Origin of the sequence: Agromyces sp. NPDC056965 (assembly GCF_042673425.1) — a bacterium.
Lineage (GTDB): Bacteria > Actinomycetota > Actinomycetes > Actinomycetales > Microbacteriaceae > Agromyces.
The window spans coordinates 1-54,015 of the sequence record NZ_JBHURI010000019.1 but is presented as its reverse complement, the minus strand read 5'-3'; the positions used below and the strand labels follow the sequence as shown (position 1 = coordinate 54,015).

Genomic DNA, 54,015 nt, shown 5'->3' with positions numbered 1-54,015 from the left:
GCCGCGCGGCAACCGCTCGCTAGTTGCCGCCCTCGGTGAGTTCGACCTCGATCGGTTCGAAGCCCTCGCCGGTGACGTCGACGCCGTCGGCCTTCAGCTCGTCGAGCGCCTTCGTTATCCACTCGTTCGACCAGGCCGACGCCGGCGGCTCCTCGGTGATGGGGCTCGCGCCCGACTCGTTGACGGCGCTGAGCGCGCCCTTCACGGTCGCGTCCCACGCGGACTCGTCGATCATGCCGATGCCGTCGGGCGCCGGCCAGATGAGCTTGTTCGTCTCGTTGACCATCCAGAGCTCGTGGCTCGGACCCCAGCCGGAGCCCTCGGCGATCGTGATCTCCGACGCCTCCTCGGGGTTCTCCGCGGCGTAGATCCAGCCCTTGATGACGGCCTTCAGGAACGCGACCGTCGTGTCCTGGTAGGCCTCATCGCTCTCGAGGCGCTCGGTGTCGGCCCAGATCGCGTCCTGCAGCATGGCGCCGACCGTGTCCTGGTACGAGATGACGTTGAAATCCTCGGGCTGGTAGAGCTCGCCCGTGTCGGGGTTCGGCGTCTCGAGCAGCTGCGCGTACTCGTTGTAGGTCATCGCCTGGGCCGCGTCGATGTCGCCCTGCAGGAAGGCGTTCATGTTGAAGTCCTGCGTGATGATCTGCACGGTCGAGGAGTCGAGGCCCTCCGCGGCCATCGCCGCGAAGATCTCCCACTCGTTGCCGAAGCCCCACGAGCCGATCTTCTTGCCTTCGAAGTCGGCGACGGAGTCGATGCCCGAGTCGGCCCACGACACCTGCAGGGTGCCCGACTTCTGGAAGATCTGGGCGATGTTGGTGAGGTTCGCGCCCTGCTCGATCGAGCCGAGCACCTTCGGCACCCAGGCGATCGCGTAGTCGACGTCGCCATTGGCGAGCGCGTCCTGCGGCACGATGTCGCCGCCCGAGGGGATGATCTCGACATCCAGCCCCTCCTCTTCGAAGTAGCCCTGGTCGACGGCCGCGAAGTAGCCGGCGAACTGGCCCTGCGGCAGCCACTGGAGCTGGAGCTTCACCGAGGTGAGGTCGCCGGAGCCCGACGCGTTGTCGGATGCGCCGTCGGACCCGTCGCCGGATCCCGAGCATGCGGTGAGGACGAGCGCCGCCGAGACGGCGAGCGCGCCGCCGATCGTCGCGAAGCGACGTCTGCTGTGGTTCATGTCGGTCCTTTCGTTTGCGGTGCGATGGTGTGGGTTGGTGCGTTCCGTCGGGTCGCCGATGGCGACGGCCGAGGCCTGGCGTCAGGGGCTGCGCTGCTCCCGCGGTCCGCGACGCTGCAGCAGCCGTTCGAGGCCGAGCGTCGCGAGGTAGAAGAGGAGGCCGAGGGCGATGGATGCCACGACGTACGCCCAGGCCCGGGCGTAGGCGCTCGATGCGGCCGACGTCGAGATGAGCCCGCCGAGGCCGCCGCGCGGCCCGCCGAAGTACTCGGCCACGAGCGCGGAGATCACGGCGAGCGACGAGGCGATGCGGATGCCGGTGAGGATGAACGGCCGCGCGGTCGGCAGGGTGAGCGTGCGCAGCACCTGGCCGGAGCTCGCGGCGTACGCCTTCATCAGGTCGCGATGCACGGGCGTCGTCTGCCGGAACCCGCGCAGGGTGTTGATGAAGACCGGCACGAACGAGGCGAGTGCGGCGATCGCCTGGCGCCCGAACTGGCTGTCGGCGCCGAACATCGAGTTCAGCACCGGGGCGAGGGCGACGATCGGGATGACGGCGAGCGAGGCGACGACGGGCGCGCTCATGCGGTCGATCGGCCGCCATCTCGCGGCGAGCGCGGCGACCGCGATGCCGAAGATCGAGCCGACGATGAGGCCGAGCAGGGCGTTGGTGCCCGTGAGCAGCGTCGCCTGCACGACCGACGGCCAGTAGGCGATGAGCTCCTCGACGATCGACGCGGGGCTCGGCAGAAGGTAGTCGCTGACGCCGACGACGCTCACGAGGAACTGCCACACGCCCAGCACGATGAGGCCGACCGAGATCGGGGCGACGATGCGCAGCGTCGTCTCGGTTCGGGGGCTCATGCCCGTGCGCGCGACGACGGTCGACATCAGCGGTTCTCCACTCCGCGCGCGCCCGCCGCGACCGGCGAGCCGCCGTGCAGCGCCTCGCGCACCGCGGTGACCATGTCGAAGAAGCCGCGCTCCTCGCGGAGCTCCTCGGTGCGGGCGGCCCGTTGCGCGTCGGCGCCGAGGCGCATCGGCACGATCTCCTGGATGCGGCCGGGGCGCGGCGACATCACGACGACCCGATCGGAGAGGAACACCGCCTCGGGGATGGAGTGCGTCACGAAGACGACGGCCGCGCCGGTCTCGGCCGAGATGCGCACGAGTTCGGTCTGCATCTTCTCGCGCGTCATCTCGTCGAGCGCGCCGAACGGCTCGTCCATGAGCAGCAGCCGCGGCTGCTCGGCGAGCGCGCGGGCGATCGCCACGCGCTGCTGCATGCCGCCCGAGAGCTGGTCGGGGTAGCGGTCGGCGAAGTCGGAGAGGCCGACCATGTCGAGCAGTTCGGCGACTCGAACGCTGCGAGCACCGCCGCTCCGATCCTGCCGAGAAGATGGCGCGCCGTGCAGTTCGAGCGGCAGCGCGACGTTGCCCGCGACGGTGCGCCACGGCAGGAGGCCCGCCTGCTGGAAGGCGATGCCGTACTCCTGGTCGAGCCGCGCCTGCTTCGCCGTCTTGCCGAAGACCGAGACCCGGCCGGCACTCGGCTGGTCGAGATCGGCCACGAGGCGCATGAGCGTGGACTTGCCGCAGCCGCTCGGGCCGATCAGCGAGACGAACTCGCCGGGCGCGACCGTGAGATCGACCGCGTCGAGCGCCTGCACCTGGCCGGATCGGGTCTCGAAGACCTTGTCGACCCCGCTGATCTCGACTGCGCCGACCTGCACCCCTGCGGGCGTCGCGTCCGTCATGCCGCCTCCTCCGTTCGTCGGTAGTTCCTGAGGATCACGCCGAGGAGCGCGACCGACCCCGCGGCCACGAGCCCGAGCACGATCGAGCCGAAGATCGGCCCCCACGCCTTCGCCGGGTCGCCCGACGCCTGCCCCGCGAACTGGATCAGGATGCGGCCGATGCCGCCCTGCAGGCCCGTCGACACCTCGGCCACGACGGCGCCGATCACCGCGTTCGCGGCACCGAGCCGGAGCGCGGGCAGCAGGTAGGGCACGGATGCCGGGAAGCGGAGCTTCACGAGCGTCTGCCAGTAGCCGGCGGCGTAGGTCTGCATGAGCTCGGTGTGGATGCGGTCGGGAGACTGCAGGCCCTTCAGCGCACCGATCGCGATCGGGAAGAAGGCGAGGTAGCTCGCGATGAGGGCGACCGACATCCAGTCCTGCCACTCGAACGAGCCGATCTCGACGCGCGAGCCCCAGCTCTTCACGACGGGCGCGAAGGCGATGAGCGGCACGGTCTGGCTGAGCACGATCCACGGCAGCAGCCCCCACTCGGCGATGCGCCAGCGCTGCATCACGAGTGCGAGGCCGATGCCGACGACGACGCCCACGAGCCATCCGGCCGCGGCGATGCCGAGCGTCGTGAGCGCGGCGAGCGCGACGACGCTCCAGAGCGGCAGCGCGTCGTCGGCCCGGGTCACCGGCGCGGCGAGGCGCGCGCCCATGTCCCAGACGTGGGGCATCGCGAGGTCGGTCGTGCGCGGCAGCACCCGGAGGCCGCCGAGCACCACGCCGTCGGCCGGCCCCAGCAGCTTGTAGCCCTCCCAGACGAGCGCGATGACGAGGATGCCGGCGAGGCCCCATGCCCAGCGGCCGAGCTCGCGGCCCGCCCGCCCCGGGCGACGCGGCGCTCGCGGACCCGACGGCGGCGCCGCGGCATCCGTCGCCCTCGTCTCGCGCACGCCGGTCTCGATCATGCCTTCGCCGTGAGGTGCTCGGAGAGCGCCGGGATCACGGTCTCGCCGTAGACCCGCAGCGTCTCCTCCTTGTTGTCGTGCTGGAGGTAGCCGGCGAACTGGTCGACGCCGAGCGCCTTCAGCCGCTCGAGCTTCTCGATGTGCTGGTCGGCGGTGCCGAGCACGCAGAACCGGTCGACGATCTCGTCGGGCACGAAGCTCGTGTGCACGTTGCCCGTGCGGCCGTGCTCGTTGTAGTCGTAGCCCTCGCGGGCCTTGATGTAGTCGGTGAGCGCATCGGGCACCGCCCCGTGCGCGCCGTACTTCGCGACGATGTCGGCGACGTGGTTGCCGACCATGCCGCCGAACCAGCGGCACTGATCGCGCATGTGCTCCCAGTCGTCGCCGATGTACATGGGCGCGGCGACGCAGAACTTGATCGACATCGGGTCACGACCGGCGGCCTCCGCCGCGTCGCGCACATGCTTGATCATCCACTCGGCGATGTCGACGTCGGCGAGCTGCAGGATGAATCCGTCGCCCACCTCGCCCGTGAGCTTCAGCGCCATCGGGCCGTACGCGGCGACCCACACCTCGAGCTCCGAACCGTGGCTCCACGGGAACTGGAGCTGCGAGCCGTGGTACTCGACCGGGCGGGAGTTGGCGAGCTCGCGGATCACGTGGATCGCTTCGCGGAGCTCGGCGATCGTCGTCGGCTTGCCGTTGGTGACGCGCACCGCCGAGTCGCCGCGGCCGATGCCGCAGACCGTGCGGTTGCCGTACATCTCGTTGAGGGTCGCGAAGATCGACGCCGTCACCGTCCAGTCGCGCGTCGCCGGGTTGGTGACGAACGGCCCCACCTTGACCTTGCGGGTCTCGGCGAGGATCTGGCTGTAGATGACGTAGGGCTCCTGCCAGAGCAGGTGCGAGTCGAAGGTCCACACGTGCGTGAACCCGTGGTTCTCGGCGAGCTTCGCGAGCTGGATGGTGCGCGATGCCGGGGGGTTGGTCTGCAGGACCGCTCCGAATTCCATCCGTGCTCCCTTCCTTCGTGTCGGGTTCTGCGTCGGCGCGGCGCCGGCGTCGGATGAGGACTGCGTCAGATCAGGTACTGGCTGAGGCCGCGCCTCAGGAACCGGCCGTCGCCCTTCGCACCGAGGTACTGGTCACCGTCGACGATGACCTTGCCGCGGCTGAGGACCGTGTCGACGTGGCCGTCGATCTCGTAGCCCTCCCACGCGGAGTAGTCCATGTTCATGTGGTGCGTCTTCTCGAGCCCGATCGAGGTGTGGCCGTTCGGGTCGTAGACGACGATGTCGGCGTCGGCGCCCGGCTGGATGACGCCCTTGGTGCCGTACAGCCCGAACATGCGGGCGGGCGTCGTGGACGTGAGCTCGACCCAGCGCTCGAGGGTGATCTCGCCGGTGACGACGCCCTGGTACATGAGGTCCATGCGGTGCTCGATCGACCCGATGCCGTTCGGGATCTTGCGGAAGTCGCCGAGGCCGAGCTCCTTCTGGTCCTTCATGCAGAACGGGCAGTGGTCGGTCGAGACCATCTGCAGGTCGTTCGTGCGCAGCGCCTGCCACATCGAGTCCTGGTGGCCCTCTTCACGAGAGCGGAGCGGCGTCGAGCAGACCCACTTCGCCCCCTCGAACGAGCCCCACTGCTCGCCCTTGGCGCCCAGCTGGTCTTCGAGGCTCAGGTAGAGGTACTGCGGGCAGGTCTCGCCGTAGACGTTCTGGCCCTTGTCGCGCGCCCAGGCGAGCTGCTCGACGGCCTGCTTCGCCGACACGTGCACGATGTAGAGCGGGGCGCCCGTGAGCTTCGCGAGCATGATCGCGCGATGCGTGGCCTCCTCCTCCATCTCCCAGGCGCGGGCGACGCCGTGGTAGAACGGGTCGGTGCGGCCCTGCTCCACGAGCTGGGCCGCGAGCACGTCGATCGCCGGGCCGTTCTCGGCGTGCATCATCGTGAGCATGCCGGTGTCACGCGACACCTGCATGGCCTTCAGGATCTGGGCGTCGTCGGAGTAGAAGACGCCCGGGTAGGCCATGAACATCTTGAAGCTCGTGATGCCCTCGTCGGGCAGCCGCCGCAGGGTCGCGAGCGACGCCTCGTTCACGTCGCCGACGATCTGGTGGAAGCCGTAGTCGATCGCGCAGTTGCCGGCCGCCTTCTCGTGCCACGCCGCGAGCCCGTCCTCGATGCGCTGCCCGTAGGTCTGCACCGCGAAGTCGATGATCGAGGTCGTGCCGCCCCACGCGGCCGCCCGGGTTCCGGTCTCGAAGGTGTCGGATGCCTCGGTGCCGCCGAACGGCAGCTGCATGTGGGTGTGCGCGTCGATGCCGCCGGGGATGACGTACTTGCCGGTCGCGTCGATCACCCGGTCGACGGATGCCGCGACATCCGTGCCCAGCACTGCGGCGCCCGGCTCGAGCACGGCGCGGATCGTCTCGCCGTCGACGAGCACATCGGCGGCGGCGCGACCGGTCGCACTCACGACGGTGCCGCCGGTGATGAGGGTGGTGGTCATGTTCGCTCCTTCGCGTGGCTCGTCGGGTTACGGCTTGGGGATGGAGGTGTAGGAATCGGGGCGGCGGTCGCGGTAGAACTGCCAGGCGTTGCGCACGTTCCGGATCATGTCGAGGTCGAGGTCTCGCACGACGACCTCCTCGGCGGACTCCGAGCCGTACTCGCCGACGATGTTGCCCTGCGGGTCGACGAACTGGCTCTTGCCGTAGAAGTTCACGGCGAGGTCGCCGTACTCGTTGTCTTCCAGGCCGACGCGGTTGGCCGCGGCCACGAAGTAGCCGTTCGCGGCGGCGGCGGCCGGCTGCTCGATCTCCCAGAGGCGGTTCGAGAGACCGGGCTTCGTCGCGTTGGGGTTGAAGACGATCTGCGCGCCGTTCAGGCCGAGCTCGCGCCAACCCTCGGGGAAGTGCCGGTCGTAGCAGATGTACACGCCGATCGGGCCGACGGCCGTGTCGAACACGGGGTAGCCGAGGTTGCCGGGGCGGAAGTAGAACTTCTCCCAGAACTTGTCGAGGTTCGGGATGTGGTGCTTGCGGTACGAGCCGAGGATCGTGCCGTCGGCGTCGACGACGACGGCGGTGTTGTAGTAGACCCCCGGCTGCTCCTCCTCGTAGATCGGCAGCACCATGACCATGCCGAGCTCCTTCGCGAGCTGGGCGAAGCGCTGCACGATCGGGCCATCGGCCGGCTCGGCGTAGTCGTAGTACTTCACGTCTTCGGTGATGCCGAAGTACGGGCCGTAGAAGAGCTCCTGGAAGCAGATGACCTGGGCGCCCTGCGCCTTCGCATCGCGGGCGAACTGCTCGTGCTTGTCGAGCATGGACTCCTTGTCGCCGGTCCAGGTCGTCTGCGTGATGGCCGCTCGGACGATCGTCATGTTGCCTCCTGAGTCGGTCGGCGTCATTGCCGTGCACTCGATGGGCGTGGAACGGAGGTGCTCACCGGGTGGTGCTGTGACGCCGAGGCTGTGCTCGCGGACCGCTTCGTCCGGAGCTCCCGAACGGGTGCGCGACCCGTTCTGTTATTGTTCGGCGTGAACATTTCTCTTGTGTTTCACACTGTGACGTTGTGGTTACTTATCTTGTCCCTCACGTCGTGAGGAGGCAATGGTCGTGTCAGGTATTCATGTGAATGGATCACGAATGACGGCGGTTCGACTGGAGGGCGCGGAGCTCATCGCGCTCGCGGAGTTCGGCGAGACGACCCCGCGCGGCATCGCCGGGGTGATCGCGCGGCTCGTGAACTCGGGCGAGCTGGCCGCCGGCACTCGGCTGCCGACCGTGCGGGAGCTCGCGAGCGAGCTCGGCGTCAGCCCGGCGACCGTGAGCCAGGCCTGGCAGGCGCTCTCGCGCACCGGGCTCATCGAGTCGCGCGGGCGTGCCGGCAGCTTCGTGCGGCCGCTCTCGCAGGGCTGGCTGGCCCCCCGCATGCGCGGCATGGCCGCCCCGAACGACCCCGTGCGCCTCGACCTCTCGCGCGGCACGCCCGACCCGCTCCTGCTACCGGCCCTCGGCCCGGCGCTCTCCCGGGTCTCGGCGCGCGCCGAGACAGGCAGCTACCAGGCCGAGCCCGTGATCCCGGGGCTCGCCGCGGTGCTCGCCGACTCCTGGCCGTCGGACGTCGAGACGATCATGGTCGTCGACGGCGCCCTCGACGCGATCTCGCGCACCCTCGACGAGGTCGTCCGCTACGGCGACCGGGTCGTCGTCGAGAGCCCCGGGTTCCCGCCGTTCCTCGACCTCCTCGACCTGCTCGGCGCCGAAGCCGTGCCGGTCGCGGTCGATGAGGCAGGCATGACACCCGAGGGGCTCGCCCGGGCGCTGCATCAACAGCCCGTCGCGGTGCTGCTGCAGCCACGGGCGCAGAACCCCACCGGAGCGTCGATGACGCTCGGCCGGGCCGAGGCGCTGGCGCGGGTCATCCGCTCGGCCGAACGCGCCGGCGACGTCGTCGTCATCGAAGACGACCACTCGGGCATGATCTCGACCGCCGGCGACGTGACGCTCGGCACGTGGCTCCCCGAGCAGGTCGTGCACGTGCGCAGCTTCTCGAAGTCGCACGGCCCCGACCTCCGCATCGCCGCCGTCGGCGGCCCCCGCGACCTCGTCGACCGCATCGCCGCCCGGCGCATGCTCGGCCCCGGCTGGACCTCGCGGATGCTGCAGACGATCCTGCTCGACCTGCTCACCGACGGCACCTCGCTCGACGACGTCGCCGAGGCGCGGCGGCAGTACTTCACGCGGCAGCGCGCGCTCGGCGACGCCCTCCGGGAGCGCGGCGTGCCGGTCGCGGCGGCCGACGGCGTGAACCTGTGGATGCCGGTGCTCAGCGAGCGCTCGGCGCTCGTGCAGCTCGCGGCGTCGGGCATGCGAGTGGCGGCGGGCACGCCGTTCCTCGCGGCGTCGGGCAACGGTGCGGCGGGTGCGGGCAACGGGCGCTCACGCCCCGGCGGCGACTTCGTGCGGGTCACCGTCGGCATGGTGCGCGATGACGTCGACGAGGTCGCCGATGCGCTCGCGACGGCCGCGCAGCACGTCGTGGCTGGCGGGTACTGACCGGGGCGCCTCGGCGAGGACCGGCCGCGCCTATTCGCCGAGAATGAGCAGGATGTCCCGGAGCCGGGCGGTCTCGGCCGGGCCGAGCGACTGTTCGATCCGGGCGTTCGCCTCGGCCGATGCCACGACGGCTGCCCGACAGAACTCGGCTCCGCGGCGATCCAGTCGCACGATCGTGGCGCGCTGGTCGGTCGGGTCGGACTCCGTCGTGACGTAGCCGGCCGCGGCGACGGTGCGCACGAGGGCGCTCATGGCCTGGCGGCTGATGCCGGCTCGGGCGGCGAGCGTCGAGACCCGGGTCCCCTCGGGATCGAGCGCGGAGAAGACGGCGACATGAGCCTGGTGCACGTCGCCGAAGCCCCGCTCGGCCAGTCGCTCGAAGATCGCAGCCGTCAGCGTTCGCGAGACCGCGCCGATCGTGTGGGTGAGATCGAGGCGGCTGGCCTCGTCGAACTCGCGCAACGCGTCACCGTACATAGGCAACCTCCTTGACAAGATAGGCAACCCGGTTGACTATTAACGCAACCCGGTTTCCTACCGGCGATCCTCCCAGATTCGAGGTCATCGATGTCAGACACGATCGCGGTTCCCGCGCTCGGCGACGCGCTTCCGAACATTCCGGTGGTCGATGCGGCGGGCGCCGCCTCTCGCGTGATGGACGACCTCGGCGCTCGCGGCGCGGTCGTGTTCTTCATGCGGTCGAGCACGTGCCCGGTCTGCCGCGCGCACGTGCGCGAGCTGCAGCGGATGTCGGATGCCGGCCTGCTGCGCGGCGCACGTGGAATCGTCATCACCCCGGGCAGCGCGGCGGAGGCCGCAGAGGTCGCCCGGCGCACGACACTCGACGTGTTCGCGTCGGGTGAGCATCACCGCGACGTCGGACTCGGCCGATTCCTCTCCCTGCAGCACAGCGGCACCTTCGTCGTCGACGGCAGCGGCCGCGTGCTCGCGCAGCGGACGAGCGCCCTTCCGACGGCGAGCTTCTCCCGGCGCGAGATCCTCAGCGCACTCGACTGATCGAGGCGCCCGTCACGACTTCGCGCCGCCCGGCACCCTCGCGTAGTGGTCGGGGCTCATCGTGAGCTCGGCGTGGCCCGCCGTGATCGAGCGCAGGTCGAGCACGTAGCGGCCGAGTTCGGCCTCCGGCACGTTCGCCACGATGCGCGCCCGGCCGTCACCGACCACCTCGGTCGTCGTGACCCGCCCGCGTCGGCCCGACAGGTCGGTCAGCACCGTGCCCTGCAGCTCGCTCGGCACCGTCACGGTCACGAGCGAGACCGGCTCGAGCAGCACCGTGCCCGCCTCGGCGAGCGCCGCCTTCACGCCGATCGACGCGGCCGTGCGGAAGGCCATGTCCGACGAGTCGACCGAGTGAGACTTGCCGTCGACCAGCTCGACCCGCACGTCGACCACCGGATGCCCCTGCGGCCCGCCCGCCGCGAGGGCATCGCGCGCGCCCTTCTCGACGGCCGGGATGTACGAACGCGGCACGGCGCCGCCGACGACGGAGTCGACGTACTCGAACCCGCCGCCGAGCGGCAGCGGCGTGACCCGCAGCTGCACCACGGCGAACTGGCCGTGGCCGCCCGACTGCTTCTTCAGCCGCCCCTCGACCTCGGCCCGGCCCGCGATCGTCTCCCGGTAGGCGATCGGCGACGGCGAGGTCGTGACGTGCACCCCGAACACGCGGGCGAGCCGCTCGATCGCGACGGCGACGTGCGTGTCGCCGAGCCCGCGGAGGATCGCCGCGCCGCCCGTGCGGTCGATCACGAGCGTGGGATCCTCGGCGACGATGCGGCCGAGCGAGGCCATGAGCTTCTCGTCGTCGGACTGGGTCATCGGCTCGAGGCTCACCGCGTACACCGGGTCGCGCCGCGGCAGCGCAGCCGGCTGCGCGGTGCCGTTGGACCGAGTCCACAGCAGCGTTCCCGACGGCGACCCCGTGAGCTTGGCGACCGCTCCGACGTCACCGGCGCGCAGCACGTCGGCGGGCAGGTGCTCGGCTCCCCGCAGCCGGAAGAGCCCGTGCAGTCGCTCGTCTGCGCCGGTCGTGGCGTTGGTCAGCCGGTCGCTCGGGTGCACGACGCCGGACAGCACCTTGAACGTCGACACCTGCCCGACGAACGGGTCGGCCACGGTGCGGAAGACGTGCAGCAGGGTCTCGCCGTCGGGGTTCGGGGCGACGGCGACCTCCGTGCCGCCCATCACGATGCGGCTGTCGTGCTCGAGCGCCGACGGCGCCAGCGCGCACACCAGATCGGCGACCCGATCGACGCCGGTGCCGGTCACCGCGGAGCACACGACCACCGGGATCGCCGCACCGGTCGCCACTTCACGGGCGAGGGTGCGCTCGAGGTCGGATGCCGCGGGCTCGCGCCCATCGAGGTACGCCTCGAGCTGCTCGTCGTCGTGCGACACGATCTCCTCGGTCACCTCGACGTGCAGGCGATGCTCCTCGGCCTCGACCGCCGGAGGTAGCGATTCGTCGTGATGGCGCCCCGCCTCGTCGTAGACGAGGGCCCGCTCGCTGAGCACATCCGCGAGCGCCGTGAAGTCGTGCTCCTCGCCGAGCGGCAGCTCGAGCGCCACGAGGCGATCGCCGAACGCCTCGCGCAGCTCGTCGAGCACCCGGCGGAAGTCGGCGCGGGCCTTGTCCTCCTGGGTGATGACGATGATGAGCGGCACCCGCGCCGCCTGCGCGGCGGCCCAGGCGGATCGCGTGCCCGCGGTCACGCCGTCGATCGCGCTCACGGTCAGCACCGCGGCATCCGCCACCGCCAGTGCCGTGTCGAGGCCGCCGATGAAGTCGGGATGCCCCGGCGCATCGGCGAAGGTCATGGCGTGCTCGCCGCCGTCGGGCGCGGTCCACGCCAGGTGCGCGAGCGAGAGCCCGAGGGACATGCCCCTCGCGATCTCCTCGGGCTCGTGGTCGCCGATGGTGGTGCCCTGCTCGACGCTGCCCGCGCGCGGGATCGCGCCGGCGCGCAGCAGGAGCGCTTCGAGCAGGGTCGTCTTGCCGGAACCCGCTCCGCCCACGAGGGCGACGGTCCGGTGGGTCGGGGTCGATGCCGAGTTCATTGGGCCTCCCGCGCCGGTGCGGTGCTGTCCGTCCAATGGTGTACCCGGCGGGCGATGAGCGCCAGCCCTCGGCGGGCCGCAGTCCGCGGTCAGGCCGGGATGAACCGCACCCCGGCGCGCTCGAGCCCGCGCATCGCCGGCGACGCCGCATCGGCGTCGGTCACGACGCCGGCCACCTCGTCGAGCGGCAGCACGCGGTAGGTCGAGGCGGCGCCGATCTTCTCGGTGCTCGCGAGCACATAGGTCTCGGCGGCCGACCGGGCGAGTGCGCGCTTCATCGCCGCCTCCTCGGCGTCGCCGGTCGTGAGGCCCGCCTCGGCGTGCACTCCGGTGACGCCGAGGAAGAACAGGTCGGCGCTGACGTCCCGCAGCGCCTCGACGGCGATCGCGCCGCACGTGACCATCGAGTGCCGGTAGACCCGACCGCCGATGAGCTGCAGCTCGACGTGCTCGTGCTCGGCGAGCGCCACGGCGATCGTCGGGCTGTGGGTGATGACCGTCGCGTGCAGCGAGCGGGGCAACGCGCCCACGAGCGCGAGCGTGCTCGTGCCGCCGTCGAGCAACACGGTCGCGCCGGGCTCGATGAGGGCTGCGGCCGCCGCCGCGATGCGGTGCTTGCTCTCGGGCTCGATGCGGGTGCGCGCCTCGTACGGCGAGGTGGCCGGCGACGAGGGCAGCGCTCCCCCGTACACGCGCTGGCAGAGGCCCGCCGCCGCGAGCTCGCGGAGGTCGCGGCGGATCGTGTCCTCGGAGATGCCCAGATCGGCCGCGGCGTCGGCGGCGACGATGCGTCCGTCGCGCTGCAGCCGTTCGAGCAGCAGTTCACGGCGTTGCGCGGTAAGCATGCACGTTCCTCCTTGTTTCTACACATTCTTGCACGTTATGGTGGCCGATATGTCGAAACCACTGCTCATTCTCATCGCCGGCCCCTACCGCTCGGGCACCGACGGCGACCCCGCACGCATCGCCCGCAACCTCGAACGCCTCGAGGAGGCCTCCTGGCCGATCTACGAACGCGGACACGTGCCGATGATCGGCGAGTGGGTCGCGCTGCCCATCCTGCGGGTCGGGTCGACGGATGCCTCGGGCCCTGACGCATCCCTCGACGACGCAGCGCCCGTCGAGGGCGACGTGATGTACACGACCGCCCACCGCCTGCTGCAGCACTGCGACGCCGTGCTCCGCCTCGAGGGGGCCTCGCACGGCGCCGACCAGGACGTGCGGATCGCCGAGGCGCGCGGCATCCCGGTGTACCGCTCGATCGACGAGATCCCGGTGCTCGCCGCCGCAGCCGACGCCGCCTGATCGCCGGACCACTCGTATCGCACGGGACCGCCGATAGCCCGGGTCCCGTGCGATACGAGTGGTCTCGAGCCGTCGGCGTGATCCGTCGTCGACGTAGGCTTGCCAGGTGCAGATCACGGTGCTCGCGGGCGGAGTCGGAGGCTCGCGCTTCGTGCGCGGCGTGCGAGAGGAGTGCGCTCGGCGCTGGCCCGATGGCGACGGGGGCACCGAGGCATCCATCACCGTGATCGTCAACACGGGCGACGACATCTGGCTCGCGGGCGTGCGCCTCATGCCCGACTTCGACTCGCTCCTCTACTCGCTCGCGGGCGTCAACGACACCGAACGCGGTTGGGGTCGGGCGGGCGAGACCGAGCGCGTCGCCGCCGAACTCCGCGAGTGGGGCGTCGGCTGGCCGTGGTTCACCCTCGGCGACCTCGACCTCGGCACGCACCTCGCGCGCACCGCGTGGCTGCGCGAGGGCGCGGCGCCGTCCGAGGTGGCGCGTCGCCTGCAGTTGCGCTGGCCGCTCGGCGTGCACCTCATCCCGGCGACCGACACCGAGGTCGACACCGACGTGCTCGTGGCAGACCCCGACAAGCTCGACGGCGAGCGCGAGATGCACTTCCAGGAGTGGTGGACGCGCTACCGCGCCACCCTCCCCGCGATCGCATTCCGCCAGCGCAATATCGCGGCGGCCCGCCCGGCGCCCGGCGTCGTCGAGGCGATCGTCGGGGCCGACATCGTGCTCGTCGCCCCGTCGAACCCGGTCGTCTCGATCGGCACCATCCTCGCCGTCCCCGGCATCCGCGAGGCGCTCGCCGAGACCTCGGCACCCGTCGTCGGCGTCTCGCCGATCATCGGCGGCAAGGTCGTGCGCGGCATGGCCGACGCGTGCCTGCCCGTCATCGGCGTCGAGACGAGCGCCGAGGCGGTCGGCCGGCACTACGGTTCCCGGTCGACGGGTGGTCTGCTCGACGGCTGGCTCGTCGACGAGGCGGATGCCGCAGCAGTCGCGCCCCTCGAGGAGATCGGGCTCACCGCGGCATCCGTGCCCCTCTGGATGCGCGACCTCGACACCTCGGCCGATCTCGCCGGTGCGGCGCTCGACCTCCCGGTCTAGGATGGTGGCCGACCCGCCGATCTGGATCTGATCGGCGTGTGCGGCCCGGCATTGGGCTGCGAGTCCCCGACGACGTCGGTGTCCTGCTCGCACGCCATCCGGAGGCCACATGCCCGCGTTCCGCTCCCCCCTTCTCGCTGCGCCGTTCGCCGTCGTCCTGCTCCTCGCGGGGTGCGCGAGCGGCAGCGCCGCCGGACCCGCCGGCACCGATGCCGCAGGCGAGTCCGCCGCATCGGGGTACCCGCTCACGATCGACAACTGCGGCACCGACGTCACCTTCGACGCGGCGCCCGAGCGCGTCGTGACGATCAAGTCGTCGACCCTCGAGCTGCTGCTCGCCCTCGGCCTCGAAGGCCGCGTCATCGGCTCCGCGTTCAGCGATGGGCCGGTGCCCGAGGCGTACGCCGACGCCGCATCGGGCATCGACGTGCTCTCCGACAAGGTGCCGTCGCAGGAGGCGACGCTCGCGGCGGAGCCCGACCTCGTCTTCGCCGGCTGGGAGTCGAACCTCTCCGCCGAGGGCGCCGGCGACCGCGAGACGCTCGCGAAGCTCGGCGTTGCGAGTTACGTCGCCCCCGCGGCGTGCAAGGGCGAGGGCTACATGCCGAACCCGCTCACCTTCGACGAGGTCTTCCACGAGTTCGAGGAGGCCGGTGACATCTTCGACGTTCCGGATGCCGCGGCCGACCTGGTCGCGGCGCAGCGCGCCGAGCTCGAGGCGATCGAGCCGAACGCCGACGGCCTCACGGCGCTCTGGTACAGCTCGGGCGACGAGACGCCGTTCGTCGGCGCGGGCATCGGCGCCCCGCAGATGATCATGCAGGCCGCCGGTCTCGAGAACATCGCGGCCGACGTCGAGGACACGTGGACCTCGATGGGCTGGGAGGCGATCGTCGCCGCGAACCCCGACGTCATCGTGCTCGTCGACGCCCCGTGGAACACCGCCGAGCAGAAGATCGCGCACCTCGAGTCGAACGCCGCGACCGCGGCCCTGCCCGCCGTGCAGGAGCAGCGGTACCTCGTCGTCGACTTCCCCGCCACCGAGGCGGGCGTGCGCAACGTCGGCGCGGTCGCGTCGCTCGTCGAGCAGCTCGGAGCCCTCGGCTGATGACCGGCGTCACGGAGACAGGACGACCCGCCGGGTCGGCGCCCGGAACAGGTGACCCCGGTCGCTCGGGCGCGTCCGTTCCTGTTTCCGTGACGCGGCAGCGCGCCCGCCCGCGGGGGCGGGTGTGGCTCTGGGCCGTCGCGCTCGGCGCGGCGCTCGTGGCATCCGTCATCGCGGCCGTCACCATCGGGCCTGCCGGTCTCGCACCGGCCGACGTCGTCGCGAGCGTCGCGGCGCACCTCGGCATCGGCGAACCGACGCTCAGCCCGCTCCGCGACGGCATCGTCTGGGAACTCCGCATGCCGCGCGTGCTCACGGCCGCCGCCGTCGGCGCGGGTCTCGCCCTCTGCGGGGCCGTCATGCAGGCGCTGACGCGCAACCCGCTGGCCGACCCGTACCTGCTCGGCCTCTCGTCGGGCGCCTCCGTCGGCGCGGTGATCGTGATCGTGCTCGGCGTCGGCCTGCTGCTGCCCGTCGCCGCGTTCGCCGGCGCCCTCGCCGCGCTCGTCGCGACACTCGCGCTCGCGGGGGCCGCGGGTCGAGGGGCTGGCCGCTCGGGCGGGCTCTCCCCCACCCGCACCGTGCTCGCGGGGCTCGCCGTCTCGTCGATGTTCGGAGCGATCACGAGCCTCGTCATCTTCTGGAGCGCCACCGGCGACAGCTACCGCGAGATCCTCAACTGGCTGCTCGGCTCGCTCGCGGGCACCGACTGGGTCTCGGTCACGATCGCGGGCGGTGCGCTCGTCGCGATCGGCATCCCGCTCATCGCGAGCGCCCGCACGCTCGACGCCTTCGCGTTCGGCGACGCCGCGGCATCCGCCCTCGGCGTGCACGTCGGCCGCAGCCGGGTGCTGCTGCTCGGCGGCACCGCCCTGCTCACGGGCGCCCTCGTCGCCGTGAGCGGGTCGATCGGGTTCATCGGCCTCATCCTGCCGCACGGCGTGCGACTGCTCGTGGGGTCGCGCCACCGTGCGCTGCTGCCGCTGTCGGCGCTCGCCGGCGCCCTCTTCCTGGTCTGGGCCGACACGGCAGCGCGCACGCTCTTCGATCCCCGCGAGCTGCCGGTCGGCATCATCACCGCGCTCGTCGGCGGTCCGGTGTTCGCACTGCTCCTGATGCGACGGAGGGTCTCGTGACCGACGGACTCGGCCTCTCCCGCGTGCGCTTCTCGCGCACCGGCCGGCTCATCGTCGACGACGTCGACGTCACCGTGCCCGCGGGCTCACTCGGAGCCCTGCTCGGGCCGAACGGCGCCGGCAAGTCGACCCTCCTGCACCTCATCGCGGGCATCGAGCGGGCGGATACCGGTGCGCTCGCCTTCGCCGGCGGCGACCTCGCCGCGCTGCGCCGCCGCGACCGGGCGCGCCGCATCGCCCTCGCCGAGCAGGAGACGCACGACGCCCCCGAACTGCGAGTGCACGAGGTCGTCGCGCTCGGGCGCACCCCGCACCTCGGGCCGTGGTCGGGACTCGGCGAGCGCGACCACGTCGTCGTCGCGGAGTCGCTCGCGGCGCTCGGCCTCGAGCCGCTCGCGACGCGCGAGTACGCGACGCTCTCGGGCGGCGAACGCCAGCGGGTGAACCTCGCAAGGGCGCTCGCGCAGGAGCCCGAACTGCTCCTGCTCGACGAGCCGACCAACCACCTCGACGTGCGGGCGCAGCTCACGAGCCTCGAACTGCTCCGCACCCTCGCCGAGTCGGGTCGCACGGTGCTCGCGGCGCTGCACGACCTCGGCCTCGCTGCGGCGTACGCCGACCACGTCATCGTGCTCGACGGCGGCAGGGTCGTGGCGTCGGGCCCGCCGGCCGACGTGCTCGAACCGGGGCTCATCCGCGAGGTCTGGGGCGTCGAGGCCGAGGTGCTCGCGCACCCGTCGACGGGTCGGCCGCTCATCGCCTACTCGGGCGTCGCTGCGGCGCAACCACGGGAAGTCGCGCACGAGGCCCAACCGTAGGCACTCCGCCGGATCCGGTCGGGTGTCTCCTGCTCGAAGGCGGTACCGAAGTATCGGCCATTCACAACTGCGGCGGGTCCGATTCGACGCGATCGCGGGTGTTGCGAGCGATCTCCTCGGTCGCGGCCGCAATCCGACGCAGGGCGCCGATGACACTGATCATGGCGAAGAAGATGAAGAGTGCGAAGGCGACCACTAAGAAGTCCATGCGGCGAGCATAGGGGCGCTCGACCTCCCTCGAGCTCACGGCGGCGCGTAGCCTGAGGAGATGACGCGAACGGCCTACGAGGCGCAGCCTCGCGATCGACTGCTCGACGGCATCGCCGCGGAGTTCCTGCACAACGCACCGCGCGGTCGCCGGCTCATCGCGGTCGAGGGGTCGGCGATGGACGACGCGGCCCGCTTCGCCGACGACCTCGCGGCGGTGCTCGCCGCGCACGATCAGTCCGTCGTGCGCGCCTCGCTCGGCGACGTCGACGAAGTCGTGCTGCGCGCCGACACGATCGAGCCGTTCCGCGCGGGCGCGCTGCCCGGAGCATCCGACGACGCGGTGCTCGTCGTCGACGGGCGGCGCCTGCTCGACGGCGGAGCACGCGGCATCTGGCACTTCTCGCTGTGGCTGCTCGCGGGTGACGAGCTGCCGCACTCCGGGGCATCCGTCATCGTCGACGTCACCGATGCCGCATCGCCGAAGCGCTTCTTCTACGACTACTGCGCCCTGCCGCCGAGCGTGAACTGAGCGAGCGGATGCCTCACGAGAGCACGTCCTTCGTCAGCATACGACTCACGGCGAGTGCCCCGAACACGACCACGTAGCCGGCCTGCAGCACGGCGTTGTCGAGGAACGAGTCCCAGACGGGCGGCTCGCGGAGCAGGTCGGCGAAGCCCAGCCAGTACTGCGTGAACAGCCACGGATGCAGCCACTCGAGCTGCGGCAGCGCCCCCATGATCTGCGAGACCACGGCCAGGATGGCCGTCGCGGCCATCGCCCCGACCGGCACCGTCGTGAGCGTCGACAGGAACAGTCCGATCGCCGACATGCCGAGCAGCGACACGGTGACGTAGGCGGCGATGGCGAGGAACCGCAGCAGTCCCTCGCCGACACTCACCGTCGCCCCCGAGAGCAGCGTCACCGGTCCGACGGGAAACAGCGCCCAGCCGACGAGGCTGCCGACGACCACGACCGTGAGCGTCGCCGCCGCGCAGAACGCGGCGGTCGCCGCGTACTTCACGACGAGCAGGCGAACCCGCCCCGCCGGAGCGATGAGGAGGTAGCGCAGCGTGCCGTGACTCGCCTCGCCGGCGATGGTGTCGCCCGCGACGACGCCGATCGTGAGCGGGAGGAACAGCGGCATCGCCACGACCATCGCGGTGAGCCCGACGAACAGCCCGTTCTCGGTGATCTGCCCGAGGAACGCCGGGCCACGACCGCTCGGGGCGTCGCCCGCGACCCGGATCGCCACGGCGATGAGGATCGGGATGAGCGCGAGGGCGCCGAGGAGCGCCCACGTGCGACGACGACGGAAGAGCGTGAGCACCTCCGAGGCGAAGAGCGAGAGGGTGCCGCCGCGGGCCGGTTCGCGTGCACCCTCACTGGACAACGTCGAACCCCTCGCCCGTGAGCTCGACGAACCGCTGCTCGAGGCTCGCCCGTTCGACCTCGAAGCCGCGCACCCGCACACCATCGGCGACGAGCGCGGTGACGACGGCCTCGGGCGCGACCTCCGACGACCCGATACGGGCCGCGACCAGGTCGTCGCCGGCATCGTCGAGGCCCCCGTCGACCTGCATGCCGAGCCGCTGCAGCACCCGGCGCGCCGCCGCAGCGTCGGGCGTGCGCACGAGCACGCGCGCCTCACCGGTGTCGCGGAACTCCGCGAGCGTGCCCTGCGCCACGAGCCGCCCGGCGCTCATGACCCCGACATGCGAGCACACCTGCTCGACCTCGGCCAGCAGGTGGCTCGAGACGAACACGGTCGTGCCGTCGTCGGCGAGCGAGCGGATGAGCGATCGCACCTCGCGAGTGCCCTGCGGGTCGAGTCCGTTCGTGGGCTCGTCGAGCACGAGCAGTTCGCGGCGCATGAGCAGGGCGTTGGCGATGCCGAGCCGCTGCTTCATGCCGAGCGAGTAGGCGTGGACCTTCTTGCCGCCCGCGTGCGAGAGCCCGACGCGATCGAGCGCCTCGTCGACGCGTGCCGCCCGCGTTCGTCGGGGCGCGTGCCGGTCTGCGGCGTCGAACCGTCGCAGGTTCGAGACCCCCGAGAGGTACGGCGAGAACGCCGGACCCTCCACCAGCGCACCGACCCGGGGCAGCACCGAGTCGACGTGCCGCGGCATGTCGGCGCCGAGCACCCGGGCGCCGCCGGCGCTCGCCCCGACGAGGCCGAGCAGCATGCGGATCGTGGTGGTCTTGCCCGATCCGTTCGGGCCGAGGAATCCGAAGACCGCGCCGCGCGGCACCGCGAGATCGACGCCGTCGACCGCGAGCTGCGAGCGGAAGCGCTTCGTGAGTCCGTGCGTCTCGATCGCGAGATCGCGCCGGTCGGAGTCGACCGCGTCGGCGGGGTCGGCCGCGTCGACCGCAGCCGCGGCCTCGGGCGATCCGCCGCTCAACGACCGCTCGCGGCGACGTCGAGCAGGCGGTCGACGGTGACGGCGCCCGCGAGCACGCGCCCGTCGTCGGTGAAGAGCACGGTCGCGAGCGAGGTCTGCAGGACGCGCCCGCCGTCGACCGGCTCGGCGAGGGTGCCGAGCAGCGCGGATGCCTCGGCGCCGAACCCGCCCGTGCCGTCAGCGCCCGCCGCACCGGGGGCCGCCGCCGGCAGCACGACCACGGCCGACCAGCCTTCGCCGACGACGTCGGGCTGCGGCATCCGATCGCTCGCCTCGCCGCCGGCTGCTGCATGCTCGGCCCGCAGCTGCTCGAGCTCGGCGAGCGTGGGGATCGGCACCTGGTGCTCGGTCACCGTGGTGCCGTCGGGCGGCGTGAATGCGAACACCGACGCATCGGGCGTGTCGAACGACACCTCGGTGAAGCCCACGCTGAACGCGGGCTCCGAAGCCCCGCTCGCCGTCACCGACGCGGCGAGCGCGACGCCCGTCTCGCCGTCGATCGCCACCGAGATCTCGCCGACCAGGGTGTCGGCGTCACGCGGTTCGAGCACGAGCTCGTAGACCTCGCGGCCCGCGACGCGGGAATCGGTGCCGACGCTCACCTCGGTGGTCTCGTCGAGCTTCGCGAGCGCCTGGTCGAGCACCTCCTCCGGCGTCGGCAGCGGCGTGCCGAGTTCGGCTTCGAGCCGGTCGCGTGCTTCGTCGGCGGTCGCCTCGGCTTCTGCCTCGACCTCGGCCTTCAGGGCGTCGAGCGCGGCCCTATCGACCGTGACATGCGTGGCCGCCTGCTCGGCGGAGTCGTAGATCCACGCGCCGTCGGCAGACAGGTAGACGTCGCGTTCGGCGAGCGGGTCGAGCACCTGCAGGCGGGCATTCTCGCCGTCGACGTACACGCGCGCGGTGTGCGTTCCGGTCGCGAGCGAGATCAGGTCGTCGAGGTCCGTGGCGGATGCCGCGTCAGCGGCGGCATCGCCGCCGGTCGTGCCGCCGGGACCGCCTGCGCCGCCGCCCGCACCGCCCATCGCCCCGGTGAGCCCCGAGAGGTCGGGGAGCCCGAGCTCGGAGGTCTGCTCGATGGTGCCTGAGAGGGCGTCGACCTCGCTCGCATCCGCGAACTCGAGCAGCTCGGCGGGAGTCAGGTCGGGAAGGTCGACGGCCGCGTTCGCCTGCAGCGGCACGACCACGACGGCGACGCCGATCGCGATCGGCGCGGCGATGGCGGGGATCCAGCGGCTCAGCCGACGGGACGCCCGGGTGCCGTCTTGGGCGCGCATGCGCTCAGGCTACGCCGAGTGACGTCATCCGTCATCAATCGGCGGTGAACGCACAGGATCCGGGGCTCTCGGCCCGGACTGGCTGGGCTCGCCCGTGGCGATCAGGGGACGGATCTACGGGCAGCGCGCGGTGATCGACGACACGGTCACCGGCGACGGCGAGCCGTTCCACAGCCACGAGTCGTACGTCACGAGATACGGGGCCCCGTACCCGCCGTCCGTGCTGCATCGGTAGATGTTCGGGCTGTTCGCCGTCTTGATGTAGCCGTAGATCGATCTGGTCGGCGACGGAGATCCGACCGCGAGCCACTCCGCGTAGCTGACGTGACGGTCGTTCACGCGAGGCCGAAGATCGTCTTGGAACGGCCCGATGTAGATCGCCGACGGGTTCGTCTGGTACGAGATCACATGGCTCCCGGTGACGAGTCCGACGCGCGGCGTCGGACTGCCGGCGGCGACCCACTCCGGGTACGTGATCGCGCGTGCGGCCACGTATGGATACGAACTCACGTACACGGTGTCCGACCACGGGTACTTCTCATATCGCTCACCCGATGCCTGCGCTGCGGTCGGGGCGACGATCGCGAGCACCGCGGCCAAGGTGACGGCACTCGCGCCCGCGAAGCCCGCGCGTCGAACCGAACGTCGCGTTGCGCGAATCTTCATGCTGCCTCCAAGTAGGAATCCGAAGACCCGGATCGAGGTCGCCGACGATCACTCTAACCGTGCGAGAGAGTCGACTTCGGTCGCCGCTCGCTCAGAGCGCCCGCAGGCGGGGCGCCAGGTCGCGCGCGAAGAGCTCCTGGAAGCGCGCCTGGTCGTGACCGGGCGCGTGGAAGACGAGGTGGTTGAACCCGGCGTCGACGTAGGTCTTGATCGAGGCCACGACCTCGTCGGGGTCGCTGCCGACGATCCATCGCTTGGCGATCTGCTCGATCGGCAGCGCGTCGGCGGCCCGCTCCATCTCGACGGGGTCGGTGATGTCGTGCTTCTGCTCGGGGCTCAGCGAGAGCGGCGACCAGAACCGCGTGTTCTCGAGCGCAGCAGTGGCGTCGGTGTCGTACGAGAGCTTGATCTCGATCATGCGGTCGAGGTCATCGAACGACCGGTCGTCGCCGCGCGCGGCGAGCCCCTCCTTCACGGCGGGGATGAGCTGCTCGGTGTAGAGCTCCATGCCCTTGCCCGAGGTGCAGATGAATCCGTCACCCGCACGCCCCGCGTACTTCGCGACGGTCGGGCCGCCCGCGGCGATGTAGACGGGCACCGGGACATCCGGCCGGTCGTAGATCGACGCGTCGTGGGTCGAGTAGTACTCGCCCTCGAAGCTCACCTGCTCGTCGTCGGTCCAGAGCGCGCGCATGAGGCGCACCGACTCCCGGAGCCGCGCGAAGCGCTCGCGGAATTCGGGCCAGTCTTGTTCGCCGGCACCGCGGAAGCCCGTGGCGATCTCGTTCAGCGCCTCGCCCGTGCCGAAGCCCGCGATGATGCGCCCCGGGTAGAGGCAGCCGAGGCTCGCGAACGCCTGCGCGAGCACGGCCGGGTTGTAGCGGAACGTCGGCGTCATGACGCTCGTGCCGATGCGGATCGTCGAGGTGCGTTCGCCCACGGCGGCCATCCAGGTCAGCGAGAAGGGCGCATGACCGCCGTCGTGCCGCCACGGCTGGAAGTGGTCGCTCGTGAACACCGACTCGAAGCCGTTGGCTTCGGCCGCGACCGCGATCTCGACGAGCTCGCGCGGGGCGAACTGCTCGGCTGAGGCCTTGTATCCGAGGGTGAGCGTCATGCTTCGATCCTCGCACGCCACGCGCCGCTCGGCACCGCACGGAGTGCGACCGGCAGCGCATCGAGCACGTGATCGCCGCGGCCGCTAGGGAGCGCCGGCACCGCCGCGCAACGGGATCCGCGCCGCGGCGGCGCGCGTGTTCGGCCCGACGCCGAGCGAGACCGCCTCGACGAGCGCCTCGATCGTGTCGACGTCGCGCCGCAGGCGGGCGGATGCCTCGAGCTCCACGAACCCCGCTGCGGCATGCCGTGCGGCCGAGTCGATGCCGAAGTGCGGCGCGAGGTGCACGCCTTCAGCGGCGGTCGCGAGCGTCGTGCCGGTGCCGTCGGCATCGCGGACGAAGGCGAGCGGATGCCGCGACGCGCCCTCGAGCGCCGCGTCGAGCTCCTCGGGCGCGAGGGCCGGCAGGTCGCCGAGCAGCACGGCGACCGGCCGGAACCCGGCCTCCTCGTCGCCGGCCCTGGCATGGGCGATGCCGTACGCGATCGCGGGCCCGAGCCCCCGCGGCCCGTCGGCGGGTTCGGCCAGGAACTCGGCCCCGCCCGCGAGTGACGGATCGTCGCCGACCACGACGACGCGCACGACCGATCGGGCCGCGAGCACCGCGGCGATCGTGTCGAGCGCGAACGCCCGCGCGAGCGCCTCGCGCTCGGCCGGCGAGACGGCCGCCGCCAGCCGCGTCTTCGCGCCGGCCGGCGCCTTCACGGGGATCACGACGGTCCAGGCCGTCGGCCGGGCGATCGCCCCGCGTGCTGGAGTCGACTCGCCGCCGCGGGTCACGCGCGGAGCCCCGGCAGCACGTCGCGACCGAAGACCTCGAGGAACGCGGCCTGGTCGCGGCCGGCGTTGTGCAGGTAGATGCGGTCGAAGCCGAGGTCGAGGTGGCGCTGGATGTCGGCGCGATGCACGTCGGGGTCGGCCGAGACGAGCATGCGCCCGGCGAAGTCCTCGGGGCGCACGGTCCTGGCCAGCTGCTCGAACTCGAAGGGCGAGCGGATGTCCCCGCGCGGGATTCGGAGCCCGCCGTTCGGCCACTCGGTGAGCGCGCCGCGCATCGCCTCCTCGTCGGTGGGCGCCCACGAGAGGTGCAGCTGCAGCACCTTCGGCATGCGCGAGGCATCGCGGCCGGCCTCGCGTGCGCCCTCGCGGAAGCGGGTCAGCAGGGCGGCGAGCTTCTCGGCGGGTGCCCCGATCGTGATCATGCCGTCGACGGTGCGGCCCGCACGCTTCGCGGTCACGGGCCCCGAGGCGGCGACGAGGATCTCGGGCGCGACCGCCGGCATCGTCCAGAGCCGGGTGGCCTCGAGCTTGAAGTGCTGGCCGGCATGGCGCACATCGCGCCCGGCGAGTGAACCGGCGAAGAGCTTCTTGATCACGTCGACCGCCTCGAACATGCGGTTGATGCGGTCGGGCGCCTCCGGCCAGTACGGCCCGACGACGTGTTCGTTGAGCGCCTCGCCGGAACCGAGGCCGAGCCAGTGCCGCCCCGGATGCATCGCCGCGAGCGTCGCGCTCGCCTGGGCGACGACGGCCGGATGCATCCGGAACCCCGGCGTGGTCACGCCCGGGCCGAAGTCGCCGCGCGTGCGTTCGCCGATCGCGCCGAGCACGCTCCAGACGAACGAGGACTCGCCCTGCGCGGGGATCCAGGGCTGGAAGTGGTCGCTCGCCATCACCCCGGTGAACCCGTGCGACTCGGCGAGCGCGCTGAGCGCGACGGCCTCTGCGGGCGGGAACCGCTCGAGCATGGCGGCGTAGCCGATGTGTGCTGACACGACTCCATCTTCGCGCGTCGGCAGGCGCTCGCGCGCCGGCGGGCGGGTCACTCCGCGGCGGCCAACGGCCCCTCGGACTGCGACTCGTCGAAGCCGTCGCGGTAGCCCTCGTTGTACGCCTCGTCGGCGCCGACGCGGAAGAGGTCGCGCTCGGCCGGGCGCTGGATCGAGCGTGCACCCGGCAGGTCGAGGTCGCCGACGAAGTGCCCGAGCCCGCGCACCACCGCGACGGGCACTCCCGACGACTTGCCCTTCACGAGCTCGGCGGCGCCCGCGATCTCGTCGGCGACGCACGGCATGGTGACGGCGAGGGGCTTGCCCGAGGCATCCGTCGACCCGCGCAGGTCGTCGAAGACGTGCACGCCGGCCGCGCCGATCGCGAGGTCGGTCTGGCCCTCGCGCCACGGCCTGCCGAGCGTGTCGGAGAGGATGACGCCGACATGGGCGCCGGTCAGCGCGCGGATGCCGGTGGCGAGCGCTCGCGCGGAGGCGTCGGGGTCCACCGGGAGCAGCAGCACCGTGCCGTCGGGCGTGTTCGACGCGTCGACGCCGGCAGCGGCACCGATGATGCCCTGGCGGTTCTCGACGATGCGGGTCACGCCGCCGTCGTACTCGCGGCTCGCGACGACCCGCACGGTCTCATCCGTGATGGCCTGCTCGCGGTCGACGGCCGCGACGATGCGCCCTTCGGCCTTCGAGACGATCTTCGAGGTGATGACGAGGATGTCGCCGTCTTCGAGCGCCGCCGCGTCGACGATGAGCGCGGCCAGGTCGGCGCCCTTCACGATCTCGGGCAGGCCCTCGACGCCTTCGATGCTGAACTTCACGGCCACCCCCGGGATCTCGCGTACGTCGATCTTCGCAGCTTCGGGTGCCGGGCCGCCAGAACCTGCCCGACCGGAACACCGTGCGCTACGCTCCCCGCATGGCCACCGACGGCAGCGACCCCTCGGTCGACGACCGAGACGACGGGCGCGACGAGACCCGCATCGAGCGCCTCGATCGCAACTGGAACGACATCCTGCAGGAGCTGCGGGCGACGCAGACCGGCACCCAGATCATGACGGGTTTCCTGCTCGCGGCGGCGTTCCAGCCCCGCTTCCTCGACCTCGACGGCTACGAGCTCTGGCTCTACCTCGTGCTCGTCGCGCTCGCGTGCGCCGCGACCCTGCTCGGCCTCGCGCCCGTGATCCTGCATCGCCAGTTGTTCGGACTCCGGCAGAAGGAGCAGATCGTGCGCCGCGGCAACCGACTGCTGCGGGCGCACCTGCTCGTGGCGACGCTGCTCGCCGTCGGCGTCGCCGGATTCATCTTCGAAATCGCGCTCGGCCGCATCGCGGGCTTCATCGCACTCGGCGCAGCGCTCGTCGCCGCCGCCCTGCTCTGGGTCGTGGTGCCGCGTCTCGCGAATCGGCGATCGTGAGCGCGGTGGCGAGAGCGGGCTGAACTCCCGCTCGAACGACGACCACGGACCACCGGCCCTTCCGTGTCGCCGCGCCCGAATAGGCTTGACGACATGCGCATCGCCACCTGGAACGTCAACTCGATCCGCGCCCGCGTGGCGCGCACCGTCGATTGGATGGTGCGCGAAGACGTCGACGTGCTCGCGATGCAGGAGATCAAGTGCAAGCCCGAGCAGTTCCCGATCGAGGCGTTCGAGGAGGCCGGCTACGAGGTCGCGATCCACGGGCTGAACCAGTGGAACGGCGTCGCGATCGCGAGCCGCTCGCCGATCGGCGAGGTCGAGACCTCGTTCCCCGGCATGCCGGGCTTCCTGAAGGGGCTCGAGGGCCCCGACCAGCCGCAGGAGGCGCGCGCGATCGGCGCGACCGTCAACGGCGTGCGGGTGTGGAGCCTCTACGTGCCCAACGGCCGTTCGCTCGGCGACCCGCACTACACGTACAAGCTCGACTGGCTCGCGGCGCTGACCGAGTACACGCGCGCCGAGACATCCGCTCGGCCCGAAGTGCCGTTCGCGCTCATGGGCGACTTCAACATCGCCCCGCTCGATGAGGACAACGGCGACCCCGCGGTCGTCGAGGGCCAGACGACGCACGTCTCCCCGGCCGAGCGGCAGGCGTTCTTCACGCTCGAGAACGCGGGAGTGACCGACGTCGTGCGCCCGCGCATCCCCGAGGGCTACACCTACTGGGACTACAAGCAGCTGAAGTTCCCGCGCAACGAGGGGCTGCGCATCGACTTCATCCTCGGGTCCGCGGCCTTCGCCGAGGCCGTGACGGATGCCTCGATCCACCGCAACGAGCGCAAGGGCGACGCCCCGAGCGACCACGTGCCCGTGCTGGTCGAGCTTGCGATCGGCGATGACGACGACGACCGACCGATGATCTTCTAGCGCCGGCGCCTTGACCGGCGCAGCCGTTCGCCGCCTCGGTCGATACAGCCTTTCGTGAATACACGATCTGCTGTATCGTCGCCCTCGTGACCGAGACGGCGACCCTGACCCACACCGCGGCGCTCGCGCGCCTCGGGCACGCGCTCTCCGACGAGACCCGCGCCCGCATCCTGCTCTCGCTCCGCGAAGCGCCCGCATACCCGTCGGACCTCGCGGAGTCCCTCGGCGTCTCGCGGCAGGTCATGTCGAACCAGCTCGCGTGCCTGCGCGGCTGCGGCCTCGTCGAGGCGGTGCCCGACGGGCGGCGCACCTCGTACCGCCTGGCGGGCGAGCACCTCGCGCCGGCCCTCGGCGACCTGCTCCGACTCGTGCTCGTCGTCGATCCGGCGTGCTGCTCGAGCGAGGGGTGCACCTGCGCATGACTTCCGTGCCGCTCACGCCCGGACCCCGCGAACCGCTCGCACCGCTCGCCCCCGAGCGCCGTACCGTGCTCGTGCGACGGATCCGGCTCATCGTCGCGGCGACCATCACGTACAACGTGATCGAGGCGATCGTCGCCCTCGCCGCGGGCACGGTGGCGTCCTCGGCGGCGCTCATCGGCTTCGGCCTCGACTCGATCGTCGAGGTGCTCTCGGCCGCCGCGGTGGCCTGGCAGTTCGCCGCCCCCGACCCGCACCGGCGCGAACGCGCCGCCCTGCGCCTCATCGCCGTCTCGTTCTTCGGCCTGGCGCTCTTCGTCTCGATCGACGCGGCCCGTGCCCTGCTCGGCGCTTCGGAGCCCGAGCACTCCCCCGTCGGCATCGTGCTCGCCGCGGTGAGCCTCGCGGTCATGCCATTGCTGTCGTGGTTCGAACGCCGCACCGGGCGCGAACTCGGTTCGGCCTCCGCCGTCGCCGACTCGAAGCAGACCCTGATCTGCGCCTACCTGTCGGCCGCGCTGCTCGCGGGGCTCCTGCTCAACAGCCTGCTCGACTGGGCATGGGCCGACTCCGTCGCCGCCCTCGTCATCGCCGCCTTCGCGGTGCGCGAGGGCATCGAGGCCTGGCGCGGCGACGCCTGCACGGTACCGGTCGCGGTGCTGACGGGCGAGCGCGAGGCCGAGCACGACGAGCACGACGACTGCTGCTGAGCTGGCCGGCGGTTCCTCCGCCTCCCAGCCTGCGGCGATACGCTCGAACACGTGACCAGCTCCCCCGACCGCCTCGCAGCCGGCCCCTTCACGGGCGTGACGCTCGGCGGCCGCTACCGCCTCGACGGACTCATCGGCCGCGGCGGCATGGCGAGCGTCTATCGCGGCGAAGACCTGAGCCTCGGTCGCCGGGTCGCCGTGAAGGTGTTCGCCGAAGCGGCCGAGGGCATCGACGACGCCGCGCGGCGGCGCTCGGAGACGGCACTGCTCGCGAGCGTTGAGCACCGCGCGCTCGTGCGCCTCTACGACGCCGCGCACGACGCGGGCATCGATCGCGAGTACCTCGTCATGGAGCTCGTCGACGGCCATGACCTGCGGAAGACCCTGCAGGCCGGCCCGGTCGGCGCAGCGGATGCCGCGTGGCTCGCCGCCGACCTCGCCGAGGCGTTGCACGTGATCCACGCGCGCGGCATCGTGCACCGCGACGTCAAGCCCGCGAACGTGCTGCTCGCCCCCTCGCACCTGCCCACCCGCAGTTGGAACCCGAAGCTCGCCGACTTCGGCATCGCCCGGCTCATCGACGACGCACGCCTCACTCGAACGGGCGCGTACGTCGGCACGCCGGGCTACCTGAGCCCCGAGCAGGTCGGCGGCCGGGCCCCCGGCACCGCGTCCGACATCTACTCGCTCGGTCTCGTGCTGCTCGAGGCGCGCACCGGGCTGCCGGCCTTCCCCGGCACGGCGTACGAGGCGACGGCGGCACGCCTCGTGGCCGACCCCGAGATCCCCGCCGAGCTCGGCGCCGACTGGGTCGAGCTGCTCCGCGGAATGACCGCGCGCGAGGCATCCGCCCGACCGACCGCGCTCGACGTCGCGATGGCCGCCGGGCGGCTGTCGACGGCGCCGGACATGGCCGCCACCACGCAGATGGATGTCGCGGCGACGGCGGTGCTCGAGGCATCCGATGCCCCCACCCTCGTGCTCGGCTCCCCCGAGGCGGACGACGGCGCGGTCGCCGCCCGTGCGGTGGCCGCGGCGTTCCAGCCCGCCCCGGCCCCGTCACGACGCTGGGTGCGTCCGACGATCGCCGTCGGGCTGCTCGTCGTCATCGCGATCGGCATCGCGCTGCTCGTGCCACCCGTGATCGCGAGCCTCACCCAGCCGCAGACGGCTCCCACCGAGACGCTGCCGACCGTGCCCGGCGAGCTCGGCGTGCATCTCGAGCAGCTCGAGGAGGCGGTGACACGATGACGCCCGCACGACTCCGCACCGCGATCGGCGGCGGTCTCCTGGCCGGGTCGCTCGTGTTCGGCCTGGCCGGCTGCGGTCAGGCCCCCGAGGCGGTGAGCGCCGATCTCCACTCCTCGGTCGTGCAGGTCGCGAAGCGAGCGGCGAGCGGCGACTACCTCGGCGCGATCGCCGCCCTCGCCCTGCTCGAGAACGACGTGACCGCGGCCGTCGACTCGGGCGCCATCGGCGAGGAGCAGGCCGCCGACATCCGCGAGGCGATCGCCCTGGTGCAGGCCGACCTCGAGGCGGCCGAGGCCGCCGATTCCGTCACGCCGACGCCGACGCCGTCGGATGACGACGACGACAACCGCGGCCCGGGCAACAACAACGGCAACAAGGACAAGAAGGACAAGAAGAACGAGCAGGGCGACGACGACTGAGCGCTCGCCCGAAGCGCACGCGCGACCCGCAAGTGCGTAGTCTCGTGGGATGCCCACGCTCACCGTTCCCGGCGCTGAACTCCACTACGAGTCGGCGGGCCGCGCATCCGCCCCTGCGCTGCTCCTCATTCCGGCGGGCATCGCGACGCTGCGCATGTGGGACGAGCAGATCGACGCCCTCGCCGAAGACCACTTCGTCGCCAGGTTCGACCCGCGGGGCTTCGGGGGCACGCGCCATGACGAGGCGGTGCCGTTCGCGAATCACGCCGATGCGGTGGCGGTGCTCGATCACCTCGGCATCGCCGAGGCGACCGTGATCGGGGCGAGCCGCGGCGGACGCATCACGCTCGACACCGCACTCGCCTTCCCCGACCGCGTGCGCGGCGTCGTGACGATCGGTTCGGAGCCGAGCGGGTATCCCGACCTGCCGCTGACCGACGAGGAGCAGCGACGCTTCGACGAGATCGAGGCGATCGACCCGGCGATCGATGCGGCGCTGCTGATGCGGCTCGAGGCGGACGTCTGGGCGGTGGGGCCGACTCGCACCGAGGCCGACGTCGACCCCGCGTTCGTTCGACGGGCGCACGAGCTGAACGCCCCGAATGCCGCGCACGCGACCGACGACGGCACCGTGCTCCGGCTCGAACCGCCGGCGTACGAGCGCCTGGGCGACATCCGCGTTCCCGCGCTCGTCACCGTGGGCGAGTACGACCTCAGCATCGAACTCGCGGCGTACGACCACCTGCTCGCGCACCTGCCGAGCGCGACGGGCGTGCGCTTCGACGGCACCGCGCACCTGCCGAGCGTCGAGCGCCCCGAGGAGTTCACGCGCGCGCTGCTCGACTGGCTCGAACGGCACGGGCTCTGACGACGCTCAGCGCCGGTGCTGCTCGACCGGCTCGAACGATACGGGCTCTGACGACGCTCAGCGCCGCCCGGTGAACCGCTCCATCGAGCGGTAGACGCCGAAGCCGTCGCCGACGACCAGGTCGAACACGCGCGTCGGCAACAGCGCTCGGAGTGCCCGTGAGAAGCGGACGCTCCTCGGCAGCTCGAGCAGGGGCCGGCCGTCGAGCATCGCCCGCCAGACGCGATCGACGACGTACTCGGGGTCGAGCACCGGCGCGAGCACCGGGCCGCGAGCGCCGGCGAACATGCCGGTCGCGATGTAGCTCGGCGTGACCGTGGTCACCTTGACGTTGCCGTGGTCGGACTGCTCGAGCTCGAGGCGCAGCGAATCGCTCCAGCCGATGAGCGCCGCCTTGGATGCGGCGTAGACCGCCATGCGGGGGTTCGCGAGCGTGCCGGCCGCGCTCGCGACGTTCACGATGCGTGCCGCGCGGTACGCGTTCGAGATCATGCCGGGCAGGAACTCGCGCGCGATGTACATCGGCGCGAGCGCGTTGACCTGCATCGTCGTGCGGGTGTCGTCGCCGTTGTCGGTGTTCCAGAAGTAGCGGTTGCCTCGAACGATGCCGGCGTTGTTGATCAGCACGTCGGGGTTGCCGACCTCGCGCCGCACCCGCTGCGCGGTCTTCGCGATCGCGCCGAGGTCGCCGACGTCGACGACGTACGACTGGATGCGCGTGCGCCCGCGCGAGATCGCGCCGAGCTCGTCGACGGCGCGGGCGAGCGCGGCCGCGTCGCGGTCCCAGAGCGTGACGGATGCCGCGTGCTCGGCCACGGCCCGCTCTGCGTACATGCGGCCCATGCCGCCCGCGGCTCCGGTGATCAGCACACTGGCACCGCGAACCGTTCTCGTCATCCGTCCATTCTCGCCCACGCCCGCGCTCGCCGGGCCCGGTGCGGTGCTGCGCTGTGATGCGATGCGATGCGCCCTGTGCATCGGCAGGTGAAGACCGAACGGGGTGCCGGGTCGCAGGAAGTTCGAGCATCGGCGGAGCGGCCGAGGAATTCCCGTATTACGTCCCGGGTCGGGCCCGCCTGACAGCGTTCCCTGCGATGGATAGCGTCGAACCACCCCATCCACCACGGCCCGTCGAGGAGGCGCCATGACCGCGGCATCCGTCTCGTTCCGCGCCCTCGGTCGCGCCTTCGACACGACGGCCGGCCGCCGCCAGGTGCTGCGCGACATCGACCTCGAGGTCGGAGCGGGTGAGATCGTCGCGATCCTCGGCCCGAGCGGGTGCGGCAAGTCGACGCTCCTCCGCATCGCGGGAGGGCTCGACCACGCGAGCGCCGGCACGGTCGCGGTCGACGGCACCGCCGTCGCGGCCTTCGACCCGCGCTCGGCCGTCGGCTTCCAGGAGCCGCGGCTGCTGCCGTGGCGCACCGTCGCCGGCAACGTCGCACTCGGGCTGCCGCGCGGCACGTCGAAGTCCGCCGGCCGCGACAAGGTGGCACGGCTCATCGAGCTCGTCGGCCTCGCCGACTTCGCCGGTCATCGCCCGCGCGAAATCTCGGGCGGCATGGCCCAGCGCACCTCGCTCGCCCGGGCCCTCGCCCGCAACCCCGGCGTGCTGCTGCTCGACGAGCCGTTCGGCGCGCTCGACGCGCTCACCCGGCTGAAGATGCAGGACCTCCTGCTCGACGTGCACGCCGCCGCGCCCACGACGGTGCTGCTCGTCACGCACGACGTCGACGAGGCGCTGCAGCTCGCCGACCGGGTCATCCTGCTCGGCGACGACGGTGAACGGCCCGGCGCCGACATCCGCCAGATCGTCGTCGTGCCGGGCTCCCGGCCGCGCGACCGCGGTTCGGCCGAGCTCGCCGAGCTGCGCGGGCGCCTCCTCGACGGCCTCGGCATCGACCGGCACGGTGCCGCCCGCGGCATCGAGGCCACCACGACCATCCCGCACTACCCGTTCTGACCGGCGCGCACAGCAACGCGGCGCCACCACCGAAGCCACCACCATTGAAGGAGTCCCCCGTGCCACGCACCCCGTTCCTCCGTTCCGCGCTCGTCGCGGGCGCGGCCGCCGCCGCCCTGCTGCTCTCCGGCTGCGTCGCCGGCGAGGGCCAGGCGGCCGAACCCGAGCCCGCCGAGACCGGCGAGGCCGTGTCGCTCGAGGGCCAGACCCTCAACATCGACTTCGCGACCTACAACCCGCTGAGCCTCGTCATCAAGGACCAGGGCTGGCTCGAAGACGCCGGCCTGACGGTCAACTGGGTGCAGTCGGCCGGGTCGAACAAGGCCAACGAGGCCCTCCGTGCCGGAGCGATCGATGTCGGCTCGACCGCCGGCTCGGCCGCGCTGCTCGCGCGTTCGAACGGCTCGCCCATCCAGGTGATCGACATCTACTCGCAGCCCGAGTGGGCGGCCCTCGTGGCGCCCGACGGCTCGCCGATCACCTCGGTCGAAGACCTGAAGGGCAAGCAGGTCGCGGCGACCAAGGGCACCGACCCCTACTTCTTCCTGCTGCAGTCGCTCGAGGCCGAGGGCCTCTCGGCCGACGACATCGTCGTGCAGAACCTGCAGCACGCCGACGGATGGGCCGCCCTGCAGAACGGTTCGGTCGACGCGTGGTCGGGGCTCGACCCGATCATGGCCGGCGCCGAGGAGCAGGGTGCGACCCTCTTCTACCGTAACGTCGACTTCAACAGCTACGGCTTCCTGAACGCGACCGAGTCGTTCATCGCCGAGAAGCCCGAGGTCGCGCAGGCCGTCATCGACGCCTACGAGCAGGCACGCGCCTGGGCTGCGGAGCACCCCGAGGAGACCGCGCAGATCCTCGCCGACGTCGCGGGCCTCGACCTCGCCGTCGCGACGAAGGTCATCGAGGAGCGCTCGAACCTCGACGTCGACCCCGTGCCGGGCGACGCCCAGGTCGAGGTGCTCGGAAAGATCGGCCCGATCTTCGTCGAACTCGGCGACGTCGCCACGCAGGCGCAGGTCGACGAGGCGCTCGAGACGATCATCAACGACACCTTCGTCACGAAGGCCGACGCGAGCCGCTTCGAGTAGGAGACGACGATGACGGATGCCTCGCACACGACGCTCTCGACGGGCGCGGCGATCCACGACGGCACTGCCGTGCGGGTCGCCGTGAACGGCGGTTCGACGTCGATCGCGGCCGGCCACGAGGCATCCGTCACCTCGCCCGACGGCGGTCGCCCGCGGGCCCGCCTCGTCGACCGCCGCTGGTTCCGCATCGTCGGCGGCGCGCTCATTCCGCTGGCGCTGCTCGGCATCTGGCAGTGGGTCTCGACCTCGGGGCTCGTGCCGCTCTCGCAGCTGCCCTCCCCAGAGATGGTCTGGCTCGCCGCGGTCGACCTCGCCCAGCGCGGCGTGCTCGGCCTCTACGTCGCCATCTCGACCCAGCGCGTGTTCCTCGGCTTCGCCTTCGGCGCCGCGGTCGGGCTCGCGCTCGGCGCCGTCGTCGGACTCTCGCGGCTCGCCGACGTCCTGCTCGCCCCGACGCTCGGCGGCATCCGCGCGGTGCCGTCGCTCGCGTGGATCCCCCTGCTCATCCTCTGGTTCGGCATCGGCGAGGACTCCAAGGTCATCCTCATCGCGATCGGCGCGTTCTTCCCCGTCTACACGATCGTCTCGGCGTCGCTGCGGCACGTCGATCGCCAGCTCATCGAGGCCGGTCGTGCGTTCGGTCTGCACGGCCCGGCGCTGTTCGCCACCGTGCAGTTGCCCGCGGTCGTGCCGTCGGTGCTCTCGGCGCTGCGGCTCGCCCTCGCGCAGTCGTGGCTGTTCCTCGTCGCGGCCGAGCTCATCGCGTCGTCGATGGGGCTCGGATTCCTCCTCAACGACTCGGGGCAGAACGGGCGCATCGACCGCATCTTCCTCGCGATCATCCTGCTGGCGCTCCTCGGCAAGCTCACCGACTCGGTGCTGGCGCTCATCGAGCGCTGGGCGGTTCGCCGCTGGGCCTAGCCTTCCCGACGCCGCCCTGTCATGGCACCATGGGCGGATGACCGACGACGTCCGACTCCGCCCCAAGACCGACGCAGAGACCGCTGCCTGGCTGCCCGTCGCGATGGCGGCGTACGAGCAGGCGCGTCGGGTCGCGGGCGACGACGCCGAGCAAGCGGCCGCCGGTCGGCGCGCTTCGGAGGAGCAGTACTTCCCCGATGGCCGCCTCGTCGACGGACACGCGCTCTTCACGATCGAGGCCGATGGCGACGACGCCGGCTGGCTCTGGGTCGGCCCGATGGCCGACCCCGCCAACTGGTACGTCTACGACGTCGAGGTCCACGAGTCGCACCGGCGGCGCGGACTCGGCGCCCGCGCGATGCGGCTCGCCGAGGAGGTCGCGCGCGAGCACGGCGCGGTGAACCTGCGACTGAACGTCTTCGGCTACAACACGCCGGCGATCCGCCTCTACGAGGGGCTCGGCTACGAAACGGCGGCGCTCCACATGCAGAAGGCGCTCTGACGAACCCCGGCGTGCCGGTCAGTCGGCGAGGTGGATCACCTCGACGCGGTCGCCCGGCCCGGCGATGATGACGACGCGCTTCGCGGCGACGCCCGCGAGCGCCGCGACGACCGCCTGCGGACTGGGGCGCCGTGCGCCGGCCTCGCCGGGCGACCCGGCGTCGGGCTCTGGTGCGGCCCCGGCTTCGGGCTCGAGCTCGACCGCGGGCTCGGCACTCCGCCAGACGCTGACGGAAGCGCCGGTGGCGCGGATCGCCTGCTCGATCTCCGTCGTCTGGCCGCCGGCCACGAGGATGACCCGGCCGACGCGCTGATCGGGAGCCAGCCCCGCTGCGGCGATCACCGACCGGTCGCGACGCCACACGGCGAAGTGGTACCCGAACACGAGCACGGTGGCGACGAGCAGGCCGAGCGGAGCACGCACCTCGTCGATCAGGCTCGCGCCACTCGTCGAGGCGAGGCCGAACGCGAAGAGCTGGAAGCCGATCACGAGCAGCGTGATGAGCGCGACGATCGCGCTCAGTCCGAACACCGTCACGAGGTAGACCCGACGGCCGGGGTAGGCGATCTCCGCCGGTTCGACGTGGGCGGTCGGCCGCCAGCTGAGCCACCAGACGGGACCCCCGACGACGAGCGCACTGATGCCGCCGAGGAGGAGCGAGCGGGCGTCGGATGACGCGAGCGGGTTCACGAGCGCCGCGAGCACGCTGTTCACGATGATGCCGATGCCCGTTGCCGCGCCGATGAGACCGACCCCCGACATGACGAGCATGCTCGCCCGGCGTGTGCCGTCGGACCGGCCGGCCGCGATCTGGCGGTGGTAGGTCCACACGAGCGCGCCGACGAGCGACGAGGCGAGCGCGGCCCCCAGCGGACGCAGGATTTCACCGGCGGGCGCGCTGCCGTCGAAGGCGATGCGAAGCCCGACCCACAGCGACGTGCCGAGCCCGCCGAGCATCAGCAGGCCTGCGGCCATCACGCCGACGACCACGAGCGCCACGGCGGCGAGGCCCGTGCCGAGGTGCTTCGCACCCTCGCGGTACCAGTGCCACCACCAGATGACCGCGCCGGCCACCGCCCAGATGAACCCGTCGACCGTCAACTGCTCCCACGGGCTTCCGGCGATCGCGGACTCGGAGACCTCGCGGATCGCCGTGTCGAACAGTGTGCCGAGGGCGTTGACGGCGCCGCCTGCGCCGACGACGAGTCCGAAGACGGACCCCGCGACCGCGGGCACCGTCTGCAGCCGAACCGGATGCTTCGCCGGATGCCGCCACATCCACCGATGCCACACCCAGACGAGGGTCCAGGTGACGAAGGCTGCGAAGGTGCCGGGCTGCCGGTCGCCGTCGACCAGCGATGCCGCCGTGCCGACGAGCGTCGAGGTCGCCACGACGAGCGCCACCGTGTACATGGCCGCCAAGTAGAGGCCCCAAGCGAGCGATGCACGCTCGGCGTCGTCGCGGAGCCGTCGCCAGACCGACAACCACAGCACGGCCGCGAGCGGCCCGCCGATGAGCGCGAACGCGAGCGAGCGAGCGAGGTCGAGGGTGCCGCCGAACACCAATTCGCTGCCGACGCCGAGCAGACGCTCGAGCAGGCCGGCGATGCCGATCGCGGCGATCGTGACGAGGGCGAAGAGGAGCGAGTAGACGATCAGGCGGCGAACGGTGCCCTGCGCGGTGCTCATCACTGCACCTCCTCGGGTTCGCAGATCGTGAGCGGCCAGGGTGTCGACTCGATGAGCCAGCCGCCCCCGCTCCTGACGAGTTCGAACTCGGCCTTCTCCTCGTAACTCGGGGAGTCGAACGGCCCGGCGTCGTAGGTGGTGGTGATGAGCACCTGCACCTCGGCGGCGTCATCGCGCTGCGTCGTCGAGACATGGGTGACGCGCAGGTCTTGGGAGTCGCCGCCGTCGAACTCGCGGCACGGGTCGCCGAGCTCGGGAACGAGGTACTCGATCGCAGCGGCTTCGTCGCCGTCGATCACCGCAGCCGAGTACCGCTGCACCGCGCCTTCGGGAGTGGACTCGTCGAGGAGCGGGGGCGCACCTCGCGTGAACACGACGACGAGCGCGACGACGATGAGCACGCCGATGACGGAGAGGATCACGATGAGCGTGCGATTCGACCCTGTTGCGGGCCGCTCCGGGGGTTCCACCATGCACACATCATGGCGCACGCCGAGCGTCGTCGACTATGAGAATCTCGGGCGCGTCACCAGGGCTCGTCGGCCGCCGGCATGAGGGTTCGCAGCTTCGCGACTCCCTCGGGGAAGCACGCGTCGAAGATCTCGGTCGCCGAGACCTCGTCGCCGTAGTCGCCGGTCAGCCGGAGTCCGACGATCGCGTTGATGAGCATGCCGGTGGCCATGAACTCGCGCGACTGCTCTTCGGAGAACCCGGCCTCCTCGCGGAGGAATCGCCAGATCTCGCTGAACCCCGCGCGGGCGACCCTGCCGATCACGGGCTCTCCGCCGAGCGCCGTCGAGCCCGCGATCACCGAGAGCATGCCGCGCTCGGCCAGCAGCGCCGTGTACGCGGTGCCCATGCGCTCGCCGCGCCCCTCGACCGGACCGGGCAGCGCCGCACGGAAGTCGCCGATCAGGCGCGCGTACGCCCGCTCGATGACCTCGACGAAGAGCTTCTCCTTCGTGCCGAACAGCCGCACGACGTAGGGCTGACTGACGCCGGCGGCGCGGGCGACCTCGTCGGTCGTCGTGCCGACGTAGGTCTTCGCGCCGAACACCGCGGTGGCGGCCTCGAGGATGAGCTCGCGGCGGTCGGCCGCCTTCATTCGCGGAGCCGTGGGAACCGATTCGACCGTCATGGTTGACATGTTATCAGTCGATTACTACAGTTCGAAGTAATCATCCGATAACAACAAGGAGCGCGGTCGTGTCCACCACCACTCTCGATGCCGCAGTTCGCCCCGCCGAGCGCCGTTCCGGCGCCCGGCGCCCGAGCCCGATCTGGCTCGTCCTCGTCGCCACGGCGCTGCCGATGTTCATGGCGACGCTCGACAACCTCGTCATGACCAACGCGCTGCCGGTGCTCCACTCGGAGTTCGGCGCTTCAGTCGAAGAGCTGCAGTGGTTCATGAACGCCTACACGCTCGCCTTCGCGAGCACGATCCTCATGGCCGTCGCACTCGGCGACCGGTTCGGGCGGCGCACGGTCTTCGTGATCGGCATCGTCGTCTTCACCCTGAGCTCGGCGCTCGCCGCCCTCGCCACCGATCCCGGCCAGCTCATCGCGGCGCGCGCCGCGCAGGGCTTCGGCGCCGCGGCGATCATGCCGCTCTCGCTCACGCTGCTCGCCGGCTCGGTGCCGATCGCGCGCCGACCGCTCGCGATCGGCATCTGGGGCGGCGTCTCGGGCCTCGGCGTCGCCGTCGGCCCGCTCATCGGCGGCGCGATCATCGAGGGCTGGGCCTGGCAGGCGATCTTCTGGATCAACGTGCCCATCGGCCTCGCGTCGATCGCGCTCGCGCTCGTCGCCCTGCCGAACAGCTTCGGCGCGCGACTGCGAGCGGATGTCGTCGGCCTCGTGCTGTCGGGCCTCGGCCTCCTCGGCCTGGTCTACGGCATCGTTCGTGGCAACGACGCGGGCTGGTCGAGCCTCGAGGTGCTCGGCAGCCTGATCGCGGGCGGTGCGCTGCTGGCCGCGTTCATCGCATGGGAGGCGCGCACGCCGGCGCCGCTCCTGCCGCTCCGCCTCTTCCGCGACCGCAGCTTCACCGTGGCGAACCTCGCGGGCTTCGGGTTCAGCTTCGGCGCGTTCGGCTCGATCTTCCTGCTCATCCAGTTCCTGCAGGTAGTGCAGGGCGCGAGTCCGTTCGAAGCGGCACTGCAGACCTCGCCGTGGACCCTCGCCCCGATGATCGTCGCCCCGCTCGCGGGCGCGTTCGCCGGACGCATCGGCACCCGTGCGCTCATCGTCGCCGGGCTCGTTGCGCTGTCCGGCGCCCTCTTCTGGCTGGCGCAGTTGCTCGATGCGGCCACCGAGTTCTCCGCCTTCGTCGCACCGTTCATCCTCGCGGGCGTCGGCATGGGACTCGTGTTCGCACCGTCGGCGACGGCCGTGCTCGCGACCATGGCGCCGAACGACCACGCCAAGGCGAGCGGCACCAACTCGATGCTGCGCGAGGTCGGCGTGGCGCTCGGCATCGCCGTGTCGACGGCGGTCTTCACCGGGGCGGGCGGCGCGCTGACGCCGACCGACTACGGCATCGGGGCCCAGCCGGCGGTCATCGTCGGTGCGGCCGTGCTGTTGGCGTCGGCGCTCGTCGCGCTGTTGCTGCCCGCCGGACGCGCCGTGCCATCGGCGACCGGCGCCCGGATCCGCGAGGCCGACCTCGTGCGCTGACGGCCCGGCAACGACGAAGTCCCCACCGGCGGCGCCGTGCGGGGACTCCGTGCGGGTGGCCCGCGAGACCTAGTAGGTCGAGATGTTCGGGTTCGACGCCGCGAACGCGAACAACGCGATGAAGAGGATGATGCCGATCACGATCGATGCGAAGCCGATGATGACGGCGGCGAGCGCGAGGCCGCGGCCGCGCTCGCCCGTCTTCTTCACCTGGCTGAGGCCGATGAAGCCGAGCACGATCGCGACGATGTTGAACCCGACGATCGAGAGCACGAAGCCGACGATCGAGAGGACGTTCCACTTCTCGGCGGGCGCCGACGGTGCAGGCACGGGGGCGGGAGCGGGAGTGGTCATGTGTGAGGTTTCCTTGCTGTAGTGGTCGACGGATTGCCGAACCGAATACTGACAGCGCCCGCGAGTCGGTGTCAATGGAGAGAACTCTCCGTATTGCGCCGTGCGACTCCGCGTGTCGCGGCGGCCTGCGTCACGTCGGCATCACGTCGGCGTCACGTCACCGCCGCGCACGGAAGGCCGCGCGTTCCTCGGGGGCGAGGTGCTCCGTGGCGTACGACAGCATCGTGCGAGGCATCCGCGCGGCGTACTCGTCGAGGAAGTCGGTGAGCGCCCCGCGATCGACTCGCTTGCCGAGCTCTCGCAGCATCCAGCCGACCGCCTTGTGCATGAGGTCTTCGCGGTCGGCGAGCAGCCGGGGTGCGAGCCGGAGGATCGGTCCGCCGTCGCCGGCCTTGATGTAGGCGAAGGTCGAGAGCACCGCCACCCGTCGCTGCCAGAGCGAATCGGATGCCGCGAGCTCGTCGAGCAGCGGCGACCCGTCCCCGCCGTCGGCCAGGAGCACCTGCCCCACGAGGAACTCCGCCGACGCATCGACGAGATCCCAGTTGTTCACGCGCCCGGCCCGCACCGCGTCGAGGTAGGCGCGGTGCAGCGACGCGACCGCGGCATCGTCCCGGGTACGCGGCCTCATGGCGAGCTGCAGCTGCCGCACCATCACGAGGAGGGCGGCGAGCCGATGTTCGTGGACCTCGCTCGCGAGCAGGGCGGATGCCTCCAGCAGCGGCATCCGCTCGAAGCCCTTCACGATCGTCCGGGTCGCCGGCACGCGAACGCCGACGAAGACGTCGCCGTCGCCGTACTCTCCGGGGCCGGTCTTGAAGAAGCACTGGAGGAACGCAGCGTCCGCCGGATCGCCTGCGGCATCGATCGCGGCGGCGAGCGCGGTCGCGGTCAGCTCGGACGGGACCGGCGCGGGCGAGTCGGACATGAGCCGCACTCTACTGCGCCCACTCCCCACTGCGCCCACTCCGCGTGCACGCATGCGACGGGGCCCCGGCGGCGGCCGGGACCCCGTCGGGTCGAGCGCGTCACCGGAGTCGATCCGAGGATGCGCCGTGCTCGAGCTCGTGCTGACGACGCGACTCGGCATCGCTGCGAGCCTCGGCCTGCTTCGCGGTGCGGACGCCTTCGACCACCGCGGTCGATGAAGACTCGGCATGACTGCGGGCCTCGGCCTGCTTCGCGCTGCGCACGCCTTCGACCACCGCGGCCGACGGCACGGATGCAGCGGCGTCTCGGGCGTGGAGCTCGGCGCGCATCGCGGCCGACTCGCGCCGCGCCGAGTCCTGGAGCTGCTGCTGCGACTGCGGAACATTCGCGGGCTCGGTGTCAGTGCCGCGCACCCCTGCGCATGCGGTGAGTACGACGAGGAGGGCCACTGCTCCGATGGCCGCTGCTCCCGTCTTCGTGGTGTACATGATCGTTCCTTCCACTCGTTGATTGAACATTCCTCACGGTAAAAGGGGGTCCGACAAGCGTCATCCGGATCCGCACCGGACTCTCGGTCGGTGCGGGCGCACCCTGCACCACGTGCGCGCACCTGCCCGACTCAGTGGCAGCACCCGCTCCAAGGTCGAGGAACCGTCACGACACCCTCCCCCGGCAGCGCCTGCGCGCGATGGCGATCTCCGCCGCGGATTCTTGCGCTCACGCAACAATCCCGCGTCGGGGCACAACCAATCGCAGAGCCTCCGCTCGTAGCCTTGAAGAGCACGGCGATTCGCGCCGCGCACGTCCCAGACGCACACTCACTCCCTCATCGAGGATCGGAGGTTCACATGTCGAGCAACACCACGATCGACGCCATCATCGGCGAACCCGAGGTTCTCGAGGACGCGGTGACCGCCGCCGACCTCGCACTCGCCGAAGGCGTCGAGACGGATGCCGCATGGCTCCGCCTCAAGGAATCGGCGACCGCGCTCCAGGCGCTGCAGGTGAAGGACGGCTCGGTGCCCGAGGCATCCGATCGTGCCGAGGCGTCGACGCTCGTCGACGCGATCGTCGAGTCGATCGAGGCGCTCGCGCCGCGGTTCCCGCACGAGGCCGAATACCTCGCGGCATCCGTCGTCGACTTCCGCCGCTGGCAGTCCGAGGGCTTCGGCGTGCCCGACTTCCTCGACTCGCTCGTGGCGTTCCAGCCGCAGCGGCACCGCATCGACGGCATCCGCCACCTCGTCGTCTTCCCCATGTACACGCAGAACGGCTCGTCCGACCGGCACGTCGAGGCGCTCGTCGTCGAGACGATCTGGCCCGAGTTCATCGCGGAGCTCGAGGCGGGCGACTACGGCAACAAGCTCTTCGTGAGCCTGCGCCTCGTCGACTTCACGCCCGGGTACGACACGAACTCGGCGGTGCTGTTCCCCGAGACGGTCGCGATGCGCGAGATCCCGACGTTCACGTGGGGCGCGATCTTCCAGGACCGCGAGGCGGCGCGCTACCGCCGTGTCGTGCGCGCGGCGTCCGACATCACGAAGCTCGAGCTGCCCGCCGATGCGGCGGCGCTGCTCGAGGACCAGGAGCTCGCCGAGCGCACGTTCGTGATGTGGGACATCATCCACGACCGCACGCACATGCGCGGCGACCTGCCGTTCGACCCCTTCATGATCAAGCAGCGGATGCCGTTCTTCCTCTACTCGCTCGAGGAGCTCCGGTGCGACCTCACCGCGTTCCGCGAGTCGGTGAAGATCGAGCGCGCACTGAACGCGCGCCTCGCTGCCGGCGAGGAGCTCACCGACGTCGAGGAGCAGATGCGCTCGACCGGCAAGCTCGTGCAGTACGCCGTGATCTTCGACCGCATCTTCCGGTTCGCGATCACGGGTTCGCGCGTGCGCAACTACGACGGGCTCGGCGGCCAGCTGCTGTTCGCGTGGCTGCACCAGAAGCACGTGCTCGACTGGACGGACGTCTCGCTGAGCTTCGACTGGGACGCCGTGCCCGACGCGGTCGTCGAGCTCGGCGACGCGATCGACGAGCTGTACTGGAAGTCGATCGACCGCCCGAAGACGGTGCACTGGCTCGCCGCCTACGACCTCGTCACGAGCGTCGTGACGCCGAACCCGGCGTCGGTGTGGGCCGAGGGCCTGCCCCGCGAGGTGCTCGCCGGCCCGCCGAAGGGCTACACCGACCTCGTGATGGACGACGAGTTCCCGCTCTCGATGTTCTACGAGGCGCTCGACAAGAAGATGAAGCCCGTCATCGAGTCGACGGTCGGCATCACGGCAGCGAGTGCCTGAGTCCATGGCAGCAGTCGACCTGTCCGGCCGGACGGTGCTCATCGCGGGAGCGACGAGCGCCTCCGGCCGGGCGGTCGCCCGCGCCCTGCTCGAGGCGGGCGCACGCGTGGTGGCCGTCGGCAGCGACGAGGAGCGCCTCGTCGGCCTCGAGGCCGAGCTGCCGGGCGTGATCGGCGAGCGCGCCGACCTCACCGACGGCGACGATGTGCTCGAACTCGCGATGCGCGTGCACGCGAGGGTCGGCGACCTCGACGGGGTCGTGCACCTCGTCGGCGGATGGCGGGGCGGCGGCGGCATCGCCGGCCAGACCGAAGAGGACTACCGCGTGCTCGAGCGTTCGTTCACGGCGCTCCGCTACGTCAGCCGCGCGTTCTGGGACGACCTCGTCGCATCCCCCGCGGGCCGCATCGCGATCGTCTCGTCGACGACGGTCGAGCGACCCACCGCGGGCGGCGCCAATTACACCGCGGTGAAGGCCGCGAGCGAGTCGTGGATGCGCTCGCTCGCACAGGGCTTCGGCAAGGCGGGCGACACCGCGGCCGCGGTCACGTTCCGCGTGCAGGCGCTCGCCGGCCTCGAAGACACGCTCGCCACCGCGGTCGTCGACCTCTGGGGCACGGATGCCGCGGAGCTGAACGGGCGAGTCGAGACGCTGTCACCCGAGGCCTGAGGCCGACCGGTTCGAGCGACGTCAGTCGGTCGAAGGCGTCAGTCGGTCGGCGGCGGCGCGTCGTCGGGCGCCTCGGTCGCAGCAGGCGGCGGCGGAGCCGCGGCGGGCGGCACGGGCGGCCGCGACTGGTCTTCGCGCACGGCCTCACCGAGGCATCCGTCGTTCTCGCCGCCATCTCCCTCGAGGGCGAGCCGCCAAGCGGCCTGGCCCTCAGCGGTGAGCCCGGCGGGCATCGCCGGGGCCGTCGACGTCGGGTCGCGCGGTTCGGTGGTCCACCACTCCCACTCGCGGTACTCGTGGCCGGCAGCGACCATGCACTCGCGCACGAGCTGCTGGAAGCCGAGCCAGGCCTGCTGCTCCTCGGGCGTCGGCATCGGGTCGGCCACCGGCGGGCTCGTGGTGTTCGGCGTCGGAGTCGGGGTCGGAGTCGGTGGCCGGGTCGCCTCGGGCGGAGTCGACGGCTTCGGCAGCGGTGCGTCGTCGCTGTCGGCCCCGTCGGCGGGAGCGCCGGGGGCTTGGCCCTGCGCCTCGCCCGCGTCGACGTCGAAGGCGTCCGAACCCGTCGCGACCGGCTGCGGCGAGCGCGCGTCGTAGAGCACCGGGGCGCCGGTGGAGGCGGCGGCGACGCCGACGAAGATCGACCCGACGAAGAGGGCCGTGACAACGGCACTGAAGACGACGGTCTTGCGCATCGGGCACCTCCCGCAGCGATTCGGGAACGACCGCTCGGCCGCTCGGTGGTGTCCGAGCCATGGTACACGCCCCCCGAACGGGGGGCGAACCCGCGCCCTACACGGCCGCCGGCCCCTGCTCCGAGATCTCCTCGGGCGTGTCGGGCGACTCGCCCGTCGCGACATCCGCCGGCGACCCCTGCTTGCGGCTCAGCCAGAGGAACGGCACGGCGAGCGCCTGGATGCCGCCGCTGACGAGCAACGACCCCGGATAGCCCCAGAGGTCGGCGGAACGGCCGAGCACCGGCTGGATCACGGCGCCGCCCGTGCTGCCGAGCAGGGAGTCGAACGAGAGCACGGTCGCGCGCTGCTGCGACGGGATCATGTCGTTGAGGTACGCCTGCTGCACCGGGCCGGCGGCCGCGTCGACGAGCCCCCACACGGTGAGGAGCACGAGCGCGATCCAGAAGTTGCGGTTCACGCCGAGCGCGAGCAGCACGAGGCTCGAGACCACGAGGCTCAGGATGATGGTCGTCGTGCGCTTGCGGAATCGCCGGCGCACCCAGGGCGCCACGAGGCCGCCGATGACCTGCGAGCCCGACAGGATCGCCGCGGCGAGACCCGCGATCGAATACGCACCGGTGTCGCCCCAGAGCTCGACGAGGTAGGGCTGCAGCGCGTAGAAGACGTAGAAGCCGACGCCGGTCGTGAAGAACGACGCGAACATGACGTAGCGCACCGGCCGCCGCCCGAGCCCGTACTTCACCGAGGCGTTGAAGACCTCCTTCGTCGCCTGGATCGGGTGCGCCCGGCCGGCGGGCGTGAACCCGAGGTCGCGCATCACGAGCGCCGCGACGACGAACATGACGATGAGGATTCCCGCGCGGATCAGGAACGGCACGCCGAGGTTCGTCGCCTGCGCGACGACCCCACCCGCGATCGACCCGATGAACATCGCCGCGCCGGCGAGCGCGAGGCCGCGCCCGAAGACCCGCTCGAGCCCGCCCGTGTAGCCGGTCGCGGCGAGCGCGTCGACGAGCCACGCCTCGACGGCGCCCGAGAAGAAGGTGAAGCCGAGCCCGAGCAGCACCGAGACGATCGCCCACATCCAGAACGGCGAGTGGCCGACCCAGAGCAGGTAGTACAGCACGGTCGTCACCGCGAGCGTGACGGTGCCGAGCAGGTACGAGACCCGCCGGCCGAGGGTGTCGGCGACGACGCCGGTCGGCACCTCGAAGATCACCATGCCCACCGAGAAGAAGGCGTTGGCGGCGAACGCCTCGAAGTTCGTGAGGCCGGCGTCGAGCAGGAAGAGCGTGTTGACGCCCCAGATGAACGAGGCGGCGAGGGTGTTGCCGATGAGCAGCGTGAAGTACGTCGCCTGCACCCGGCGCGCCGCCGGGTTCGGTGCCGTCTCCTCGCGCGTCGCGCGTTCGGCCATGCGACACATCTTGCTCGCTTCGGGCGCGCACCGCCACGATCGTCTTCTCGAGCGGGGAGCGCGCGGCGGGTGCCGCACTGTCAGCGGATGCCGCTGCGGCGCGCTGCTCGACGCGGCATCCGTCGCCCCGCTACGCTCGCGGCATGATCCGCTTCCTCATCCGCACGGCGATCTCGCTCGTGACCGCCGCCCTCGGCCTGCTCGTCGCCTCGTGGATCCTCCCCAACTTCCACATCGAGTGGGGCGGGTTCCTCATCGCGATCATCGTCTTCACGATCGCGCAGGCGGTGCTCGGGCCGTTCATCTTCAACGTCGCGCGTCAACACGCCTCGGCGATCCTCGGCGGCATCGGCCTCGTCTCGACGTTCGTGGCGCTGCTCATCGCCTCGCTCTTCCCGGGCGGCATCACGATCGACGGCTGGGTGACCTGGGTGCTCGCGACCCTCACCGTGTGGATCATCACGGCGCTCGGCACCTGGCTCCTGCCGCTCATCTTCCTCAAGGAGAAGGCGAAGGGCGCCAAGGCCTGAGCCGCGGCATCCGCAGGGCTCAGCGCCTCGTGGCCTCGCCGAGCGTGACGACTCAGTGCATGTTGTCGTTGCCCGCCTCGTGCACGGCGCGGCCCCAGCAGCCGGCGTCCTCCCAGCGGTAGGCGGCGCCGAGGCCGGCGTCGCCGTCGAGGGCGAGCGACCACTCCGCCTTCTCCCCCTCGGTGAGGCCCTCGGGCTGCGCCGGCAACCCGATCGGGGCGTCGGGATTCGCCGGGTCGACGGCGACCTGGTACTCGGGGTTCCACCACTCCCAGTAGAGGTACTCCTGCCCCGCCTCGGTCATGCACGCACGCACGAGGTCCTGGAAGTCGAGCCATTCCTGCCGTTCGGTCGGCAGCGATGGGTCGTCGTCGGGCACTGGAGCGCTGAGCGGCTTGCCTGCGGCACGCGCTGCGGCCTCGGCCGCGTCGCCCACGTCGGCGCAGCCGCCGCCGGGGTTGTAGATGTCGGGGCCGTACAGCGCCTGCGTCCAGAGGACCGAAGTCTCGTAGTCGAGCCCCCTCGGCTGCGCGTCGTTGCCGAGCCACCACTGCCAGTCGAGGAACTCGAACCCGGCGTCGGCCATGCATTTGCGGATGACGACCTGCTTGCCGAGCCATTCCGAACGTTCTTCGGGTGTCACGTACTCGGCGTTCAGCGGATCGAGGTACGGGTTGTAGTCGGCGGCCATCGGGTCCGTGCCGGATGCAGCCGCGAGCTGCGAACTCCCCTCGACCGCGGCGGGCGCGGCGACCGCCGTCTGCTCGGGTCGCGGCTCGGCACTGTCGTCGATGCCGGACGAGACGAGCTCGGCTCGGGGCTGGCCGGCGTCGTAGGCGGCGGCGCCGAGCGCGACGATGGACGCCCCGCCGAGCACAGCGCCCGTGATCGCGGCGATCGCGGCGATGCGTTGCACGTTCATGCGATGGTTCCTTCCGGGTCGAGCGCGGGCGATCGGTGCACCCGTTCGGGTCGAGCAGCCCACAGGGCCTTGGCCGATGGCAGCCACCAGGCGGACATCGAAACGAAGAAGAGCACACCGGCGGCCGACATCACGCGATTGATGAGGATGGTCTCGCTGAGCGCCGAGGTGTAGACGGCGTCGAGCGTGGTGCTCGTGGCGATGAGCGCGTACATGCCGAAGCGGAGCAGCACGTAGCTCGCGACGGCGAGCCAGAGCGCGCCGAGCCAGCGTGCTTCGGGCACGAGCGTCAGTGCCGAGCCGATGAGCGCGAGGCCGAGTCCGACGACTGCCGCTGCGACGAGATCCCAGGCACCGGCCCACGAGCCGTCGAGCATCCCGGCGCCGACCCGCACAACGATGAGCACGCCCCAGGCCACGAGCAGCGCCGTCGCGACGTGCGCCAGCGCGGGCAGCGCGAGCGGGAACGTGCCCCTCGGCGCCGTCAGCGAGACGCCGCGCAGCCGTGCGACCCGCCACGCGAGGTCGGCGGGAACGCCGCGGATCGCGCGACCGACGATCGAACGACCGACGGTCGGCGCACCGCCCGCCGCCGCCCGCTCCTCGAAGACGTCGGACTCGAGTTCGGCGAGACGATCGGCGGCGACGTCCTCCGGCAGGTCGCGCGTGTACCAGCGGCCCCACGCGAGCACGGCGCGATCGCTGCGATGCGCGGCACGGTCGCCCCGATGATCGGATGCCGCTCTCTCGCGCTCCTCGAGAGCTCCGCCGACGCGCTCGACGGTCACGCGAAGGCCGCCTTCGCCGGCACGGCTGCGGCGACCCGTCGCGCATCGAGCTCGGTGCGGTAGGCGAGTTCGCCGGCACCCGTGACCCGGTACAGGCGGCGCCGCGGACGCCCCTCGGCCGCACCGATCTCGGCGTCCTCCCAGACGGACTCGAGCAGGCCCCGCTCGCTCAGTCGGGCGAGCGCCTTGTAGAGCGTGCCGTGCGCGGTGAGCGCCGCGGCATCCGCTCGCTCGGCGATGCGCTTCGCGAGCGCGAAGCCGTAGAACTCCCCGTCGTCACCCTGCAGCTCCATGCCGGCCGCGAGGATGTCCACCTCGAGGTCGACGAGTCGTCCTTCACGTCTGCGCGCCATGGGAAGAGAATAGGAAGATACCTTCCCGTTGGCAAGGCTTCGAGCGATACTGAGCAGGATTCGGAATTCGGAGCACCTCGGGTTAGCCTGCTCGTCACCATCCGCGAACCGACGCGGATCCGTACCGGGAGCCCCCACCCATGCGCAAGCGCACCGTCGCGCTCATCATCGTCGCCGCCGTCATCCTCGCCCTGCTCGGCGGGGCCTACTGGGCGGGTCGCCACCTCTTCTTCGAACCCACCGCGAAGGGCGTCGACTCGATCGTCGCCGAGCTCGACGGCGAGCGCGTGCTCGGCGTCTTCGCCCACCCCGACGACGAGCAGACCGTCAACGGACTGTTCTTCCGCGCCCACCAGGGCGGGGCGTACACGGCCATGATCACCGCGACGCAGGGCGAGGCCGGGCACCAGACCCCCGTGGTCGCTCGGCAGGAGGACCTCGGCGACATCAGAAAGGCCGAGGCGCTGAAGAACAGCTTCAACCTCGGCGTCGACCGGCACGTCGTATGGGACTACCCCGACGGAGGGGTGCCCGAGGCCGATGAAGACGAGCTCGTCGCGCGCGTCGTCGCCGAGATGAAGCGGGTGCGCCCCGATGTCGTCGTCGGCTTCTGGCCCGAGAGCGGGGCGACCGGCCACAAGGACCATATGCAGATGGGCCGGGTCACCGAGCTCGCGATCGCGGAGCTCGAGGCATCCGGCGGTTCGTACACCGGGCCAGAACACCTCGTGTACACGATCAGCCCGTCGGGTGCCCTCTCGGTCTTCGGCGGCGAGGCCGGTGCATTCGTCGTCGCGAACCAGCCGAAGCCCGAGTACGCGATGAGCGCCGAGGTGGCGAAGAAGCACGAGGGGTGGACGATCCACTCCTCGCAGTCGAACTACATGCAGGAGTCCTACATCCTGCCGACGTGGCTCATCTACGCGCTCTGGGACCAGGAGTTCTACCACGTGCGCGATCTCGAGGCCGATCCGCTCGGTTGAGCCCGGGGCGAATCGCCCGCGCCCTCGAGGCGGTGAGCATCGACCGTCGCCTCGGTCTCCTGTGGAGAACTTCGATTGGATGCCACCTGTCGAGGAGGAGTCGGTCGAAAACAGGGGCTGATCACGTATTTCTCGGGCATTCGGATGTCGGTGGGTGGTGGCAGAGTCGTCGACATGACAGGCATCCGCGAGGCGCTCGAGCAGGTTCGGGCGGCGCTCGGCGCTGCGCTCGACGTCGACGCGCCGCGTGGCCTCGGCGACGACGAGCTGCTCCTCGCGGCGGGCGCACTCGAACGCGTCGGGCGACTGCTCGACGCGCACCGTGCAGTATTCGCCGGTGAGATCGCCGACCGTTCACTGGCCGAGCTCGGCGGTCAGCGGTTGTCGGCGCGCAAGGGGTGTCGTTCCGCGGCCGAACTGCTCGAGCGGGTGACGCAGGTCTCGGGCGCCGAGGCGCGTCGCCGCATCAGCGTCGGCGTCGCGACCCGCGCCGGCAGCGGCCTGACCGGGCAGCCCGTGCCCGCGCAGCACCCGCACGTGGCAGCAGCGCTGAGCGCAGGCGAGATCGGCGCCGACGCGGCAGCCACGATCATCCGCGAGCTCGGCCGCACCCGCACCGTCGCCGACCCCACCCGACTCGACGTCGCCGAGCGCGAACTCGTCGACCAGGCGACCGGCTCCGGTGACGGGGCGCCGGTACGCGCCAGCGCCGACGAACTGGCCGTGCAGGCGCGAGCATGGGCGGCCTTCCTCGATCAGGACGGGCCCGAGCCCGACGACGAGCGGGCGATGCGCCGGCGGGGCTTCCGCGTCGGGCGGGCGCGCGACGGCCTCATCCCGATCTCGGGCGAGCTGCTGCCAGAGGTCGCGGCGAAGCTCACCCGTCTCCTCGACGCGCACCTCTCGCCCCGCAGCGGTGGCGGATTCCTCACCGACACCGAGCGCGCCGACCTCGCCGTGCAGGCCGAGACCCGCACCAACGAGCAGCAACGACACGACGTGCTCGCCGCGATCATCGACACCGCCGCACGGTCCGGCGAACATCCCACCATCGGCGGGGCGGCCCCGACCGTCCTCGTCAGCGTCCGCGCATCCGACCTCGACGCCTCACGGGGCGCGGGCCACGCCGACGGGGTCGAGGTGCCCATCTCGCTCCGCGCAGTTCGGCACATGATGTGCACCGGCGGAACCCAGACCGTGGTCTCCGACGACGCCGGCCGCATCATCCGCCTCGGCTCCCCCGAACGCTGCTTCACTCCGCACCAACGCCGGGCGATCACCCTTCGCGACGGCGGTTGCCTCATCCCCGGCTGCACCGTTCCCGCCGCCTGGTGCGAGATCCATCACGTCATCCCCGACAGCCGCGGCGGCCCGACTCACCCCGACAACGGAGTGCTCCTCTGCTGGTACCACCACCGCTCGATCGACAGCTCCGGCTGGGCGATCCGCATGCGCCGCGGAGTACCCGAGATCCGGCCACCCGCGTGGCTCGACCCTGGCGGTGGCTGGCGCACGTCGACCACCTCGCCGACCCGGCTCGCCGACCGACTCGCCGACCGACTCGACCTCCCCGCACCGCCCGAACGCGCCTCGGCGTGAGCGATCGCGCGACCGGAAACCCGGAAACCCGGCAACCGCTCAGAACCGCCGCGTGAAGGGCGCGGGCTTCCGCATGCGCACGAGCAGCACGATCGGGATGAGCACGTACGGCAGGTTGAACGCGAGGAACTTCACGGGGTTCGTCGTCTGCCACTCGGGCTCGCCGAAGAACTCCACGCCGAACACGATGATGCCCGTGATCGTCGAGATCATGGTCGCGTAGATGACGCTCGGCAGCTGGATCCAGTTCCACCCGCGGATGAGCGAGATGACGAGCACGATGTAGAACGGCATGTAGACGAACGCCGAGAGCCCGGTCACGATGCGCATCCACACGGGCGGCTCCATGAAGAGCGGGTCGGTGTCGCTCGCGTACCAGTAGTTGGAGTTCACGAAGAAGTTCGACGACGGCTGCGAGATGTCGACGCCGAGGGTCGGCAGCATGTCGCTGATCAGACTCGTGATCGTGAAGAGCGAGAAGACCACGATGAAGAACCAGTCGAACGGGCGCTCGCGCAGACTGAGGTTCGGGGCGGTCGTCGAGTCGGCGGTCATGGTTCGAGAGCGTATCGACCCGGATGCCGCGCGCGCCGGCACCTCGAGGCGCGCCGGCATCTCGAGCCGCGCCGGCATCTCCGTCGCCCGACGGATCCGCGCGGCCCGGGCCACTCGCTAGCGTTGTGGCATGACTGGCATGACTGGCGTGACGACTGCCGCGACTCCGCCCGTCGTCGAGGGCGTCGAGTGGGTACGTCCGCGGCCGGGGCGGCGCGCCCTCCGCAACGACCTGATCCTCGCGATCGTGCTCGCCCTCGGCACGGCCGCGACGGTGGTGCTGTACCGCCTCGCCGGGTGGGGCGAGGGCGACGGGGAGAACGAGGGCGCCCCGTGGTGGGGCTCGGTGATCTGGGTGGCCGCGATGACCCTGCCGCTCGCGGCACGCCGCATCCAGCCCGAGTTCGTCGCGCTCGTGGCATCCGCGACCTTCATCGTCGGCGGTGTCGTGCCCGTCGGCGACGCACTCTTCAGCAACATCTGCCTGTTCGTCGCGATCTACACGGTCGGGGCGTGGAGTCGCAGCCGCCGTCGGGCGACGATCGTGCGCGGCATCATCGTCGTGGGAATGTTCGGGTGGCTGTTCTGGGGGCTCATCTACTACTCCGCCGTGCAGGACTACCTGCCCGACTTCTCCCGCGAGGGAGCCCTCTCGCCCTACCTCGCGTACGGCCTCATCAACGTGCTCACGAACCTGCTCTACTTCGGCGGCGCTTGGTACTTCGGCGACACCGCCTATCGTTCAGCGCGATCGCGCGCCGAACTCGAGCAGCGCACGGCCGAGCTCGCTTCGGAGCGCGAGCGCACTCGCGCCCAGGCCGTCGCGATCGAACGGTTGCGCATCGCCCGCGAGCTGCACGACGTCGTCGCGCACCACGTCTCGGTGATCGGCGTGCAGGCCGGAGCCGCACGGAGGGTGCTCGCGAAGGATCCGGCCGCCGCGGCGACCGCGCTCTCGTCGATCGAGTCGAGCGCCCGCGACGCCGTCGACGAGTTGCACGGCCTGCTCGGCACCCTCCGCGGCGATGCGGAGACGGGGCCGGTCGCCGTGCTCGACGAGGCGCTCGGACTCGCCGTCGACGACCGCGAGCCTGCGACCACGAGCACCTCGACGCGGGGAATCGCGCGCCTCGACGAGCTCGTCGCGGAGTCGACGGCGATCGGGTTGCCGACGACGCTCGCGATCATCGGCGACGCCGTCCCCGTCTCCGCGGTCGTCGACCTCAGCGCGTATCGCATCGTGCAGGAGGCCCTCACCAACGTTCGGAAGCACGCGGGCACCGCCGCGACCGCCGAGGTGCGCGTGCGCTGGGCCGATGAGTCGGTCGAGGTCGAGGTGACGAACTCCGGCCCCGTGATGCGAGCGGCGAGCGACACGGCGACGGATGCCTCGAGCCGCCGCCTCGGCCAGGTCGGCATGCGCGAGCGGGCCGCCGCGGCCGGCGGCCGCCTCGAACTCGGACCGCGATCGCGCGGCGGTTACCTCGTGCGCGCCGAGTTCCCGCTGCGCCGGGCTGAGGAGGTGCCCGCGTGAGCATCAGGGTGCTCGTGGTCGACGACCAGTCGCTCGTGCGGGGCGGGTTCCGCACGATCCTCGACTCCGAAGACGGCATCGAGGTCGTCGGCGAGGCCGCGAACGGCGAGGAGGCGATCGCCGCGGTCGCGGCACTCTCGCCAGACGTCGTCTGCATGGACGTGCAGATGCCCGGCATGGACGGACTCGAGGCCACTCGCCGCATCACCGCCGACGAGGCATCCGCTGCCGCCGTGCTCGTACTCACGACCTTCAACCGCGAGGACTACCTCTTCGCCGCCCTGGAGGCCGGGGCCAGCGGGTTCCTGCTGAAGAACTCGAGCCCCGAGCAGCTCATCGAGGCGGTGCAGGTGGTCGCGCGCGGCGACGCACTGCTGTCGCCGGATGTCACGCGGCGCGTGATCGAGGCCGTGGCGAGCCGAACGGGCGCCTCCGGAACAGGAGCGATCGACTCCGCGGCATCCGGAACAGGCACCGGCGGCTCGCCGCACGCCGAATCACCTGTTCCGAGCTCACCCCAACTCGACACGCTCACCGACCGCGAGCGCGAGGTGCTCGAG

Annotated in this window: 59 protein-coding genes; 27 read left to right on the top strand and 32 right to left on the bottom strand. The window is 71.5% G+C overall.

Going from position 1 to position 54,015, the window contains the following annotated elements:
• Positions 1-19: 19 nt before the first annotated feature.
• From ACFTQE_RS07135 to ACFTQE_RS07105, 7 genes are all read right to left on the bottom strand, one after another.
• A complete protein-coding gene (locus ACFTQE_RS07135) occupies positions 20-1,183 on the bottom strand; it encodes an ABC transporter substrate-binding protein (RefSeq protein WP_376924385.1) in 1,164 nt (387 codons plus the stop codon).
• Between the two features lie 81 nt (positions 1,184-1,264).
• Positions 1,265-2,074 (bottom strand): ABC transporter permease, encoded by an 810-nt coding sequence (locus tag ACFTQE_RS07130; RefSeq protein WP_376924384.1) that lies wholly within the window; start codon positions 2,072-2,074, stop codon positions 1,265-1,267.
• The gene (locus tag ACFTQE_RS07125; RefSeq protein WP_376924383.1) at positions 2,074-2,940 is read right to left on the bottom strand and encodes an ABC transporter ATP-binding protein; all 867 of its coding nucleotides are present in this window, start codon (positions 2,938-2,940) and stop codon (positions 2,074-2,076) included. The genes ACFTQE_RS07130 and ACFTQE_RS07125 overlap by 1 nt, the downstream gene beginning before the upstream one ends.
• Positions 2,937-3,896, bottom strand: a complete 960-nt coding sequence (locus tag ACFTQE_RS07120) for an ABC transporter permease (protein WP_376924382.1) — start codon at positions 3,894-3,896, stop codon at positions 2,937-2,939. Before ACFTQE_RS07120 ends, ACFTQE_RS07125 begins: the two co-directional genes overlap by 4 nt.
• Positions 3,893-4,909, bottom strand: coding sequence for a TIGR03842 family LLM class F420-dependent oxidoreductase (locus ACFTQE_RS07115; RefSeq protein ID WP_376924381.1), 1,017 nt, complete (start codon positions 4,907-4,909; stop codon positions 3,893-3,895). Before ACFTQE_RS07115 ends, ACFTQE_RS07120 begins: the two co-directional genes overlap by 4 nt.
• A 65-nt stretch (positions 4,910-4,974) precedes the next feature.
• The gene (gene hydA, locus ACFTQE_RS07110; RefSeq protein ID WP_376924380.1) at positions 4,975-6,411 is read right to left on the bottom strand and encodes a dihydropyrimidinase; all 1,437 of its coding nucleotides are present in this window, start codon (positions 6,409-6,411) and stop codon (positions 4,975-4,977) included.
• 27 nt (positions 6,412-6,438) lie between these two features.
• The gene (locus ACFTQE_RS07105) at positions 6,439-7,287 is read right to left on the bottom strand and encodes a nitrilase-related carbon-nitrogen hydrolase (RefSeq protein ID WP_376924379.1); all 849 of its coding nucleotides are present in this window, start codon (positions 7,285-7,287) and stop codon (positions 6,439-6,441) included.
• 265 nt (positions 7,288-7,552) lie between these two features.
• On the opposite strand from ACFTQE_RS07105, the gene ACFTQE_RS07100 reads away from it, so the two are divergent.
• Entirely contained in the window at positions 7,553-8,965 is a 1,413-nt protein-coding gene (locus ACFTQE_RS07100) for an aminotransferase class I/II-fold pyridoxal phosphate-dependent enzyme (RefSeq protein ID WP_376924378.1), read from the top strand.
• Positions 8,966-8,995: 30 nt separating this feature from the next.
• Here ACFTQE_RS07100 and ACFTQE_RS07095 read toward each other — a convergent pair whose 3' ends face one another.
• Complete coding sequence (locus ACFTQE_RS07095; protein ID WP_376924377.1) at positions 8,996-9,442, bottom strand: MarR family winged helix-turn-helix transcriptional regulator; 447 nt, start codon at positions 9,440-9,442, stop codon at positions 8,996-8,998.
• Between the two features lie 90 nt (positions 9,443-9,532).
• Between ACFTQE_RS07095 and ACFTQE_RS07090 the strand changes: the two genes are divergently transcribed.
• The gene (locus ACFTQE_RS07090) at positions 9,533-9,982 is read left to right on the top strand and encodes a redoxin domain-containing protein (RefSeq protein WP_376924376.1); all 450 of its coding nucleotides are present in this window, start codon (positions 9,533-9,535) and stop codon (positions 9,980-9,982) included.
• 12 nt (positions 9,983-9,994) lie between these two features.
• Here the strand turns inward: ACFTQE_RS07090 and ACFTQE_RS07085 are convergent, their stop codons facing one another.
• Both ACFTQE_RS07085 and ACFTQE_RS07080 read right to left on the bottom strand, forming a co-directional pair.
• On the bottom strand, positions 9,995-12,043 hold the full coding sequence (locus tag ACFTQE_RS07085) for an elongation factor G (protein WP_376924375.1): 2,049 nt from the start codon (positions 12,041-12,043) through the stop codon (positions 9,995-9,997).
• A gap of 89 nt (positions 12,044-12,132) precedes the next feature.
• Complete coding sequence (locus ACFTQE_RS07080) at positions 12,133-12,888, bottom strand: DeoR/GlpR family DNA-binding transcription regulator (protein ID WP_376924374.1); 756 nt, start codon at positions 12,886-12,888, stop codon at positions 12,133-12,135.
• Positions 12,889-12,937: 49 nt separating this feature from the next.
• Between ACFTQE_RS07080 and ACFTQE_RS07075 the strand changes: the two genes are divergently transcribed.
• From ACFTQE_RS07075 to ACFTQE_RS07055, 5 genes are all read left to right on the top strand, one after another.
• Positions 12,938-13,348, top strand: a complete 411-nt coding sequence (locus ACFTQE_RS07075; RefSeq protein ID WP_376924373.1) for a DUF4406 domain-containing protein — start codon at positions 12,938-12,940, stop codon at positions 13,346-13,348.
• A gap of 106 nt (positions 13,349-13,454) precedes the next feature.
• Entirely contained in the window at positions 13,455-14,450 is a 996-nt protein-coding gene (gene cofD / locus ACFTQE_RS07070; RefSeq protein ID WP_376924372.1) for a 2-phospho-L-lactate transferase, read from the top strand.
• 109 nt (positions 14,451-14,559) lie between these two features.
• Entirely contained in the window at positions 14,560-15,558 is a 999-nt protein-coding gene (locus tag ACFTQE_RS07065) for a putative F420-0 ABC transporter substrate-binding protein (protein ID WP_376924371.1), read from the top strand.
• Positions 15,558-16,694: a putative F420-0 ABC transporter permease subunit gene (locus tag ACFTQE_RS07060; protein WP_376924370.1), complete on the top strand. Its 1,137-nt coding sequence runs from the start codon at positions 15,558-15,560 to the stop codon at positions 16,692-16,694. The genes ACFTQE_RS07065 and ACFTQE_RS07060 overlap by 1 nt, the downstream gene beginning before the upstream one ends.
• Complete coding sequence (locus ACFTQE_RS07055; RefSeq protein ID WP_376924369.1) at positions 16,691-17,512, top strand: ATP-binding cassette domain-containing protein; 822 nt, start codon at positions 16,691-16,693, stop codon at positions 17,510-17,512. The genes ACFTQE_RS07060 and ACFTQE_RS07055 overlap by 4 nt, the downstream gene beginning before the upstream one ends.
• Before the next feature lie 61 nt (positions 17,513-17,573).
• On the opposite strand, the gene ACFTQE_RS07050 is transcribed toward ACFTQE_RS07055, so the two are convergent.
• Positions 17,574-17,720 (bottom strand): hypothetical protein, encoded by a 147-nt coding sequence (locus ACFTQE_RS07050; RefSeq protein WP_376924368.1) that lies wholly within the window; start codon positions 17,718-17,720, stop codon positions 17,574-17,576.
• Between the two features lie 60 nt (positions 17,721-17,780).
• On the opposite strand from ACFTQE_RS07050, the gene ACFTQE_RS07045 reads away from it, so the two are divergent.
• Complete coding sequence (locus tag ACFTQE_RS07045; RefSeq protein ID WP_376924367.1) at positions 17,781-18,251, top strand: hypothetical protein; 471 nt, start codon at positions 17,781-17,783, stop codon at positions 18,249-18,251.
• 13 nt (positions 18,252-18,264) lie between these two features.
• On the opposite strand, the gene ACFTQE_RS07040 is transcribed toward ACFTQE_RS07045, so the two are convergent.
• The 8 genes from ACFTQE_RS07040 to cofE form a co-directional block, all read right to left on the bottom strand.
• Entirely contained in the window at positions 18,265-19,113 is an 849-nt protein-coding gene (locus ACFTQE_RS07040) for an ABC transporter permease (protein ID WP_376924366.1), read from the bottom strand.
• The gene (locus ACFTQE_RS07035) at positions 19,103-20,038 is read right to left on the bottom strand and encodes an ABC transporter ATP-binding protein (protein WP_376924386.1); all 936 of its coding nucleotides are present in this window, start codon (positions 20,036-20,038) and stop codon (positions 19,103-19,105) included. The genes ACFTQE_RS07040 and ACFTQE_RS07035 overlap by 11 nt, the downstream gene beginning before the upstream one ends.
• 83 nt (positions 20,039-20,121) lie before the next feature.
• Positions 20,122-21,399, bottom strand: a complete 1,278-nt coding sequence (locus ACFTQE_RS07030) for an outer membrane lipoprotein carrier protein LolA (RefSeq protein ID WP_376924365.1) — start codon at positions 21,397-21,399, stop codon at positions 20,122-20,124.
• A gap of 114 nt (positions 21,400-21,513) precedes the next feature.
• On the bottom strand, positions 21,514-22,065 hold the full coding sequence (locus ACFTQE_RS07025; protein WP_376924364.1) for a hypothetical protein: 552 nt from the start codon (positions 22,063-22,065) through the stop codon (positions 21,514-21,516).
• A gap of 91 nt (positions 22,066-22,156) precedes the next feature.
• Complete coding sequence (gene fgd, locus ACFTQE_RS07020; RefSeq protein ID WP_376924363.1) at positions 22,157-23,182, bottom strand: glucose-6-phosphate dehydrogenase (coenzyme-F420); 1,026 nt, start codon at positions 23,180-23,182, stop codon at positions 22,157-22,159.
• 84 nt (positions 23,183-23,266) lie between these two features.
• Positions 23,267-23,962 (bottom strand): 2-phospho-L-lactate guanylyltransferase, encoded by a 696-nt coding sequence (gene cofC / locus ACFTQE_RS07015; protein WP_376924362.1) that lies wholly within the window; start codon positions 23,960-23,962, stop codon positions 23,267-23,269.
• Entirely contained in the window at positions 23,959-24,957 is a 999-nt protein-coding gene (locus ACFTQE_RS07010) for a TIGR03557 family F420-dependent LLM class oxidoreductase (protein ID WP_376924361.1), read from the bottom strand. The genes cofC and ACFTQE_RS07010 overlap by 4 nt, the downstream gene beginning before the upstream one ends.
• A 47-nt stretch (positions 24,958-25,004) precedes the next feature.
• Positions 25,005-25,784, bottom strand: a complete 780-nt coding sequence (cofE, locus tag ACFTQE_RS07005) for a coenzyme F420-0:L-glutamate ligase (protein WP_375835943.1) — start codon at positions 25,782-25,784, stop codon at positions 25,005-25,007.
• 98 nt (positions 25,785-25,882) lie between these two features.
• Here cofE and ACFTQE_RS07000 point away from each other — a divergent pair, with 98 nt between their 5' ends.
• The 7 genes from ACFTQE_RS07000 to ACFTQE_RS06970 all read left to right on the top strand — a co-directional run bounded on the left by ACFTQE_RS07000 (position 25,883) and on the right by ACFTQE_RS06970 (position 30,977).
• The gene (locus ACFTQE_RS07000; RefSeq protein ID WP_376924360.1) at positions 25,883-26,380 is read left to right on the top strand and encodes a DUF6328 family protein; all 498 of its coding nucleotides are present in this window, start codon (positions 25,883-25,885) and stop codon (positions 26,378-26,380) included.
• A gap of 93 nt (positions 26,381-26,473) precedes the next feature.
• A complete protein-coding gene (locus tag ACFTQE_RS06995) occupies positions 26,474-27,310 on the top strand; it encodes an exodeoxyribonuclease III (RefSeq protein ID WP_376924359.1) in 837 nt (278 codons plus the stop codon).
• Positions 27,311-27,396: 86 nt separating this feature from the next.
• The gene (locus ACFTQE_RS06990; RefSeq protein ID WP_376924358.1) at positions 27,397-27,732 is read left to right on the top strand and encodes an ArsR/SmtB family transcription factor; all 336 of its coding nucleotides are present in this window, start codon (positions 27,397-27,399) and stop codon (positions 27,730-27,732) included.
• Positions 27,729-28,439 (top strand): cation transporter, encoded by a 711-nt coding sequence (locus ACFTQE_RS06985; protein ID WP_376924357.1) that lies wholly within the window; start codon positions 27,729-27,731, stop codon positions 28,437-28,439. The genes ACFTQE_RS06990 and ACFTQE_RS06985 overlap by 4 nt, the downstream gene beginning before the upstream one ends.
• A 51-nt stretch (positions 28,440-28,490) precedes the next feature.
• The gene (locus ACFTQE_RS06980; RefSeq protein ID WP_376924356.1) at positions 28,491-29,690 is read left to right on the top strand and encodes a serine/threonine-protein kinase; all 1,200 of its coding nucleotides are present in this window, start codon (positions 28,491-28,493) and stop codon (positions 29,688-29,690) included.
• The gene (locus tag ACFTQE_RS06975; RefSeq protein ID WP_376924355.1) at positions 29,687-30,109 is read left to right on the top strand and encodes a hypothetical protein; all 423 of its coding nucleotides are present in this window, start codon (positions 29,687-29,689) and stop codon (positions 30,107-30,109) included. The genes ACFTQE_RS06980 and ACFTQE_RS06975 overlap by 4 nt, the downstream gene beginning before the upstream one ends.
• A 49-nt stretch (positions 30,110-30,158) precedes the next feature.
• Complete coding sequence (locus ACFTQE_RS06970) at positions 30,159-30,977, top strand: alpha/beta fold hydrolase (protein ID WP_376924354.1); 819 nt, start codon at positions 30,159-30,161, stop codon at positions 30,975-30,977.
• Between the two features lie 57 nt (positions 30,978-31,034).
• Here the strand turns inward: ACFTQE_RS06970 and ACFTQE_RS06965 are convergent, their stop codons facing one another.
• Positions 31,035-31,874 (bottom strand): SDR family oxidoreductase, encoded by an 840-nt coding sequence (locus ACFTQE_RS06965; protein WP_376924353.1) that lies wholly within the window; start codon positions 31,872-31,874, stop codon positions 31,035-31,037.
• 247 nt (positions 31,875-32,121) lie between these two features.
• Between ACFTQE_RS06965 and ACFTQE_RS06960 the strand changes: the two genes are divergently transcribed.
• From ACFTQE_RS06960 to ACFTQE_RS06945, 4 genes are read left to right on the top strand one after another with little or no spacing between them, the layout of a single operon-like run.
• Positions 32,122-32,940, top strand: coding sequence for an ABC transporter ATP-binding protein (locus tag ACFTQE_RS06960; RefSeq protein WP_376924352.1), 819 nt, complete (start codon positions 32,122-32,124; stop codon positions 32,938-32,940).
• Positions 32,941-32,999: 59 nt separating this feature from the next.
• Entirely contained in the window at positions 33,000-34,034 is a 1,035-nt protein-coding gene (locus ACFTQE_RS06955) for an aliphatic sulfonate ABC transporter substrate-binding protein (protein WP_376924351.1), read from the top strand.
• Between the two features lie 9 nt (positions 34,035-34,043).
• Complete coding sequence (locus ACFTQE_RS06950; protein WP_376924350.1) at positions 34,044-34,955, top strand: ABC transporter permease; 912 nt, start codon at positions 34,044-34,046, stop codon at positions 34,953-34,955.
• A 37-nt stretch (positions 34,956-34,992) separates the two neighbouring features.
• Positions 34,993-35,457, top strand: a complete 465-nt coding sequence (locus tag ACFTQE_RS06945) for a GNAT family N-acetyltransferase (RefSeq protein WP_376924349.1) — start codon at positions 34,993-34,995, stop codon at positions 35,455-35,457.
• 18 nt (positions 35,458-35,475) lie between these two features.
• Here the strand turns inward: ACFTQE_RS06945 and ACFTQE_RS06940 are convergent, their stop codons facing one another.
• From ACFTQE_RS06940 to ACFTQE_RS06930, 3 genes are read right to left on the bottom strand one after another with little or no spacing between them, the layout of a single operon-like run.
• Complete coding sequence (locus tag ACFTQE_RS06940) at positions 35,476-37,146, bottom strand: DUF5671 domain-containing protein (protein ID WP_376924348.1); 1,671 nt, start codon at positions 37,144-37,146, stop codon at positions 35,476-35,478.
• Positions 37,146-37,619, bottom strand: a complete 474-nt coding sequence (locus tag ACFTQE_RS06935) for a hypothetical protein (RefSeq protein ID WP_376924347.1) — start codon at positions 37,617-37,619, stop codon at positions 37,146-37,148. The genes ACFTQE_RS06940 and ACFTQE_RS06935 overlap by 1 nt, the downstream gene beginning before the upstream one ends.
• Positions 37,620-37,672: 53 nt before the next feature.
• Positions 37,673-38,284 (bottom strand): TetR/AcrR family transcriptional regulator, encoded by a 612-nt coding sequence (locus ACFTQE_RS06930; RefSeq protein WP_376924346.1) that lies wholly within the window; start codon positions 38,282-38,284, stop codon positions 37,673-37,675.
• A gap of 68 nt (positions 38,285-38,352) precedes the next feature.
• Between ACFTQE_RS06930 and ACFTQE_RS06925 the strand changes: the two genes are divergently transcribed.
• Positions 38,353-39,822 (top strand): DHA2 family efflux MFS transporter permease subunit, encoded by a 1,470-nt coding sequence (locus ACFTQE_RS06925; RefSeq protein WP_376924345.1) that lies wholly within the window; start codon positions 38,353-38,355, stop codon positions 39,820-39,822.
• A 69-nt stretch (positions 39,823-39,891) separates the two neighbouring features.
• Here ACFTQE_RS06925 and ACFTQE_RS06920 read toward each other — a convergent pair whose 3' ends face one another.
• The 3 genes from ACFTQE_RS06920 to ACFTQE_RS06910 form a co-directional block, all read right to left on the bottom strand.
• Positions 39,892-40,176 (bottom strand): DUF4190 domain-containing protein, encoded by a 285-nt coding sequence (locus ACFTQE_RS06920; protein ID WP_376924344.1) that lies wholly within the window; start codon positions 40,174-40,176, stop codon positions 39,892-39,894.
• Positions 40,177-40,333: 157 nt separating this feature from the next.
• Positions 40,334-41,104, bottom strand: a complete 771-nt coding sequence (locus ACFTQE_RS06915; RefSeq protein ID WP_376924343.1) for a DNA alkylation repair protein — start codon at positions 41,102-41,104, stop codon at positions 40,334-40,336.
• A 100-nt stretch (positions 41,105-41,204) separates the two neighbouring features.
• Positions 41,205-41,594: a hypothetical protein gene (locus ACFTQE_RS06910; RefSeq protein WP_376924342.1), complete on the bottom strand. Its 390-nt coding sequence runs from the start codon at positions 41,592-41,594 to the stop codon at positions 41,205-41,207.
• Between the two features lie 360 nt (positions 41,595-41,954).
• On the opposite strand from ACFTQE_RS06910, the gene ACFTQE_RS06905 reads away from it, so the two are divergent.
• Both ACFTQE_RS06905 and ACFTQE_RS06900 read left to right on the top strand, forming a co-directional pair.
• Positions 41,955-43,409 carry a DUF6421 family protein gene (locus tag ACFTQE_RS06905; protein ID WP_376924341.1) on the top strand — a complete coding sequence of 485 codons (1,455 nt, stop codon included), beginning with the start codon at positions 41,955-41,957 and terminating at the stop codon, positions 43,407-43,409.
• 4 nt (positions 43,410-43,413) lie between these two features.
• Entirely contained in the window at positions 43,414-44,079 is a 666-nt protein-coding gene (locus ACFTQE_RS06900) for an SDR family NAD(P)-dependent oxidoreductase (RefSeq protein ID WP_376924340.1), read from the top strand.
• A 38-nt stretch (positions 44,080-44,117) separates the two neighbouring features.
• Here the strand turns inward: ACFTQE_RS06900 and ACFTQE_RS06895 are convergent, their stop codons facing one another.
• Together ACFTQE_RS06895 and ACFTQE_RS06890 are read right to left on the bottom strand one after the other, a co-directional pair.
• Entirely contained in the window at positions 44,118-44,771 is a 654-nt protein-coding gene (locus tag ACFTQE_RS06895) for a hypothetical protein (RefSeq protein ID WP_376924339.1), read from the bottom strand.
• 97 nt (positions 44,772-44,868) lie between these two features.
• Complete coding sequence (locus tag ACFTQE_RS06890) at positions 44,869-46,191, bottom strand: MFS transporter (protein WP_376924338.1); 1,323 nt, start codon at positions 46,189-46,191, stop codon at positions 44,869-44,871.
• Between the two features lie 143 nt (positions 46,192-46,334).
• Here ACFTQE_RS06890 and ACFTQE_RS06885 point away from each other — a divergent pair, with 143 nt between their 5' ends.
• Positions 46,335-46,721 carry a phage holin family protein gene (locus ACFTQE_RS06885; RefSeq protein ID WP_376924337.1) on the top strand — a complete coding sequence of 129 codons (387 nt, stop codon included), beginning with the start codon at positions 46,335-46,337 and terminating at the stop codon, positions 46,719-46,721.
• A 52-nt stretch (positions 46,722-46,773) separates the two neighbouring features.
• Here ACFTQE_RS06885 and ACFTQE_RS06880 read toward each other — a convergent pair whose 3' ends face one another.
• Genes ACFTQE_RS06880 through ACFTQE_RS06870 form a run of 3 tightly spaced genes read right to left on the bottom strand, consistent with a single transcriptional unit; the run spans position 46,774 to position 48,784 of the window.
• Positions 46,774-47,643, bottom strand: coding sequence for a hypothetical protein (locus tag ACFTQE_RS06880; protein WP_376924336.1), 870 nt, complete (start codon positions 47,641-47,643; stop codon positions 46,774-46,776).
• Positions 47,640-48,431, bottom strand: a complete 792-nt coding sequence (locus ACFTQE_RS06875) for a hypothetical protein (RefSeq protein WP_376924335.1) — start codon at positions 48,429-48,431, stop codon at positions 47,640-47,642. Before ACFTQE_RS06875 ends, ACFTQE_RS06880 begins: the two co-directional genes overlap by 4 nt.
• Positions 48,428-48,784 (bottom strand): PadR family transcriptional regulator, encoded by a 357-nt coding sequence (locus tag ACFTQE_RS06870; RefSeq protein ID WP_375835982.1) that lies wholly within the window; start codon positions 48,782-48,784, stop codon positions 48,428-48,430. The genes ACFTQE_RS06875 and ACFTQE_RS06870 overlap by 4 nt, the downstream gene beginning before the upstream one ends.
• Positions 48,785-48,924: 140 nt before the next feature.
• Between ACFTQE_RS06870 and ACFTQE_RS06865 the strand changes: the two genes are divergently transcribed.
• Both ACFTQE_RS06865 and ACFTQE_RS06860 read left to right on the top strand, forming a co-directional pair.
• The gene (locus ACFTQE_RS06865) at positions 48,925-49,767 is read left to right on the top strand and encodes a PIG-L deacetylase family protein (protein WP_376924334.1); all 843 of its coding nucleotides are present in this window, start codon (positions 48,925-48,927) and stop codon (positions 49,765-49,767) included.
• A 174-nt stretch (positions 49,768-49,941) separates the two neighbouring features.
• On the top strand, positions 49,942-51,366 hold the full coding sequence (locus ACFTQE_RS06860) for a DUF222 domain-containing protein (RefSeq protein ID WP_376924333.1): 1,425 nt from the start codon (positions 49,942-49,944) through the stop codon (positions 51,364-51,366).
• A 39-nt stretch (positions 51,367-51,405) separates the two neighbouring features.
• Here the strand turns inward: ACFTQE_RS06860 and ACFTQE_RS06855 are convergent, their stop codons facing one another.
• Entirely contained in the window at positions 51,406-51,921 is a 516-nt protein-coding gene (locus ACFTQE_RS06855) for an EXPERA domain-containing protein (protein ID WP_375835987.1), read from the bottom strand.
• 130 nt (positions 51,922-52,051) lie between these two features.
• On the opposite strand from ACFTQE_RS06855, the gene ACFTQE_RS06850 reads away from it, so the two are divergent.
• Entirely contained in the window at positions 52,052-53,455 is a 1,404-nt protein-coding gene (locus ACFTQE_RS06850; protein WP_376924332.1) for a sensor histidine kinase, read from the top strand.
• Positions 53,452-54,015: response regulator transcription factor (locus ACFTQE_RS06845; RefSeq protein ID WP_376924331.1), on the top strand; the 564-nt coding region annotated here is incomplete at its 3' end. The genes ACFTQE_RS06850 and ACFTQE_RS06845, both read left to right, overlap by 4 nt.

Bases quoted from the DNA above. Each gene is read 5' to 3' on its own strand.
- ACFTQE_RS07135 (WP_376924385.1), bottom strand. From the start codon at position 1,183: ATGAACCACAGCAGACGTCGCTTCGCGACGATCGGCGGCGCGCTCGCC.
- ACFTQE_RS07130 (WP_376924384.1), bottom strand. From the start codon at position 2,074: ATGTCGACCGTCGTCGCGCGCACGGGCATGAGCCCCCGAACCGAGACG.
- ACFTQE_RS07125 (WP_376924383.1), bottom strand. From the start codon at position 2,940: ATGACGGACGCGACGCCCGCAGGGGTGCAGGTCGGCGCAGTCGAGATC.
- ACFTQE_RS07120 (WP_376924382.1), bottom strand. From the start codon at position 3,896: ATGATCGAGACCGGCGTGCGCGAGACGAGGGCGACGGATGCCGCGGCG.
- ACFTQE_RS07115 (WP_376924381.1), bottom strand. From the start codon at position 4,909: ATGGAATTCGGAGCGGTCCTGCAGACCAACCCCCCGGCATCGCGCACC.
- hydA (WP_376924380.1), bottom strand. From the start codon at position 6,411: ATGACCACCACCCTCATCACCGGCGGCACCGTCGTGAGTGCGACCGGT.
- ACFTQE_RS07105 (WP_376924379.1), bottom strand. From the start codon at position 7,287: ATGACGATCGTCCGAGCGGCCATCACGCAGACGACCTGGACCGGCGAC.
- ACFTQE_RS07100 (WP_376924378.1), top strand. From the start codon at position 7,553: ATGACGGCGGTTCGACTGGAGGGCGCGGAGCTCATCGCGCTCGCGGAG.
- ACFTQE_RS07095 (WP_376924377.1), bottom strand. From the start codon at position 9,442: ATGTACGGTGACGCGTTGCGCGAGTTCGACGAGGCCAGCCGCCTCGAT.
- ACFTQE_RS07090 (WP_376924376.1), top strand. From the start codon at position 9,533: ATGTCAGACACGATCGCGGTTCCCGCGCTCGGCGACGCGCTTCCGAAC.
- ACFTQE_RS07085 (WP_376924375.1), bottom strand. From the start codon at position 12,043: ATGAACTCGGCATCGACCCCGACCCACCGGACCGTCGCCCTCGTGGGC.
- ACFTQE_RS07080 (WP_376924374.1), bottom strand. From the start codon at position 12,888: ATGCTTACCGCGCAACGCCGTGAACTGCTGCTCGAACGGCTGCAGCGC.
- ACFTQE_RS07075 (WP_376924373.1), top strand. From the start codon at position 12,938: ATGTCGAAACCACTGCTCATTCTCATCGCCGGCCCCTACCGCTCGGGC.
- ACFTQE_RS07065 (WP_376924371.1), top strand. From the start codon at position 14,560: ATGCCCGCGTTCCGCTCCCCCCTTCTCGCTGCGCCGTTCGCCGTCGTC.
- ACFTQE_RS07060 (WP_376924370.1), top strand. From the start codon at position 15,558: ATGACCGGCGTCACGGAGACAGGACGACCCGCCGGGTCGGCGCCCGGA.
- ACFTQE_RS07050 (WP_376924368.1), bottom strand. From the start codon at position 17,720: ATGGACTTCTTAGTGGTCGCCTTCGCACTCTTCATCTTCTTCGCCATG.
- ACFTQE_RS07045 (WP_376924367.1), top strand. From the start codon at position 17,781: ATGACGCGAACGGCCTACGAGGCGCAGCCTCGCGATCGACTGCTCGAC.
- ACFTQE_RS07030 (WP_376924365.1), bottom strand. From the start codon at position 21,399: ATGCGCGCCCAAGACGGCACCCGGGCGTCCCGTCGGCTGAGCCGCTGG.
- ACFTQE_RS07025 (WP_376924364.1), bottom strand. From the start codon at position 22,065: ATGAAGATTCGCGCAACGCGACGTTCGGTTCGACGCGCGGGCTTCGCG.
- fgd (WP_376924363.1), bottom strand. From the start codon at position 23,182: ATGACGCTCACCCTCGGATACAAGGCCTCAGCCGAGCAGTTCGCCCCG.
- ACFTQE_RS07000 (WP_376924360.1), top strand. From the start codon at position 25,883: ATGGCCACCGACGGCAGCGACCCCTCGGTCGACGACCGAGACGACGGG.
- ACFTQE_RS06995 (WP_376924359.1), top strand. From the start codon at position 26,474: ATGCGCATCGCCACCTGGAACGTCAACTCGATCCGCGCCCGCGTGGCG.
- ACFTQE_RS06985 (WP_376924357.1), top strand. From the start codon at position 27,729: ATGACTTCCGTGCCGCTCACGCCCGGACCCCGCGAACCGCTCGCACCG.
- ACFTQE_RS06975 (WP_376924355.1), top strand. From the start codon at position 29,687: ATGACGCCCGCACGACTCCGCACCGCGATCGGCGGCGGTCTCCTGGCC.
- ACFTQE_RS06970 (WP_376924354.1), top strand. From the start codon at position 30,159: ATGCCCACGCTCACCGTTCCCGGCGCTGAACTCCACTACGAGTCGGCG.
- ACFTQE_RS06965 (WP_376924353.1), bottom strand. From the start codon at position 31,874: ATGACGAGAACGGTTCGCGGTGCCAGTGTGCTGATCACCGGAGCCGCG.
- ACFTQE_RS06960 (WP_376924352.1), top strand. From the start codon at position 32,122: ATGACCGCGGCATCCGTCTCGTTCCGCGCCCTCGGTCGCGCCTTCGAC.
- ACFTQE_RS06950 (WP_376924350.1), top strand. From the start codon at position 34,044: ATGACGGATGCCTCGCACACGACGCTCTCGACGGGCGCGGCGATCCAC.
- ACFTQE_RS06945 (WP_376924349.1), top strand. From the start codon at position 34,993: ATGACCGACGACGTCCGACTCCGCCCCAAGACCGACGCAGAGACCGCT.
- ACFTQE_RS06940 (WP_376924348.1), bottom strand. From the start codon at position 37,146: ATGAGCACCGCGCAGGGCACCGTTCGCCGCCTGATCGTCTACTCGCTC.
- ACFTQE_RS06935 (WP_376924347.1), bottom strand. From the start codon at position 37,619: ATGGTGGAACCCCCGGAGCGGCCCGCAACAGGGTCGAATCGCACGCTC.
- ACFTQE_RS06930 (WP_376924346.1), bottom strand. From the start codon at position 38,284: ATGACGGTCGAATCGGTTCCCACGGCTCCGCGAATGAAGGCGGCCGAC.
- ACFTQE_RS06920 (WP_376924344.1), bottom strand. From the start codon at position 40,176: ATGACCACTCCCGCTCCCGCCCCCGTGCCTGCACCGTCGGCGCCCGCC.
- ACFTQE_RS06915 (WP_376924343.1), bottom strand. From the start codon at position 41,104: ATGTCCGACTCGCCCGCGCCGGTCCCGTCCGAGCTGACCGCGACCGCG.
- ACFTQE_RS06910 (WP_376924342.1), bottom strand. From the start codon at position 41,594: ATGTACACCACGAAGACGGGAGCAGCGGCCATCGGAGCAGTGGCCCTC.
- ACFTQE_RS06905 (WP_376924341.1), top strand. From the start codon at position 41,955: ATGTCGAGCAACACCACGATCGACGCCATCATCGGCGAACCCGAGGTT.
- ACFTQE_RS06900 (WP_376924340.1), top strand. From the start codon at position 43,414: ATGGCAGCAGTCGACCTGTCCGGCCGGACGGTGCTCATCGCGGGAGCG.
- ACFTQE_RS06895 (WP_376924339.1), bottom strand. From the start codon at position 44,771: ATGCGCAAGACCGTCGTCTTCAGTGCCGTTGTCACGGCCCTCTTCGTC.
- ACFTQE_RS06890 (WP_376924338.1), bottom strand. From the start codon at position 46,191: ATGGCCGAACGCGCGACGCGCGAGGAGACGGCACCGAACCCGGCGGCG.
- ACFTQE_RS06885 (WP_376924337.1), top strand. From the start codon at position 46,335: ATGATCCGCTTCCTCATCCGCACGGCGATCTCGCTCGTGACCGCCGCC.
- ACFTQE_RS06880 (WP_376924336.1), bottom strand. From the start codon at position 47,643: ATGAACGTGCAACGCATCGCCGCGATCGCCGCGATCACGGGCGCTGTG.
- ACFTQE_RS06870 (WP_375835982.1), bottom strand. From the start codon at position 48,784: ATGGCGCGCAGACGTGAAGGACGACTCGTCGACCTCGAGGTGGACATC.
- ACFTQE_RS06865 (WP_376924334.1), top strand. From the start codon at position 48,925: ATGCGCAAGCGCACCGTCGCGCTCATCATCGTCGCCGCCGTCATCCTC.
- ACFTQE_RS06860 (WP_376924333.1), top strand. From the start codon at position 49,942: ATGACAGGCATCCGCGAGGCGCTCGAGCAGGTTCGGGCGGCGCTCGGC.
- ACFTQE_RS06855 (WP_375835987.1), bottom strand. From the start codon at position 51,921: ATGACCGCCGACTCGACGACCGCCCCGAACCTCAGTCTGCGCGAGCGC.
- ACFTQE_RS06850 (WP_376924332.1), top strand. From the start codon at position 52,052: ATGACTGGCATGACTGGCGTGACGACTGCCGCGACTCCGCCCGTCGTC.